This window comes from Pantoea sp. SJZ147 (genome assembly GCF_007828605.1).
In the GTDB taxonomy this organism is placed as follows: domain Bacteria; phylum Pseudomonadota; class Gammaproteobacteria; order Enterobacterales; family Enterobacteriaceae; genus Pantoea; species Pantoea allii.
This window is the reverse complement of sequence record NZ_VIVB01000019.1, coordinates 1-54,562: the sequence shown is the minus strand read 5'-3', so window position 1 is coordinate 54,562 and position 54,562 is coordinate 1. Positions and strand designations below refer to the sequence as shown.

General features: G+C 50.0%; 66 protein-coding genes and 5 tRNA genes (1 of these 71 cut by a window edge). 18 read left to right on the top strand and 53 right to left on the bottom strand.

The annotated features are described in order from the left end of the window. The 23 genes from FBY13_RS22515 to FBY13_RS22405 form a co-directional block, all read right to left on the bottom strand. Positions 1-1,755, bottom strand: the 5' portion of a protein-coding gene (locus tag FBY13_RS22515) for a host specificity protein J (protein ID WP_145395204.1). The gene continues 1,470 nt to the left of window position 1, outside the view; the window shows 1,755 of its 3,225 coding nt (coding positions 1-1,755); its start codon is at positions 1,753-1,755; its stop codon lies off the left edge, out of view. A gap of 52 nt (positions 1,756-1,807) precedes the next feature. Beyond that, positions 1,808-2,425, bottom strand: coding sequence for a tail assembly protein (locus FBY13_RS22510; RefSeq protein WP_145395203.1), 618 nt, complete (start codon positions 2,423-2,425; stop codon positions 1,808-1,810). Continuing rightward, complete coding sequence (locus FBY13_RS22505; RefSeq protein ID WP_145395209.1) at positions 2,418-3,137, bottom strand: C40 family peptidase; 720 nt, start codon at positions 3,135-3,137, stop codon at positions 2,418-2,420. Before FBY13_RS22505 ends, FBY13_RS22510 begins: the two co-directional genes overlap by 8 nt. Positions 3,138-3,139: 2 nt before the next feature. Then, entirely contained in the window at positions 3,140-3,877 is a 738-nt protein-coding gene (locus tag FBY13_RS22500) for a phage minor tail protein L (RefSeq protein WP_145395202.1), read from the bottom strand. Between the two features lie 54 nt (positions 3,878-3,931). Further along, positions 3,932-4,447: a hypothetical protein gene (locus tag FBY13_RS22495; protein ID WP_145395201.1), complete on the bottom strand. Its 516-nt coding sequence runs from the start codon at positions 4,445-4,447 to the stop codon at positions 3,932-3,934. A gap of 94 nt (positions 4,448-4,541) precedes the next feature. After that, positions 4,542-4,883 carry a phage tail protein gene (locus FBY13_RS22490; protein ID WP_145395200.1) on the bottom strand — a complete coding sequence of 114 codons (342 nt, stop codon included), beginning with the start codon at positions 4,881-4,883 and terminating at the stop codon, positions 4,542-4,544. A 5-nt stretch (positions 4,884-4,888) separates the two neighbouring features. Further along, positions 4,889-8,227, bottom strand: a complete 3,339-nt coding sequence (locus FBY13_RS22485) for a phage tail tape measure protein (RefSeq protein ID WP_145395199.1) — start codon at positions 8,225-8,227, stop codon at positions 4,889-4,891. A 250-nt stretch (positions 8,228-8,477) separates the two neighbouring features. Then, entirely contained in the window at positions 8,478-8,843 is a 366-nt protein-coding gene (locus tag FBY13_RS22480; protein ID WP_145395198.1) for a phage tail protein, read from the bottom strand. Between the two features lie 56 nt (positions 8,844-8,899). Next, entirely contained in the window at positions 8,900-9,355 is a 456-nt protein-coding gene (locus FBY13_RS22475) for a major tail shaft subunit (RefSeq protein ID WP_015700599.1), read from the bottom strand. Positions 9,356-9,386: 31 nt separating this feature from the next. Next, complete coding sequence (locus FBY13_RS22470) at positions 9,387-9,779, bottom strand: HK97-gp10 family putative phage morphogenesis protein (RefSeq protein ID WP_217267990.1); 393 nt, start codon at positions 9,777-9,779, stop codon at positions 9,387-9,389. Between the two features lie 11 nt (positions 9,780-9,790). Next, positions 9,791-10,174, bottom strand: coding sequence for a hypothetical protein (locus FBY13_RS22465; RefSeq protein ID WP_145395208.1), 384 nt, complete (start codon positions 10,172-10,174; stop codon positions 9,791-9,793). Further along, on the bottom strand, positions 10,167-10,502 hold the full coding sequence (locus FBY13_RS22460; RefSeq protein WP_145395197.1) for a head-tail adaptor protein: 336 nt from the start codon (positions 10,500-10,502) through the stop codon (positions 10,167-10,169). The genes FBY13_RS22465 and FBY13_RS22460 overlap by 8 nt, the downstream gene beginning before the upstream one ends. Further along, positions 10,499-10,825, bottom strand: a complete 327-nt coding sequence (locus FBY13_RS22455) for a head-tail connector protein (protein WP_145395196.1) — start codon at positions 10,823-10,825, stop codon at positions 10,499-10,501. The genes FBY13_RS22460 and FBY13_RS22455 overlap by 4 nt, the downstream gene beginning before the upstream one ends. Before the next feature lie 44 nt (positions 10,826-10,869). After that, on the bottom strand, positions 10,870-12,084 hold the full coding sequence (locus FBY13_RS22450) for a phage major capsid protein (protein ID WP_145395195.1): 1,215 nt from the start codon (positions 12,082-12,084) through the stop codon (positions 10,870-10,872). A gap of 9 nt (positions 12,085-12,093) precedes the next feature. After that, on the bottom strand, positions 12,094-12,942 hold the full coding sequence (locus FBY13_RS22445) for a head maturation protease, ClpP-related (RefSeq protein WP_145395194.1): 849 nt from the start codon (positions 12,940-12,942) through the stop codon (positions 12,094-12,096). A gap of 11 nt (positions 12,943-12,953) precedes the next feature. Next, positions 12,954-14,258: a phage portal protein gene (locus FBY13_RS22440; protein ID WP_145395193.1), complete on the bottom strand. Its 1,305-nt coding sequence runs from the start codon at positions 14,256-14,258 to the stop codon at positions 12,954-12,956. Then, positions 14,258-15,988, bottom strand: a complete 1,731-nt coding sequence (locus FBY13_RS22435; RefSeq protein WP_145395192.1) for a terminase large subunit — start codon at positions 15,986-15,988, stop codon at positions 14,258-14,260. Before FBY13_RS22435 ends, FBY13_RS22440 begins: the two co-directional genes overlap by 1 nt. Positions 15,989-15,991: 3 nt before the next feature. Further along, positions 15,992-16,465 (bottom strand): phage terminase small subunit P27 family, encoded by a 474-nt coding sequence (locus tag FBY13_RS22430; RefSeq protein WP_014593381.1) that lies wholly within the window; start codon positions 16,463-16,465, stop codon positions 15,992-15,994. A 200-nt stretch (positions 16,466-16,665) separates the two neighbouring features. Then, entirely contained in the window at positions 16,666-17,016 is a 351-nt protein-coding gene (locus FBY13_RS22425) for an HNH endonuclease (protein ID WP_145395191.1), read from the bottom strand. After that, the gene (locus FBY13_RS22420; protein WP_145395190.1) at positions 16,970-17,602 is read right to left on the bottom strand and encodes a hypothetical protein; all 633 of its coding nucleotides are present in this window, start codon (positions 17,600-17,602) and stop codon (positions 16,970-16,972) included. Before FBY13_RS22420 ends, FBY13_RS22425 begins: the two co-directional genes overlap by 47 nt. Then, positions 17,583-18,095 carry an HNH endonuclease signature motif containing protein gene (locus tag FBY13_RS22415; RefSeq protein WP_145395189.1) on the bottom strand — a complete coding sequence of 171 codons (513 nt, stop codon included), beginning with the start codon at positions 18,093-18,095 and terminating at the stop codon, positions 17,583-17,585. Before FBY13_RS22415 ends, FBY13_RS22420 begins: the two co-directional genes overlap by 20 nt. Positions 18,096-18,101: 6 nt before the next feature. Then, positions 18,102-19,559 (bottom strand): glycosyltransferase family 2 protein, encoded by a 1,458-nt coding sequence (locus tag FBY13_RS22410; RefSeq protein ID WP_145395188.1) that lies wholly within the window; start codon positions 19,557-19,559, stop codon positions 18,102-18,104. Between the two features lie 144 nt (positions 19,560-19,703). Next, positions 19,704-20,135, bottom strand: coding sequence for a hypothetical protein (locus FBY13_RS22405; protein WP_145395187.1), 432 nt, complete (start codon positions 20,133-20,135; stop codon positions 19,704-19,706). A 299-nt stretch (positions 20,136-20,434) separates the two neighbouring features. On the opposite strand from FBY13_RS22405, the gene FBY13_RS22400 reads away from it, so the two are divergent. Beyond that, positions 20,435-20,728: a hypothetical protein gene (locus FBY13_RS22400; RefSeq protein WP_145395186.1), complete on the top strand. Its 294-nt coding sequence runs from the start codon at positions 20,435-20,437 to the stop codon at positions 20,726-20,728. 189 nt (positions 20,729-20,917) lie between these two features. Here FBY13_RS22400 and FBY13_RS22395 read toward each other — a convergent pair whose 3' ends face one another. The 15 genes from FBY13_RS22395 to FBY13_RS22330 form a co-directional block, all read right to left on the bottom strand. Beyond that, positions 20,918-21,352, bottom strand: a complete 435-nt coding sequence (locus FBY13_RS22395; RefSeq protein WP_145395185.1) for an Rz lytic protein — start codon at positions 21,350-21,352, stop codon at positions 20,918-20,920. Continuing rightward, positions 21,349-21,774, bottom strand: a complete 426-nt coding sequence (locus tag FBY13_RS22390) for a lysozyme (RefSeq protein ID WP_145395184.1) — start codon at positions 21,772-21,774, stop codon at positions 21,349-21,351. The genes FBY13_RS22395 and FBY13_RS22390 overlap by 4 nt, the downstream gene beginning before the upstream one ends. Beyond that, entirely contained in the window at positions 21,758-22,111 is a 354-nt protein-coding gene (locus FBY13_RS22385) for a phage holin, lambda family (protein WP_024471897.1), read from the bottom strand. The genes FBY13_RS22390 and FBY13_RS22385 overlap by 17 nt, the downstream gene beginning before the upstream one ends. A gap of 757 nt (positions 22,112-22,868) precedes the next feature. Next, the gene (locus FBY13_RS22380) at positions 22,869-23,270 is read right to left on the bottom strand and encodes an antiterminator Q family protein (protein WP_145395183.1); all 402 of its coding nucleotides are present in this window, start codon (positions 23,268-23,270) and stop codon (positions 22,869-22,871) included. Positions 23,271-23,291: 21 nt separating this feature from the next. Continuing rightward, positions 23,292-24,305, bottom strand: coding sequence for a DUF968 domain-containing protein (locus FBY13_RS22375; RefSeq protein ID WP_145395182.1), 1,014 nt, complete (start codon positions 24,303-24,305; stop codon positions 23,292-23,294). Beyond that, on the bottom strand, positions 24,302-25,021 hold the full coding sequence (locus FBY13_RS22370; protein ID WP_145395181.1) for a phage antirepressor KilAC domain-containing protein: 720 nt from the start codon (positions 25,019-25,021) through the stop codon (positions 24,302-24,304). Before FBY13_RS22370 ends, FBY13_RS22375 begins: the two co-directional genes overlap by 4 nt. Before the next feature lie 134 nt (positions 25,022-25,155). Beyond that, on the bottom strand, positions 25,156-25,521 hold the full coding sequence (locus FBY13_RS22365; protein WP_145395180.1) for a RusA family crossover junction endodeoxyribonuclease: 366 nt from the start codon (positions 25,519-25,521) through the stop codon (positions 25,156-25,158). After that, positions 25,518-26,825, bottom strand: a complete 1,308-nt coding sequence (locus tag FBY13_RS22360; protein ID WP_145395179.1) for a chromosome partitioning protein ParB — start codon at positions 26,823-26,825, stop codon at positions 25,518-25,520. Before FBY13_RS22360 ends, FBY13_RS22365 begins: the two co-directional genes overlap by 4 nt. Next, a complete protein-coding gene (locus FBY13_RS23830; RefSeq protein WP_255474528.1) occupies positions 26,822-26,944 on the bottom strand; it encodes a hypothetical protein in 123 nt (40 codons plus the stop codon). The genes FBY13_RS22360 and FBY13_RS23830 overlap by 4 nt, the downstream gene beginning before the upstream one ends. Beyond that, entirely contained in the window at positions 26,941-27,372 is a 432-nt protein-coding gene (locus tag FBY13_RS22355; protein ID WP_145395178.1) for a PerC family transcriptional regulator, read from the bottom strand. Before FBY13_RS22355 ends, FBY13_RS23830 begins: the two co-directional genes overlap by 4 nt. 9 nt (positions 27,373-27,381) lie before the next feature. Continuing rightward, positions 27,382-28,260, bottom strand: a complete 879-nt coding sequence (locus FBY13_RS22350) for a conserved phage C-terminal domain-containing protein (RefSeq protein ID WP_145395177.1) — start codon at positions 28,258-28,260, stop codon at positions 27,382-27,384. Beyond that, positions 28,257-28,439: a DUF4222 domain-containing protein gene (locus FBY13_RS22345; RefSeq protein ID WP_145395176.1), complete on the bottom strand. Its 183-nt coding sequence runs from the start codon at positions 28,437-28,439 to the stop codon at positions 28,257-28,259. The genes FBY13_RS22350 and FBY13_RS22345 overlap by 4 nt, the downstream gene beginning before the upstream one ends. Continuing rightward, positions 28,429-28,626: a hypothetical protein gene (locus FBY13_RS22340; protein ID WP_145395175.1), complete on the bottom strand. Its 198-nt coding sequence runs from the start codon at positions 28,624-28,626 to the stop codon at positions 28,429-28,431. The genes FBY13_RS22345 and FBY13_RS22340 overlap by 11 nt, the downstream gene beginning before the upstream one ends. A 100-nt stretch (positions 28,627-28,726) precedes the next feature. Further along, positions 28,727-29,263, bottom strand: coding sequence for a YmfL family putative regulatory protein (locus FBY13_RS22335; RefSeq protein ID WP_145395174.1), 537 nt, complete (start codon positions 29,261-29,263; stop codon positions 28,727-28,729). 41 nt (positions 29,264-29,304) lie between these two features. Beyond that, positions 29,305-29,553 (bottom strand): YdaS family helix-turn-helix protein, encoded by a 249-nt coding sequence (locus tag FBY13_RS22330; RefSeq protein ID WP_145395173.1) that lies wholly within the window; start codon positions 29,551-29,553, stop codon positions 29,305-29,307. A gap of 53 nt (positions 29,554-29,606) precedes the next feature. On the opposite strand from FBY13_RS22330, the gene FBY13_RS22325 reads away from it, so the two are divergent. From FBY13_RS22325 to FBY13_RS22275, 11 genes are all read left to right on the top strand, one after another. Next, positions 29,607-30,341: a LexA family transcriptional regulator gene (locus tag FBY13_RS22325; RefSeq protein WP_145395172.1), complete on the top strand. Its 735-nt coding sequence runs from the start codon at positions 29,607-29,609 to the stop codon at positions 30,339-30,341. A 678-nt stretch (positions 30,342-31,019) separates the two neighbouring features. Then, positions 31,020-31,817 carry a hypothetical protein gene (locus FBY13_RS22320; RefSeq protein WP_145395171.1) on the top strand — a complete coding sequence of 266 codons (798 nt, stop codon included), beginning with the start codon at positions 31,020-31,022 and terminating at the stop codon, positions 31,815-31,817. After that, positions 31,817-31,975: a DUF1317 family protein gene (locus FBY13_RS22315; protein ID WP_145395170.1), complete on the top strand. Its 159-nt coding sequence runs from the start codon at positions 31,817-31,819 to the stop codon at positions 31,973-31,975. Before FBY13_RS22320 ends, FBY13_RS22315 begins: the two co-directional genes overlap by 1 nt. A gap of 11 nt (positions 31,976-31,986) precedes the next feature. Further along, positions 31,987-32,436: a hypothetical protein gene (locus FBY13_RS22310; RefSeq protein ID WP_145395169.1), complete on the top strand. Its 450-nt coding sequence runs from the start codon at positions 31,987-31,989 to the stop codon at positions 32,434-32,436. Between the two features lies 1 nt (position 32,437). Continuing rightward, a complete protein-coding gene (locus FBY13_RS22305) occupies positions 32,438-33,193 on the top strand; it encodes a hypothetical protein (protein WP_145395168.1) in 756 nt (251 codons plus the stop codon). Between the two features lie 2 nt (positions 33,194-33,195). Continuing rightward, entirely contained in the window at positions 33,196-33,723 is a 528-nt protein-coding gene (locus FBY13_RS22300) for a hypothetical protein (RefSeq protein WP_145395167.1), read from the top strand. Beyond that, complete coding sequence (locus tag FBY13_RS22295; RefSeq protein WP_145395166.1) at positions 33,723-34,205, top strand: class I SAM-dependent methyltransferase; 483 nt, start codon at positions 33,723-33,725, stop codon at positions 34,203-34,205. Before FBY13_RS22300 ends, FBY13_RS22295 begins: the two co-directional genes overlap by 1 nt. Then, positions 34,198-34,932, top strand: a complete 735-nt coding sequence (locus FBY13_RS22290; RefSeq protein WP_145395165.1) for a DUF2786 domain-containing protein — start codon at positions 34,198-34,200, stop codon at positions 34,930-34,932. Before FBY13_RS22295 ends, FBY13_RS22290 begins: the two co-directional genes overlap by 8 nt. 6 nt (positions 34,933-34,938) lie before the next feature. Then, positions 34,939-35,283, top strand: coding sequence for a hypothetical protein (locus FBY13_RS22285; RefSeq protein ID WP_145395164.1), 345 nt, complete (start codon positions 34,939-34,941; stop codon positions 35,281-35,283). Between the two features lie 45 nt (positions 35,284-35,328). Further along, entirely contained in the window at positions 35,329-35,556 is a 228-nt protein-coding gene (locus FBY13_RS22280; protein ID WP_145395163.1) for a DUF4224 domain-containing protein, read from the top strand. Next, the gene (locus FBY13_RS22275; RefSeq protein WP_145395162.1) at positions 35,556-36,611 is read left to right on the top strand and encodes a tyrosine-type recombinase/integrase; all 1,056 of its coding nucleotides are present in this window, start codon (positions 35,556-35,558) and stop codon (positions 36,609-36,611) included. Before FBY13_RS22280 ends, FBY13_RS22275 begins: the two co-directional genes overlap by 1 nt. Positions 36,612-36,681: 70 nt before the next feature. On the opposite strand, the gene FBY13_RS22270 is transcribed toward FBY13_RS22275, so the two are convergent. From FBY13_RS22270 to uvrY, 6 genes are all read right to left on the bottom strand, one after another. Beyond that, positions 36,682-36,768: transfer RNA gene (locus tag FBY13_RS22270), tRNA-Leu, on the bottom strand. Positions 36,769-36,778: 10 nt separating this feature from the next. Next, positions 36,779-36,852, bottom strand: a tRNA-Cys gene (locus tag FBY13_RS22265). 40 nt (positions 36,853-36,892) lie between these two features. Then, a tRNA-Gly gene (locus FBY13_RS22260) sits at positions 36,893-36,968 on the bottom strand. 191 nt (positions 36,969-37,159) lie between these two features. Further along, positions 37,160-37,708 carry a CDP-diacylglycerol--glycerol-3-phosphate 3-phosphatidyltransferase gene (gene pgsA / locus FBY13_RS22255; RefSeq protein WP_063879010.1) on the bottom strand — a complete coding sequence of 183 codons (549 nt, stop codon included), beginning with the start codon at positions 37,706-37,708 and terminating at the stop codon, positions 37,160-37,162. 68 nt (positions 37,709-37,776) lie between these two features. Continuing rightward, positions 37,777-39,609, bottom strand: a complete 1,833-nt coding sequence (gene uvrC / locus FBY13_RS22250; protein WP_109717265.1) for an excinuclease ABC subunit UvrC — start codon at positions 39,607-39,609, stop codon at positions 37,777-37,779. Further along, on the bottom strand, positions 39,602-40,261 hold the full coding sequence (gene uvrY / locus FBY13_RS22245) for a UvrY/SirA/GacA family response regulator transcription factor (RefSeq protein ID WP_063879008.1): 660 nt from the start codon (positions 40,259-40,261) through the stop codon (positions 39,602-39,604). Before uvrY ends, uvrC begins: the two co-directional genes overlap by 8 nt. Before the next feature lie 430 nt (positions 40,262-40,691). Between uvrY and FBY13_RS22240 the strand changes: the two genes are divergently transcribed. After that, positions 40,692-40,916 (top strand): DUF2594 family protein, encoded by a 225-nt coding sequence (locus tag FBY13_RS22240; RefSeq protein WP_013025302.1) that lies wholly within the window; start codon positions 40,692-40,694, stop codon positions 40,914-40,916. A gap of 33 nt (positions 40,917-40,949) precedes the next feature. Here the strand turns inward: FBY13_RS22240 and FBY13_RS22235 are convergent, their stop codons facing one another. From FBY13_RS22235 to FBY13_RS22225, 3 genes are all read right to left on the bottom strand, one after another. Then, entirely contained in the window at positions 40,950-41,561 is a 612-nt protein-coding gene (locus FBY13_RS22235) for an acyl-homoserine-lactone synthase (protein ID WP_063879007.1), read from the bottom strand. Positions 41,562-41,683: 122 nt separating this feature from the next. Then, positions 41,684-42,406, bottom strand: coding sequence for a transcriptional regulator SdiA (gene sdiA / locus FBY13_RS22230; protein ID WP_145395161.1), 723 nt, complete (start codon positions 42,404-42,406; stop codon positions 41,684-41,686). Between the two features lie 922 nt (positions 42,407-43,328). Next, positions 43,329-44,024: an extensin family protein gene (locus tag FBY13_RS22225; RefSeq protein WP_145395160.1), complete on the bottom strand. Its 696-nt coding sequence runs from the start codon at positions 44,022-44,024 to the stop codon at positions 43,329-43,331. A 281-nt stretch (positions 44,025-44,305) separates the two neighbouring features. On the opposite strand from FBY13_RS22225, the gene cycA reads away from it, so the two are divergent. Next, positions 44,306-45,697: a D-serine/D-alanine/glycine transporter gene (cycA, locus tag FBY13_RS22220; protein WP_145395159.1), complete on the top strand. Its 1,392-nt coding sequence runs from the start codon at positions 44,306-44,308 to the stop codon at positions 45,695-45,697. Between the two features lie 43 nt (positions 45,698-45,740). Here the strand turns inward: cycA and FBY13_RS22215 are convergent, their stop codons facing one another. The 3 genes from FBY13_RS22215 to FBY13_RS22205 all read right to left on the bottom strand — a co-directional run bounded on the left by FBY13_RS22215 (position 45,741) and on the right by FBY13_RS22205 (position 48,511). Continuing rightward, positions 45,741-46,715, bottom strand: a complete 975-nt coding sequence (locus FBY13_RS22215) for a metal-dependent hydrolase (RefSeq protein ID WP_145395158.1) — start codon at positions 46,713-46,715, stop codon at positions 45,741-45,743. A 47-nt stretch (positions 46,716-46,762) separates the two neighbouring features. Further along, on the bottom strand, positions 46,763-47,398 hold the full coding sequence (rutR, locus tag FBY13_RS22210; RefSeq protein ID WP_145395157.1) for an HTH-type transcriptional regulator RutR: 636 nt from the start codon (positions 47,396-47,398) through the stop codon (positions 46,763-46,765). Between the two features lie 198 nt (positions 47,399-47,596). After that, a complete protein-coding gene (locus tag FBY13_RS22205) occupies positions 47,597-48,511 on the bottom strand; it encodes a DMT family transporter (RefSeq protein WP_145395156.1) in 915 nt (304 codons plus the stop codon). 524 nt (positions 48,512-49,035) lie between these two features. Between FBY13_RS22205 and wrbA the strand changes: the two genes are divergently transcribed. The 3 genes from wrbA to FBY13_RS22190 are packed head-to-tail and all read left to right on the top strand — an operon-like array spanning position 49,036 to position 51,316. Further along, on the top strand, positions 49,036-49,644 hold the full coding sequence (gene wrbA / locus FBY13_RS22200) for an NAD(P)H:quinone oxidoreductase (RefSeq protein ID WP_063879000.1): 609 nt from the start codon (positions 49,036-49,038) through the stop codon (positions 49,642-49,644). Positions 49,645-49,655: 11 nt separating this feature from the next. Then, positions 49,656-49,886 carry a YccJ family protein gene (locus FBY13_RS22195; protein WP_063878999.1) on the top strand — a complete coding sequence of 77 codons (231 nt, stop codon included), beginning with the start codon at positions 49,656-49,658 and terminating at the stop codon, positions 49,884-49,886. A 56-nt stretch (positions 49,887-49,942) separates the two neighbouring features. Then, positions 49,943-51,316, top strand: coding sequence for an NAD-dependent succinate-semialdehyde dehydrogenase (locus FBY13_RS22190; protein ID WP_145395155.1), 1,374 nt, complete (start codon positions 49,943-49,945; stop codon positions 51,314-51,316). 65 nt (positions 51,317-51,381) lie between these two features. Here FBY13_RS22190 and agp read toward each other — a convergent pair whose 3' ends face one another. From agp to FBY13_RS22175, 3 genes are all read right to left on the bottom strand, one after another. Further along, complete coding sequence (agp, locus tag FBY13_RS22185) at positions 51,382-53,040, bottom strand: bifunctional glucose-1-phosphatase/inositol phosphatase (RefSeq protein ID WP_186440846.1); 1,659 nt, start codon at positions 53,038-53,040, stop codon at positions 51,382-51,384. A gap of 263 nt (positions 53,041-53,303) precedes the next feature. After that, positions 53,304-53,391: transfer RNA gene (locus FBY13_RS22180), tRNA-Ser, on the bottom strand. A gap of 74 nt (positions 53,392-53,465) precedes the next feature. After that, a tRNA-Ser gene (locus FBY13_RS22175) sits at positions 53,466-53,553 on the bottom strand. Positions 53,554-53,774: 221 nt separating this feature from the next. Between FBY13_RS22175 and yccA the strand changes: the two genes are divergently transcribed. After that, on the top strand, positions 53,775-54,431 hold the full coding sequence (yccA, locus tag FBY13_RS22170; RefSeq protein ID WP_109717257.1) for an FtsH protease modulator YccA: 657 nt from the start codon (positions 53,775-53,777) through the stop codon (positions 54,429-54,431). Positions 54,432-54,562 lie beyond the last annotated feature (131 nt).

Sequence of the window (54,562 nt, the reverse complement as noted above, 5' to 3'; positions counted from 1 at the left end):
AACGCGGAAGTACTGGATAGCCAGATTGTCACTGTCAATTGCCCAGACAGCACCTGCAACAGGGTCCATTTTGAATGAAGTTGCTACTGTTACCGTTTTTTTGTCCGCACTGACGGCGGATATGGTGCGTGTCTGTGCAGTTCCGTCTGGCAGATTCACCACAAGCCTGTCGCCAACAGTGTAATCAATGGTGCGGTCCAGCCCGAAGCTTCGCCCGTTAACCGAACTCAGCCGCCCGCCGTTTTGCCTGCCACTTCTGAACGGATCGGCAACACCGATAATTTCAGCCGGCACCGGAATATAACCATCCAGGCCAACGCCGAATGAAACGGTCCCGTCTTTCGCATTTGACAAAATAGCCCAGCGGCCACGGCGGTGTGCCTCGCTTTGCGAAGTACAACCAATCGCTGTCAGGCTCATTTCGCGCACACCATAACGCTGAACCAGATCGGAATCGTAGACGCCTTCAACCGTATCCGAGTAATGATTGATTGGATCTGACCAGCTCACCTGGCAGGATGAATAGCGGTTTTTGTAGCTTCCACCCGCATAGGTGAAAAGCCCGTCAATCACGTTTGAGACGTGATAAACAAAATCCACATCGACGTTACCGTTTGAATCAACCTGCGGCACGTCTGCATTGACGAAAATCTGGCTGTTACCCCAGAAAGTGATACCACGAAAAATCGCGGCAATGTCTTTCAGGACTGTGTAAGCATCCTGCTGACTCTGGATAAAAACGTTACAGGTAAATCGAGGTTCCGTACCACCAGCGCCGTTCGGCACAGGCTGATCGCAGTACTGAGCGATGCTATACAGCTCCCACTTATCAATCATGGAAGCATCGATGCGCGTTCCCATACCGTAAACTTTATCAAGCACCAGGTCATAAAATATCCATGCGGGATTATTGGTATAGGCGTATTTAAAATCACCCGCCCACGTGCCGTTATAGCTGCGGCTTACCGGATCATAGGTTGTAGGGACACGTACCAGCTTGCCTTTGGGCTTGCAGGTCACTTTGGGTGCCTGCCCGTTAAACTGGCTCGCATCGACTTCAATGTAGAGCAGCGCGGTATTAGGATAACGAAGCTTGCTGTCGATGACTTCAGCAAATGAAAACACACGGAAAGCATTCAAAAGCTTTGAAGATGTTGAATCTGCAGTAATACGACGAACGCGTACTGACCAGCCGCTTGTTGCTCTTGGCAAATCAATGCGATGATCGCGCTGATACTCAGATGTCGTTTTTCCGCTGAACCGGCCATCAACAACCTGAACCCATCCGCCGCCATCAGTAGAAAGATCAATCGCGTACTGAGTGACGGTTCCAACCATGTCACCGTTATCTTTATACTGGTACTGCACAGGAAGACTGAGCTTGATACGCACAGCATCCAGTGACAGATTGTTATACTGTCGGGTCCAGGGAACTGACTGAGTTACAGTGACACCAACTGAAAGCTCATTATCGACCTCTGGCATGCCCTGAATGTAGGTCTGGTCCTGAGTACCTTTTCTCCAGTCCCAGATAACGCCTGTAAAGTTGTAGCTACCGTCGTCATTCGCAAGCTGAGTGTCATTCAGGTAAATCTGCTGCGCGGTTAAATCCCCCTGAATCTCACCTTCAGAGATTGCCAGGAGCATTTTAAGTTTTGCGACAGAAAGCAGATCATCGGCCTGTTCTACCGGAGTGTGCGCACTGCCGCCGCCGCCCTTGTTACCATGGATAGTTACACCGTCGAGAAGCCGCATATTTCACCCATAAAAAAAGCCACCCGAAAGTGGCCTGTGGTAATAATAAATTTTATTGCTGATCGCTGGTAAAGCTGCCGGCACTGATAATTGCGCCGCCAATTTCTCGCAGCCCGTAAAGAACAGGAACCGGATAGCCCATCGCTACAGTATTGACCGGAGCACCGAATGCATAGTTAGGCTTGTTGTCAGTACTGGATGATGCGCCAACGTTGAATTTCGGCTGCGGCGTCAACATCTGAACAACGCCACCTAACAGCATACTAATGCCAAGACCTGTCAGAGCTGTCGTGGTTGCCGCTGCTGCGGCCGCACTTATCCCCGCAAAGGCTGCAAATGAAGCACCTGCTGTGAAAAATGCGGCTACCAATGCGACAGCACCGATGATGATCTGCAGGGTTCCTCCTCGCTTAGAGCCTTCAATGATGGGCTCCATTTCAAACTCTGGGGACGCAGAACACATATCAAACTCCTGAAGTGAGATATTGTCTTTGCCACTGAAGAACGCAAACCTGATGCCATTAAGATGCGCGTTAGATACGTACTTTTTGAACCCCGGCACCTGTGAACACATAGCGCGGATAAGCTCGCGCAGGTCTGCAACATGGAACTGGTGAATTTTCCCAAACTTTTTTGCCATTACACCCTTCAATCGCATTGTTTTAAGCATCTGCCAGCTCCTTTCGCCGCACAACACGAACGGTACGGTTACGCCAGTAATCGCCATAAGGGACACGTGTTGATAAATTGCCCAAGTTGTGATGAAGAATGAGGTTGTCGCCAAGATAAATCGCGGCATGGTTAGTTACCGGGGCCTGAATCCGCATCATGATCATATCGCCTTCACGCATTTCTGCATTTGGTACCTCAATGAAACCTTCAGCCTGCCAGTTCTCGTCGTAGCGATTCTCTTTGCCATCAACCCACCACTCGTAATCCACAGACCAGTTATTAAGTGTGATGCCATGCTCCTGACGGTAGTAATCCATGATGAGTGTCCAGCAGTCGGAAAAACCCAATACCCACTTACGGCCAACAAGTTCGCGATCGCCACGTGGGCTTATCGTGCAGAAATCACCATCAGGCCAGGACATTATCCCCCACTCCACGCCTGAATAATCACACTGAACCCGGTCACGTTCAGACGGAATGAGTTGAGGTACGTCAGGGTGAGAGTGAATGACCATCAGTATTGCCCCCTGCTTTTCTGCCGCACGCTTTTCTGTGGGCGAAATGGCAAAGTGCTCATTTGGATTTTCTGAGATATTTTTGCAGGGAATATATACCTGCGCCCTGCCAGCCTGAACCACCAGCCCACAGGCTTCTTTCGGATACTCTGCAGCCACATGCTCTGTGATTGCAGCCATGATTTTTTCGCGCATCATTATCTACCCTGAAGGTTAGCTGCAGGGAATCCACCAAAAGGAAGCGGCTCAGTGTCGCCAAATCTGGCCTTGCAGTCAGCCAGGCGACCGCCACACACATCTTTTGCCGGGTCGGAAGTCGGGGAGCCATCCTTTGCAAAATAACGGTTTCCGGCATAATCGCAGCCGGTTCCTGTGCGGTACCAGCCTCGCATGCACCATGTACAGACCGGCGTTATCTGGCGTGATGGCAACTGGAGGCTCTGAATATCAAATGGCGAGCACAGTTCAAAATCCACCTGGACGCGGGTTTCTGCCGTTTTTGCATTGACATAAAAAAGCTGAAGACGCTCTTCCTGTGGATTCGCGTTTGGGTTGCCTGCTGTCCAGTTGTCCGCATCCAGATACTTCAGCATCGTGGTATGTATTTTGACTTTGGCTTTAACGAGGTCATCAAACTGAAGGCAAAGAGCGGTAACATAATTACCCACGTTACCCACAGAAAGCTTTGGAGTAGGCTGCGTCCCTGAACTTGTCATTTCAACGCCAGTCAGCTCGTAAGGATGAGGATCATACTCATTCCCCTGCCAGATAATGGAAGGCAGATTTTCAGCCGCAAAGGATTTCCAGCCCTCAGCGGCTATGTTGTAGGCATGAAAGCGAAGAACGGTATCAAGCCCGAATTCAGTGCCGTCAATTTCAATCAACTGCACCAGACTGCCAGGCTCAAGCGCCTGTACATCCTGATTAAAACTCATTTTTCACCCATAAAAAAAACCCACCGAAGTGGGTTTCCTTAGATAATTGACAATTTATTTATCCTTTTCAGCTCCAACTAAATCAAATTTGAATTGCTTGGGGCCTGCTTGATAAAAATCAGCTTCAATAATTAGTTTTTTGTGTGATTTAATACCCTTTATAAAGGATTTTGAGTCTTCAAAGAAAATAACGTCAGATCTCCCACCGGATGCAGGAGACATGGCGAATTTTTGAATTTTACCGTCGTCGAATTTTACTGAAACATGACAATCGCCGTATGAACTGCACAAAAACTGGCCTTTGCTTATTACCAATATTGCTTCTGATAGCGGTAAATCTTCAGCTTTCTGCCCGTCCTTTATTTGAGACTTTTTAGAACGGAGCATAAGGCCCATCTTCGAACCACCATTATAGGGAAAGTCAAAGTCTACTGAGTTATTTGATTCAGTTTGAATGAATTTTTGCGCGGTACCGCGCATTTCGTCACTACTGAAAGATGTAGACCACTCCGCTGATAATGCTAAATGCGAAAAAGTAATAAGCATAAAAAAGACGAATATTTTTTTCATATCCCTATCCCAAAGTTAAAGATGGACATAATCCTAAAGCCTCTATAATTCAATGGGAAGTAAGAAATTCATCTCTTGACGCTTTATGATCAAGTTATGGACCAAATGCTTGTTCAAAAGTAAAAGTAATTTCTACAAAATCTCCGTTTATGAACTTAGGGTTTACTGAATCAGCTTTAACCCTGAACAGCTTTTTCTCACCCCAGGGATTAGTCCACCAGAATGAACTAGCAACGTGTGTTTTGAGAAATGCTCTAACCTCCACTATGACAGCCTTCCTGCCATTGCATGTCAGTGACCAACTTTCAGCAACATCATTAATGCCGCGCCCAGATACTTGCTTATAACCATCCCCGAACTGCGCTGAATTGGTCGCTACGCTAATCTGCTCGCTCGCTTGCAGCCTGACTTCCCAGGTAAAAGTGTCTGTTGCCATTATCGCTATCGTCCGTTATAGAGGAGGCCTCCGGGTGAAATTTCTTTCCGCAGGCGTTCCGTGATAGTGGTCTGCACTATCGATTTAAGCTGAGATGCAGCAGCAGAAGTACCTGCAGCGGAGGAATCACCTGAGCTGTTTTCCTGTACGATAGTTACTGGCGCATCAACCTGAATAACCGTATTACCTACCGCACCGGGACGTGCAGAATCAACCGATACAGGTCGCTCAGTTGGCGGAGCAACCAGCCCACCTTCTGCATAACCGCGCATCATGCTGTAAAGATTTGATACGCCTATGCGCTCTGTAGCCTCTTTGGTGAAAACAAACTCACCCTTATGAACAACACCTGCCGGATCATTCTTTGCACCAACGCCAGTAAAACCGCCGCTATCAAATCCCTGATAACTTGTGCTCAACCCCATAGCGCCTGAAGAAGCTGCAGATGCGGCGGAACCCGCCACTGAAGCACCACCGCCAAAGCTCATAAACGAGGAGAGAATGGTTTTAGTCAGAATTGCCTGTGTGGCCATATCGACCAGGCTCTGAATCACGCTTTGCGCCAGCGAGGCAAACAGGTTTGAAAGGCTCTCTTTGAAGCTCTGCGTTCCGGTCAGCAGCCCGGTAAGGGAATTTGTGGTTCTCTCACGTACGGCATCGATCAGGCTGATATAGCCTTTATGAAGCCTGCTTTGTCCCGAGTAAAGATTCAGCGCTGCCTGATACTGTGCATCCGCTGAATCCTGGCTGGATTTCTGCATAAGCGCTTCATAGGTTTCCTTATTAATTTTGCCGTTGGCATAGTAGGCATCGTAAAGGCTCTGCTGCTGCACTAACTGATTCTGAAGCTGAGCGACCGGGTCAACCTCACCCGCTATGTTCAGCTTCGGCGCTGCCGTGCGGTTGGCCTGTGCCTGAATAAGCTTTTGCGCGGAGTCGTTTGCAAGCGTGATACGTGCTGACTGATACTCCTGTTCAGTAATCAGGCGGGCTGCGTAAAGCTGCTTAAGGTCACGGCTGGCCTCTGACTCCTGACGCATTACCGCCCTTGCCGGGGAATACTGCTCAGCCAGTTCCTGACGCTGGCGCTGATAGTTTGTCGCGTTTAGCGTCAGCACCCTCTGCACCTCGATCTGACTTACGCCAGCAGCTTTGGCATCTTTGAGGATTTTTTCCTGCGAAACCTTTTCCTGAAGGTTGATTTTTTCCAGGCTGGATGCATGCGCCTGTTCAATTTCATTACGGAGTGACTGAAACTGTTTAAGCGCCTGCGCAGCCTTTTTGTCTACTTTTGCCGGGTCTTCACCGCTCCAGGGTGACTGTACTTTTCCGGCATCCGCCGCCGCTGCCGTTGCTGCCTGAATGTCACTTTTAAGATTTTTTGCAGAATCAGCTATGCCCGTTTTAACCAGAAAACGCGCTTTATCGACATTTTCCATGTTGTCTTTGAGCGTTTTCAGACCAGTATTAACCGACTCAAGGTCGGCTTCTGCGCGTGTTTTTCCTTTTTCAACGCCTGATAACTGCCCGAACGGGTCAAAACCTTTCAGACTGTCGATGCGACTGTCAGCATCCTGAATTTCTTTAATCAGCTGATTTCGCTGAGTGACCTGATTTTCATACTGGTCCTGCAAATCAAGCTGTTTAACCGATAGCTGCTTGTCAGATAACTGCATCAGCGCAGCCGTTGTTTCAATGACCGCACCTTTCAAATCAAGCGCTGACTGACGGGCCTGCTTCGCCTGCTCATGAAAATAAAGTAACGCAGAACCGGCCAGCATCGCCGCACCCACCGGGCCACCAATGAGTGAGAAAGCCCCCCTCGCCAGCCCTGAAGCGACTGATGCCGCCCGCGCACCAAGGGAAAGCTGTGAATTCGCCGCCACAAGCCGCTCAGTAGCCGCCGTTTCAGCAATTCTCGACTCTCTGATCGTGCGACTTAGCGCGACCTGTTCTTTCTGGTACCCGACATTGATGCCCGCTGCAGCGTTTGCCGCTGTGCGCGTGCCAAGGTAACGGGCCTCTTCCTGAGCCTGTAAACGCGTGGCCTGTGCCGCTGCAATGGTCTGCTTAGCAATTTCGGCCTGCTGTAATGCATTTCTTCTGACTGCCATTTCATTAGCAGCCCAGGAGGTCACGCTTTCCCTGAGCCCGGCAGTCAGTTTGGTAGACAGGACCGGAATCAGCGTATAGAGCGCGACTGAGGCAACAGTATTGAAGTTATCAGCCAGGGCGTTGACGGATTCCGTAATGCTCTGAACGCCGGAACGCAGTGGACCATTACCAGACTGACCGACCTTAATGATCAGGCCTTCGAAGGCACTTGTCAGCCCCATCAGATCGCCGTTCAGGTTATTGACCCTGACTGCTGCCTGTTCGTGGGCTGTCTGAGTGCCGGTAAGAGACTTTGTCAGTTCATCCAGCTTGCTGCGGTTACTGGTCAGTATTGAAGCAGAGTTGAGGTTTTCAACGCCAAAAAGTTTAACCGCCTGCGCCGTCGAAAGGTTTTTTCCTGCAAGATTTTCAAGCGCTTTGCTCAGCCCGACGACAGACGGTTTGAGCGTTTTATCCGTGCCTTTTTCGAGACTGAGGATAATGTTACGCAGTGCGGTACCCGCCTCACCGCCTTTAATTTCACGCGATGCCAGCACCTGAATCGCAGCATTAAGCGTTTCAAAACCGATTCCGGCCTGTGCTGCGGCCACACCGCCATTTTTAATCGCGGCGGCGGTGTCGTTGATTTCAGACGCGCCGAATTTGGCACCTGCAGCCAGAACGTTAATATAACGGTCCGCCTGCTCAGCGCCCGCGCCGAACTGGTTAAGTGACAGTGCCAGTGTGCGCGTTGCATCTGGCAGCGTGCTGCCGCCAGCCTGAGCCAGAAGAAGCGCGCTGTTTGTCGCCTTTTGCAGCCCGTCAGCCGTCTCAAGCAGTTCAGGCTTAGCCGAAGCCATCAGCTTTAGCGCTTCAACGGCCTGACTCGCGCTGTATTCAGTAGATCGGCCCATCTGCTGAGCAGCCTGATCGAGAGCGCGAAGTTTGTCCCCCGTTGCGCCGGTAATTGATGACAGGTCAGACAGTGCCTGTGAGTACTGGCGCGAGGTCTGGATAATCGCACCAAGCGACAATCCCACACCAGCCAGCCCGGCGATGCGACCTGCCAGACCGCTGACCGTGGATGTTACGCGCCTGTAGGCCTCTTCAGTCTTTTTGGCATCATCCTGCGCCTGTCGGTTGAACTGACGGGACTGTTTGTTAGCATCGCCATACGCCCCGATGAGCTGCGTTTTAAAGTTAGCCGCGTTGAGGTGAAGCCCTACGGCAAGGGAAGCGACATCAGCCATTACATTAACGCCCTCATGACAGCATCACACTGCTGACTGACGTCAGGCGCAGTTACGTTACCTGCCGGGTGATGCGGAGTTTTGACAGAAGAAGAGTTTTCAGGGCCGGGCTGTTTCAGAATCCCCTGTTGAAGGAAGTAAGCCCGCCAGTGGTTCAGCACGTCACAGGGCAGCGCCGCTATGACGGAGGGGTCAGGTTCGCCCCACCTGTCAGCCAGCCAGAAAATAAGCTGGAGCCACGGCGAGCCCGTTAGTTTTTTTCCGCTTCTTCCAGCTTGCCGATAGCGTGCGTTTTGACGCGCTCAATCGCTTCCATCAGGGCTGGATTGTCATGCGAATCAATCAGCTCAGCCGCCGTTGGCAGCATCTCAGCGGGAATGGCTGAGCCGTCAGCATTCACCAGGCTGTCGATGACAAGCTGAACACTCATTTCTGAGATAGAACGGACGTTGCCGCTTTCCTGCGCCTTATCAAGCGCCTCTTCATAGCTGATAAGCTCGCCAGCGGTGCGACGGCGGATATAAACAGGGGTACCAAACATTTCTGTTTTTACGGCGGTGTTTTTCGGCTGCAACAAAAGCGATTTGAGTTTTGAAATATCGAAATTATCTGACATCAGATTTCTACCTGCTTAGTGGTTAAAGCCGCCATGACAGCGGCGCTGTTTAAGAATTAAGAGCCGGAAGCAACGCCCCACTGGATATTGTTTTGCTTGCCCTGAACGGTGATCTGAATGACTTCACTGGCAGGTGCGGTGATTTCATTCATCTGCCAGCCAGACAGCGCCAGAACCATGTTGGCGGTGCGACCGTTCGGCAGCTCAACGTAGAACTGAACCGTCTGACGGTTTTGCGCAGCATTAAGGAAGGCCGCAAAATCGGTGTTAGACGGGTCGTCCACAAAGCCGAGTGACTTTTCAGGACCCTCGGGCAGGTCAGAGATAAACTGCTTGCTCGTATCAATAAGCGTGGTGCAGTCAACGAAACCGCCCGTCTGACCGGTTGCACCGAGCGCTTTACAGTTAATCAGCGGTTTCATTGCGGAAACAGCCGCGCCAGCCGCGCCCCACATAACCACGGTGCCAGCAGGCAGCATCGCGTATTCTGGCGAAGTTTTATTATCAGCCATGATTTTCTCTCTTTTGAAGTGGTAGCGGCTGCTACCCGTTGTTTTGAATGCGGTCCCGTATTTCAACCGCGAGGATTCTGAGGACGCGGGATTTGTTGTAGTCCAACGCCGGACGGATAAAGGGTGAAGGAACCTGTTTTACTGTGCCGAATTCCTGAGCCAGCGCTTTAATGAAGTGCTGCTTACTGGGTCCGACACGAAGCACGACGACTGCATTGCCTTTGGTGCGGGTTGTGGAACGGATTTTGATGGAGTCACGCATGTGCGGGCCCTTTGCGGACTCGTCGTAACCTGCGTGCTCTTTCATGTCCTGCTCAACGATTTCAAGGGCAGCGCGGCCAGCGTCACGCAATACTTTTGTACCGGCTTTTTCACCCAGGGCAATAAGCTGACGTTCAAGCTCATCAAGCCCTGTAACCTGCATACTCAGCACATTCACACCTCACTGAAATAGATAATAAAATCTCTGCTCAGGCGGTACTGCACTGCGTTGTTGGACAACGTGAACTTATCCTGTTGCAAAGAACCGCGCTCAACGTACTGAACCGGATAGCCGCCAATATCACCATGCCTGATGCTCTTCCACATCTGCCAGAGTTGATTATCCAGAGCCAGCAGACCCGAATAGTCAGAGACTTTGACAAAGGAAATCTGGAAGCGCCCCGCCACCAGCGACGTTCTGACAAGACCATTTTCAATCTCGGGGTCAGAAATGCGCTGATAAGTAATCCCTTCCTGCTCAGTATCAGGAATGACTAATGGGTAAACTTGCAGCCCGGACAGGGCCTGAAGGGCTTTATAAATACCTGACTCAATCATGACGAACATCCCTTTCAGCAGTGATGACGGCACGATCACGCCTGCTGCGATCAACGGCTCTGATTGTATAAACCTCAATTCCCCAGCTTATTTTCCAGTCCGTCTGAACATCGATACGCGGACGGATAGTGAATTGCCATGTCTCAACAATCTGTTGCTGATCCAGGCTGCGTATTTTGCGGTTTGAAATATTTTCAGCTTTAGCCCAGATAAAGGGAGAACTGATAACAACCTGACCCGGCAATACTTCACCAAGCGGCCCGCGTTCTGGTTCAGTGCGCTGTACCCTGATGCGTTTATCAAGCTCGCCAGCAGCCAGGGCTGTCATAGACCATAAACCCTGTAAGGCTGAAGAAGCGCATCAACGGCCAGAGGCATTTCACTGGTTTTTTGTTCACTGACCGCTTCGCGATTTGCATACCAGTGACCGACCAGAAGCAATATGACCAGACGGATATCATCATCAAGCAGCAGACGATCCTCGTCTGTTTCAAACCCACTATCAGCGTTGGTTTCATAGAGATTTCGGCGCGTCCATTTTTCAATGTGTCGCTTTGCTGCACCAATGTAGATGGTTAACAACGAATCTTCGCTGGTATCGTCAGCATCAATACGGCAATGCTCTCTCACCGTTTCAAGATTGATAATCATGATGAGAATCCCGAGAGAAAAAGCGGCCCGGAGGCCGCTGATGGTTACGAACCGCTTTCGGCACCGCTGAAGTTGCCAAAAACGAACGCTTCAGGACGCTTAACAGCAAGCGCAAGTCGCTCTTCGCAGCGAATTGAGATCATGTTCTCTTCGAAGTCAGTGCCGTTTTCGGTGGAGATAACAACGTTAGAATCTTCACGGTCAAAGAGCTGAGCGGCCACATTGAATGCACCTGTCAGGAACTTGCCAACGAATTTACCTTCTTCAGTCGCCACTACCGGCAGTCCCCAAAGGGTCGGTCCGGTCAAAGCAGAAGGGTTAGCCAGGATATAGCGGCCCAGGCTGTCTTTGGTCAGTTCGATCTTTGCCCAATCAATAAAGTGCAGAACGTGACCTGATGCTGGGAAACGAGCCAACTGAGCCTGCAGCATAGCCAGGCGTAAATCATCGATACCGCTCTGCTGAGCGACCTTAAAGGCAGGATCAAACTTGGATGCCTGCGGAACGATGCCTTTCAGGTGAGCACCGCTGCCGTCGCCAAAAAGAATCTCCTGCTCTTCAACGTACTTCAGACCGTAACGCATCTCTGCATCAATGGTTGACTGAAGTTGCGCAAAGTCATCGAGAATCTGTTTCGACGCTTTGAACATGTGCGCAATGGTTGTGACAGGCGTGATTTTGGTTTCAAACTTGATGTCGCTGTAAGGCTTTTTCTCACCTTCTGGCACCACTTTGGCAGCGTTAGTAAAGCCGGTTTGCTGAACCCAGAAAATTGCGGGCGAACCAGTACGACCCGGCGCAATAAGATCGCGAATAAAAAGTCGCTGCTTAGGCGCTGTATCGATACCGGGCAGTCGCTGTGGTTCCACAACACGATCCGGCAGGTCTGGTGAAGTCAGCGCTGAGTTGACGGGAATACTCAGTCGCTTTCCTGATTCAACGCTGGAAGCAAACATTTTGAGTGCTTCGCTTGAAATGACAACATGGCCTGCAGACTGCGCGACCTTCACTGCATTTTGCAGAGGCATGTTAGCGACATGCTGCTCCAGGTCACCCAGAGCAGCTTTCAGAGTTTTTTCAGCTTCACGGAGCGCATTAAATTCCGAAGCCATTTTATCAACTGCCGCTTTTGTCTCTTCAGAAAGGGTTCCTGATTTTTTTGCCTCTTTCAGCGCCTCTTCCGCTTTAGCACTGAATTTGCCATTGGCCTCCTCAATGCTTGCAGTAACTTTTTTCAGGATTTCATTTACTTCTGACATGGTAATTCCTTATTTGCCGAACGCCGCCAGGGCGTCTTGGAGTTGTTTGAGATTTTCGGGGTTTACTTCATCGGTAGCGCTCGGCGTACCCTCTGGACTGGCAGCAGCGCCCGGCGTGCTGCCTGATAAAGCTTTGAGAAGTTTTCGCCGCTCTGAACGTGGCGTTTCTGCCTTGGCTAACAGAGCGTCGAGCTTACGCAATGCAGCTGCCGGACTGTCATCGTCATCGGATATTTCGTCGGCAGACAGGAGACGGTCAGCGAAACCTTTATCAACAGCATCACTGCCGCCGATATAGGTCTCACCGTCCATCATTTCAGCAATATCTTCAGCGCTGAGGCCTGAGCGATAGGAGTAGATATCACCCATTGCTTTATCGAATGGCTCCATATCCGCTGCTATCTGAGAAAGGTCATGACGATTACCCATCGCATAGACCCAGCAGTTATGGATCATCAGGAATGCACCACGACCTATCTGGATATCATCGCCAGCCATCGCAATAATTGAGGCCGCTGAAGCCGCCAGACCAAGGACCTTTACGGTCACTTTCCCTTCGTACTCACGCAGAAGGTTGTAGATGGCGAGTCCTTCAAACATGTCACCGCCAGGTGAATTGATGTTCACGGTGACGTCAGACCCATTCATTGAACGCAGTGCGCCCGCTATACGGCTGGCAGTCACTCCATCGCCCCAGTAGTCAGCACCAATCACGTCAAACACGGAAATGCTGTTTTCATCTGGCTTAGCGGCTTTGATACCGCCGTTCCAGCGTTCCATAGCAGCAGACGGCAAATCGCGATTTGAGAGCGCAGAAGGCCGTCCTGCCGGCGCAGCCGGAAGGCTTTTCAGTGTCATTTGGGTAGCTCCTAAGCCGCTTTCTTGAGCGGGGATTGTTCGAAAGGAATATCCGGGAAAACGTAGTTGTGTATTTTCAGAAGGTTAGCGGCCTGAGCTGCCTGGCTGTTTTGCTTCAGGTCTTCCAGTGGCGTGAGATTCAGCTGTACGGTGTAAATCTCACCCCCTTCAATCGGCGGCATATTCTCCAGGCGACGAACATCATTACGTGACATCCATCCGTTCTGAAGCGCTGTTGTGTAGTAGGCAGAACGTCCGGCACTGTCTGCACGCAGTAACCCTTCAACAGAGAACTCCGCAAATAACTCTTCATCACCATCAAGCAAACATCGTGAAATTTCCTGCTCAATATTTACGAGAAGTGGCCTGAGCGTATTTGTCAGGAACTGAAGATTCATACCTTCAACACTTGAAGCCCAGCTGCTTTGCTTGTCTGCATGGCCCACCATGAAAGGGGGAACCCTGAACCAGCGACATATTTCTTCGATACTGAAAGCCCTGGACTCAAGCATTTGAGCCGCTTCGGGATTCATTGTCACATTCTGGTATTTAAGCCCGCCTTCAAGAACCATGATTTTCCCGGCGTTCCGGGAACCGGTGAATGCCTGCATATAGCCACGCAGCCTTTCACGCTGATCTTTATCAAGGGCGGTTTCAGCTGAGAGAAACCCTGAACTCTGAAGGCCATTTTCAAAAATTTTTGCAGCTGACTCTTCTACGGCCATTGCAGCGCCGATGACATCACGACCAGCCATCATCGGCATCATCCCGCAGACACCATCAAGCCCGAACCCACGAATATGCATGATGTTTTTCACGGGTATCACGCGTTGTGAGGATGACTCCGTGTAAGTGTACTGTAGAGAACCATCATCAAGCCGCTTAACAACCATGTTTTGTGGGAGGAGTGGAACCAGCGAAACGAGCTTATTGCCGATCATTTTTTTTTCGACAAAACCGTTACCACGAAGACAGATGCTGGCAACAAGCATCAACATAAACCGCGATGGCGTCATCTCAAGATTAGGGCGGCGACAAAGAACCTGATAAGCAGGATGTTGCGTTGCTGGCTTGCGTGAACCATCAGCCTGACGCTGATAGATTTTTAATGGCAGTGTCGAGACCGATTCACTTAACAACCGGACACATGCCCATACGGCAGAAAGCTGGATAGCTTTATCGGCTGAGACAACCTTGCCACTGCTGCTCATCCCCATCCATTCCTGCCAGAAAGTACCCGTTGTTAATTCAATCGGTACGCCTAACCAGTTCAGCAAGGCTGATTTAACCTTGCCAGGCTGCTTTTGTTTTTTCATCAGACGCCTATCATTATCGGGTTTTCGAAGAATCCACTCAGGTCCTGCGCATCCTCACCACCATTTACCAGCATTCGGCTTTTGGCAGTGAACAGCGCGACCGGCCCGTCAATCTTGTTTTCAGGCGTGGACTTGTTTGGGAAAATGTTGTCGTTTTTGTCAGGCTTAACCGTGACGTTTGACATCATCCAGGTCATGACAGGATTTTCGTCATGGTGGAATTTATTGCCGTAAATTTCTGCCTGAACAGATTTCATTGATTCTGATAAGTTTTTTACCGTCTGAGCTACCTCAACCAGCGGTAAACCCTCTTCAGCAAGGGACAGACTGAACTGAACGGCACTCCAGGGATCGAAAGCAATCTCCTTAATATTTTCCCCCTGGACCCACTTAACTATGTCCGCCTTGATCATGGCGTGGTCTATAACGTCACCATCGGTCAGCTCAAGATAACCGGCTGCAGACCACTTTCTGTAAAGCTCCGCAATGTGAGCAGGTGCGGTTTCAAGCCTTCCCTCCGGTATCCAGAAACGTGACTGCATGTGAGTTTCACCGGATGGGTCACGCCAGGTTTTAACCGCTGCGCAGATATCAATCTTATTGGCGAGGTCAACGCCCACCCACATCGGCCACGTTTTACGGTCTTCATCAGCGCCGAGCTTCGGCATTTTTGACCAGCGATCCATGTCCATCCAGGCGCTTTCAGCCGTAACCCAGATGTTAAGGTGTTTGGTGAAAAAGTTTGGACGGGCGGCAACCTGCTCTTTTGCCTTTTTGGCAAGGCGGCGCATGTCGTCCCAGCGCTTACATATACCCAGCCCGGGATTAGCTTTAGGCCAGTTCGCCTCATCAAACGGGTCGTCTTGCTCATCAAGGGTGTAAATGACGGCAAAATAGGTGTCATCATCAACCACACCGCGTAATACCTTTATTGCGTAATCACGCTGCTCAAAACAGATGCCCTCTTTGTTGGTCCCTGCTGTAGTAATGGCAAACAGCAGCGACTGAAGACGTGCGCCAGTCGCCGTTTCCAGTACGTCCCAGACATCGCGGGTCCGGTGAGCATGAAGCTCATCAACAATTCCGCAGTGAATATTGAGGCCGTCAAGGTTGTTGGCATCGCTCGAAAGGGGTTCAAACTTGGAAGCTGAGCGCTCCTGATGAATATTCAGCTTCACATGACCGAACAGCCGACCCAGCGTCCGGGGCGCTTTCTTAATCATGTTTTTGGCATCGTCAAAAACGATGCGAGCCTGATCGCGGGTAGTGGCCGCAGAATAAACCTCTGCGCCTCCTTCCCCGTCAGCCCCGGTCATATAAAGACCAACCCCTGAAGAAAGGGTTGATTTGGCGTTTTTACGGGCCACTTCGTTGTAAGCAGTGCGAAAACGGCGAACCATAATCACATCGCCATCTTCATCAAAAACGTGCCCGCCCGTCACCTCATCGATCAGAGGGATGACAAAGCCATACAAATTGATAAGGATGAAAATATGCCAGGGCATCAGCTCTATCGGCTTACCTGCAAGAGCGCCTTTGACATGAGGAACAAAATTATAAAAGTCGAGAATATGCTGAGCGCGGTCCTCGCTGAAGTAGATACCGCGTTCCGGCCCATGCTCTAAATCATTGAGAAAACGCTGACACGCCAGGCGCACCAGTTCGCCAGCAACGATCTCGCCAGACAGCACGCGCTCGGCGTACTGAATACCAGCCTGAACAGTTGCCATTCATCATTTGCGCTTTTTAAGAAACTCTTCAAGGGGATCGGCTTCAGCAGGGCCCTTAGCGCCAACCTTAGAACGGCTGGCCGGTGTCATGCCAAATTCAGTGAGCATCGCCCGAATGCGCTTCCACGCATCGGACTTCATTACTGCTGCCGGATGAGCTTTAACAATATCCTCGCCTGTTGCTGACACCGTCTTATAGGTGTAGCCCTCTTCAGCCAGAACATCGCAGTGTTGACGGTACTCGGTGTAGGCCTCAATCAGCAGCTCAAGGGCTTTACCGTCGAGCGTGGTCATGACACCAACGGCATCAAGCTCTTCGCCAATTCGCTTGAACCAGTACTTCCCCATCTTATCCAGATGCTTTGGAATTGGGGGCACCCCAGACTTAGGTTTTGGCTCGTTTTTGTTTATAGCGCGTTTTGATGGGTTCCCCTTCACCAAAGCCAGATGTGTCGGGGTTTTCGGCGGTCCTGGCATAATCGAAAACTCCTATTAATCACTGGTTGGGTCACCCCAAAAAAAGTTTTCTAACCTGCGGCGATGCGAAAAAAGGTTAGGCGGCGGTCCTTAAAGGCGAGAGGGGTGAACTTTCGACCCGCCCTCCCCCTGACAAATGATAATGGCTCTCATTTGAGGTGAGATAGTTACATTTGAAACCACTTTGATGATATTGATTCTCATTTCAGTCTTTCTTTTGCGGTTTTGCTGCGGTGGCAGGGCCAGCACAGGGCCTCAAGGTTGATGTCATCATCGGTGCCCCCATGTGCTTTGGGTACGATGTGGTCAACGGTCTTGGCTGCTGTTGGCCTTCCGCTTCTCAGGCAGTTCTGGCAGAGATGCCGATCACGCTGCAAGATGCGAGCTCTTATCACATCCCACTTGCTGCCATAGCCACGCTCATGCCTGCTCTGTCCCTGCTGATGTTGCTCCCAACCATGATTGCGGTGAGCCTCACAGTAACCTGAGCGGTCAGTTGTGGTCTTAGCACAGCCGCGCTTCCTGCATGCTCTTGGTATCAGTGCTGGCATCAAGCCTCCACGCCCTGCGGCGCTGTGTGCGTTGCTCATTGTCCGGGTGCTGCTCAACGGTGTCCGAGTCTGCATGGTCAACAAGTGAATAGCATGGATAGATAACGTAGCCGCCAAAGGCATCACCAACGGCGTAGTCTGCTGGCTTTGCGCTGTCCCACTTAGTCAGCACATCACTGATACGATGTTGCGGTATGCTGTAACAGACGCCGTGTATTAGCCTGCTCATGATGATGTAGTCTGTCTGGCGCTGGTCACTTTCGATAAGCTTCGTAGCAACCTCGTGCTGGTATTGCGGAGGCCTGCCGGTGCCTAAATAGAAAGACAGCAAATCATCAGGGAATCGATCAAGCCAGGCTGCTACCTTTTCGGTGAAGCCATCAACCAGCAGCGCATCGTCTTCCAGTATCACTACGCGGCAATTCTGCTGGCTGGCCCACTCAATAGCACGGTGGTGATTCCAGTTTGCGCCGTGATGGCCTTCATCAATCATTAGGTGGGCACGCAGCGACCACGCCAACTGTTCTGCCTGATGACGGCGCATGTGATGGCCGACAACGACAAACTTAATATCTGTCTGCGTCATTGTGTGTGAAAACCTTATTGCGAGCCTGCCGCGCTGCCTCAGCTGCTTCATGCCTACATTCGAAGTAGCCAATATGATGACTTTTCCCATGCTCTTTATAGTGAGCACACCATTTACGCATGTCCTTATTCCACGTTACGCCACGATAACCAGATGAGGCATTGGAATGCCTATTTCTGTTTTCAGCATTTTGCTTTGGGGTTACTACGCGGAGGTGTGCAGGGTTGACGCAAAGTGTGTTATGGCAGGTGTGGTCAATTAAATATCCCTCTGGGATCGGGCCGTTGTGCATTTCCCATGAGGCGCGGTGCGCAAGTATCATTTTACTGGTTTCCCCCGGCTTTGCGCCGGTTTTTAGATGACCATAAAACAAAAACTTTCCACCGCCAGCCCGACTTTTCCGCTTAGCCGCGGTCCATATCCAGCACTCATGAGGTTCAGCCATAACAACTTTCTCCCAGAATCTTTCAATGAAAGTTCTGGTTTTGGTCATATTTGACTACTTATGTTTAAACCAAGCAAACTCACTACCAATGCCGTCAGTTTTAAAAACGGTATTGATCCTTGGACCGGTAATCACCCTATCTTTAAATCGATTAACTACTATTCCAAAACAAATCATGTCACCGACAGATTCCGCTGACTGCTCTTTATCCCAGAAACGCAACGATTCAATGTGGTAGTACAGACGGACAATGCCATGCGCTATTGCCATCACATCATCGCGGGCACCACCCAGCAGGCCAGCGTTAAGCATCACATCGTTGCGATGCTCATCAATGAATGCCTGATAGATAGCTTCGGGATGAGACTTTTTAGCCCAGGGATCGGCGTAGGTCTTGGGTTCAGAGCCAACGTAAATCTTGCCCGATTCCATTTCCTGCCACGGCTGCTGAAGCATTTCTACATCTGTGCCATCGGTACACCAGACAAAATGATATTCAGGGTGATCGCGTAAGTGCTGCCAGATATGCAGCCATCGCCGGAAGTAGACGTTCATCTTCACATCAGGCACACGAAATAACTCAATGTCAGCCGGAGCAGTGTCAAGCTCATCAGCCAGGACAATGCGGCCACAACCACTGAGCGATGACGCCCACTTATCCAGCAGGTCAGGCGATGGTGTTATCTTAGCGCCGCGCTGAGGGTCTGGCTGGCTGGTAAGTAACGTGGTGATAACCACATTGCGTTTGTCTCGGTACTCAGCATATCCGGTGTAGCAACTGTTACGGCGCTCATTGTGGATAGTCACATTGCGCTTAACCTGTGCTTCACGGTCTGGCTTTGGTACAGAACGCTCAACGGCCTGATGCTCATCAAGCGAGTAAATAAGTTTTTCAGAACCGACAACATCAGCGAACGCCCAGGACGTTAACCCAGTATTGTGAATGCGTAATGCTAAATCTGAGTGCTCGTACATACCGCGCTGATAGATGGGGTCAAAGCCACCCACCTTTTCAATCACGCTACGATGGTAGTAAAGCATCACTCCGCGCTGGCCTGTGTAGGCAACGTGCTTATCGTCACGGTAAAGCACAGATATGTCGTTAAGCTTTTGGCCTGTCGCGAAGTCCTGAAACTGATATGCCAGATGCGGTTCTGGTGAATCGATGTAAGGCTGTTCCCATCCAACAGCTACAGGCCATGCGTCATCATCCCAAAGGAAAAGATGTTCACATCCCGCATCAATCAGCACCTGTAAACTGGCGTTCTTTGATGCCACTATGCCGCGTGACACGTCACGACGAATAACCCTGATACCAGCAGGAAAAGTTACCGGAGCGCTTGAGCCATCATCAATCACGACCACCAGCGCACCAGCAGGAAGAAACCTAAGCTGATGATCAAGGGCGCGGGATAAAACGTCATGGCGGTTGTGTGTGCTGATAGCAATACCTATATTTGATGCCCGCTCAGTCATTGGCGCATAGGCAATTCCATCAATCACGACGTCCATTCAGAGTTTCCTGCTGGTCAGATAGGTATAACCCTCAGCAATGGTGATACCACCAGCCGATGATTCATTGTGTTTATGCTGAAAATTGAACTCAGCGAATGCAGTTTTCAGTACAAAATAAAAAACCGCCCTAAGGCGGTGAGCTTAATCAGATGGCGTACCTAATATATAACCATCTACTTCCTCTAGCTTCATCCTTAAAAAAGCATTATTGATATTGCCAAATCCACCTGAATTACTATTGACTCTAACCTTCTTTAAGTTGATGAAATCAAACTCTCTTTCACCTTCGTATTCTTTATAGTCTTCAGGTTTGGGTGATTTTTCACTTTTTTTCCAGAAATACTCTGCTGTCGCAGGGGCTGATTCGCCTCTAGCGCCAAAAATACCGCCCACAGATTCGTAATACTCTCTTTCCGAGATAATCACACCTGCGATTAATGAGCCTTTGCTAAGAAGAGTGACTCCATAATTAGCGTTGGCGAAATTTGCCACCTTCACTAAAAAATGCAGATCATTATCCTGGATTTTACGCGCAAGCACCTCTTGATACGGGTTATTAACTTCCTCAGACATATCTACCTCCGAATTTAAAATGGAGAAACTACAATACATCTAAGAATTTTCTTAGTGAAGCAAAATTAACCATTCCAGCTTCGCAACGATTCACAGCGTGGCTAACCGTTATCCCTTGTCGGAGGATTCTTTAGCAGTAAGCATCTGGAAGGGGAACTGCACGACATTCCCGCGCTAACGCATCAGGATGACACACAATCATGTTGAATAACCTAATTATTGGGTCCGAGCACCAACATGAGATTTGCTGTGATGGTATAATCACTGAGGCGATTTTGACGCTATCTCTGGAGATAAAAATGAATATTGAAAAAGATAAAGTAGTCGTTGTACTGGACTATTTAATGAAGGATTTTCCGGGCACCGTGACCGATTGGGCCCCAATCCAAAACGCAATTGGTTCAGAAATAGATTTGGTTGGTTACTTAGTTTACTTAAAAGACCAAAATTACATTGAAGGAAATTTCACATTTTACCCGTTACGCTGGGAAAAACCCTGGGAAATAGCCTTATCATCAGTGAGAATCAATGCTGCTGGCATTGACCATCTTCACGATATGAGCCCCTCCCCATCTGGATGGATTCGCAGATAATCCCAAATAACAACTTATTTAAAAGAGCTTGCTTCTCATCGCAAGCTCATATCACTCTCAATTTTTCTTATCGCTGCTCTATCAATATTGCACTGAGCCACTAAACCGTATAGCTCAGCATTGAGGCTTACGCTGTCACCGAACATCATTGGATCGGGCGGCGCTGGCGCTTCAATCGGGCTGGTCAGGTCAGCGGGCAGTGGCACCTTTGGCTGGCTGACTGTCCGGTACTCCACTTGCGGCTTTTGCTGCACTCCGCAACCTGTCAGCAGCATCAGCGGGAACAGGAGCAACAGCGCACTTATCCGCTGCAAGATATTGCTTGATTTCATTCTGTAGTTTCCGGTTCTGCTGGGCTGTTAGGGCGCGTTGTTCTGTAACCTGACTCATTACGTCATTTTGCTTTTTAACGGCTGTCACCAGCTCGTTAATGCTGGTAGCCAGGCCGTCATTCTTGGAGCGCAGGTCGTTAATCTGCTCGTCTTTGCTGTTCGCCAGCTTCTCAAGGCGCTGATTGGTTGCCTCAAGCTGTGAGCTGCGGGCATTTAACATCCAGAGTGCCAGGCAAATCAGGCCAATGACGATGACGGGTGAAAAAGTTTTGACGAGATTTAATGGATTCATGAGATGAACACCTCTCGCTCTGCGGCACGGCGCTTAACAAGGCCTGCTAATTTCTTGCCACCTGCGTTAACCCATTTGCCAAACTCATCTGCTGCGCCAGCGAAGTCACCTGCGTTAAGCTTTTTAAGCAAAGTGGATTTAACGAAGTTGCCGGAACCCAGGTTGAAAACAAATGACGCCAGCGCATCGAACTGGTTTTGTGTCAGCTTCACCTTAACGTTAGTGTTAATGGTCAGCTCTGCCGCCAGCAAATCTTCACGCAGATATTTGTCAGCCTGCTCGCCGGTAATCACATCACCCATCTTTACACCATGGGTATGTCCGTATCCGATAGTGGGAATGCCTACGCTGTCGCGATATGCCTCAAGCTTCAGGCCTTCGAAGCGCTTAATCAGGTCCATGCCTTTATTGCTGGTTTGCATCAGTATCCCCTGTTTTTCTGGCTATCCACCCGCGCAACTTGTCGCTGATGTAGTCATTACCCACATACCCGATGTAAACCGCGAATACCTGTGCGGCGGCGTCAGGGATGTTCCAGTTGAAGAGAGCGCCCATTACCTGAAGCGTCGGGCCAGCGAAGAACGCCAGTGCGCTACAGGAAACAGCGTCGAGAACCCGCTTACTCCACGGGCTTTTTGCATAGGCACTGCGTAATAGTGAAAACATGCCTGCTACCCCGGCATATCCCCATTCTGTTTTATGGGCGTACAGCCACAGCAGCACTGTGGCCCAAAAGCCCGGGTCTTTTTCTGGAGGCATGCGCTTAGTTCCCGCCACCTGGATGATGGCGGCTTGCTGTTGAGGAAAAGATTGCGCATCGCCACGGCGTCAAAATATGAGTGGTTGCTGATTGGCGAGCGCAAAAACGAAAAAAGGCCGCTTTTTAGCGACCTCTTGGAAGTTTGATCTGAAACAAAAAAAGCCCACGAATGTGAGCCTAATGTTAACTGCACTGTTTATTATAACTAATCAATTCGATATATTGGTGTTGGATTTCCCTGGTGTTCGCTACTTAGCACCCCCGCTTCAGAAATCTTCGCAGGATGGTGAAGATGGGGGCTTTTTTTTCAGTATCAGTGTAGTTCCGTCACGAATACCCTGTGACAACCACCGCCTAATCGTTTAGCAAAACTAATACTTACCCTATGATACAGCAACTGTACTAAAGAATAATACCGACTAGCCTTTTGTATAGCTTATCCGGGCATAAGGCATGGAATCAGTAACATACGAATGGTCCAGCGCTTTAACTCTCAGTAATTAAACCCTGACGCATTCCGCGATAGTTTCCTTGCCCGTCGGCAACAGGGGTAAATCAGCATGTGAATATCACAATATGAAAGGCGCTACAGGTTTGCAGTCCTGGACAGAACGGATAAACCGGCTGCGCTCAGTGCCTTTGGTATTGTGTGGAAATGAAAAAACCCCGCCGTCTGGCGAGGTTTCTAATTTAAGAAGCTATGCGTTGTTACCACTCTTAACAGATTACATAGAGAAATTCGTAACGAAAAGCAGATTAAGCGGTTTTTTGAAAAATAGTTTTCTGAGCCGCTTCATCCATCTCAAGCCGGGCATCTGTCATCAGTATGCAGGCATCAATAAACGTTTCGGCGATCATAAGCTTCTGACGCACTTTCCCCTCAGAACATTTAAGCCAGCGGGCTATTGTTGATTTGGATACGTCATAACGGTAGTGCGCCATAATCAAATCAAGTTCATCCAGGCGTCCAACCTTTTTAAGCATGCCAACGGCGGTGTCAATAATCATGCCGTCATTGTCACAGCAGGAAGGACGGCTACTGGTGCTCTTTGGCAGCAGTGTAATAAACATGGGGCTTGTAGGATTCCAGCCTACCTGAGTGCCTTCACATGCAGCCCAGCCACCCCAGCGCTCTAATACCAGTTGAATGTCACGCATATTAAATCCCCTCCACACACTTTATTTTTTATCTGTCCCAATGACGCCAACTGCAATAGCGTGATCAAGAAACCGGAATAACAGTTCGATCTGACTGCCGTAATTCGACTCAAAAAGTTTTGGGTCGCGGTGTAATTCGTCGTGATGCGCCCTGCAAAGCGGAATCACGAATAAATCATGTGCCTTTGTTCCCATACCTCCCTGACCGTGTCCTATGATGTGATGCGGGTCATCTGCCTGATTAGAGCAGCATGCGCACTTCTGCGCTTTCACCCACTGAGTGTACTTCTGGCTCTCCCAGCGCCTGCGCTTTGGTCGCCTCATGAATGACTCTGGCGATTCTGGGTCAGCGACAAGAGTGATTATCTTTTTCACCTGCTCAGCGGCCTGCTGAATGACCTGTTGAGGCTGACGTTCTGGCGCGATGTGCGATTCTTTAAGCTCACCTGAGATAATCTTTACTGGCATACGCAGAACCCGCCGCGCCGGTGCGTCAGGTATCAGGTTGATAAGGTCATTAAGTGAGGACCACCAGCAAAGCTCAGGCAGGGTTAGCTGATGCTCCCCATGCAAACCAAGCTGGCTGCAAACCATCCTGATTATCCACAGAGCTGTGTTGCCCTTAGCGATGTTGTCCAGCTTGCCGGGTGTGCCATGCTCCCTGAACTGGTTATCGTTGCTGTAGCACAATGACACCAGGCCGGATTCAGTTTCGTGAAGCGTGTATTCATGGTGATGCCATGTTGCATCGTCATGCCACTGGCAGCAGCCAAATCCACGAACAAACCCAGCCAGGCCATTAGGTCCACCAGCGGCAGCTATAACGCGATCATGACTGAAGAACGGGATAAGGGATGGCTCATCAAGTAGCGGCTGTGTGCCGTCATTGATCATGCCTGATGGAAGGTCAGCCATATCCGGTGTAGGCGTGCTAACCAGAACGCGGCCACGAAACATCCCCATCAGGTCTGAGCCAGGCTTGAGCAGCACTATCCCTGTGCGCGGAGCAACCTCAGGCGTTAGCAGTGCTCTCACTCATCACCCCTTTCCGCTTTGTGAGCCGTCCACAGCCCGCCAATCCACTGAACGCCTTTGGCAGTGAAGCGGGACTGACTGAAGGCATAATTTGAATCGGTAGTGGTGCCGGTTCTGACTTCAAACCGACCGGCTTCGATATGCTGGCTATAGGGAGTCATGACACCATTGAGTCGGTACATGATCCTGCTATCAAGCAGGAACAGGCGGAGCTCTGGCTCTTTGGCCTCAAGAAGTTTTGCCACCTGGCGGAATGTCATTGAGCCTGTAGCCATGACATAACGATCCACGAAAGCGACCTTTGGAGCAGCTTCAGTAAGCTGTATCTGCAGGCGTTCCTTCTCCTCTTCCATTTCGGCAGCAAGACGGAGTGCCTCAGCAAAGGTCTGCGGGATTTTAACTGGCTGGCTTTCCTCTAACTCATGCAGCCGCTTAATCACTTTCATGCGGAGAATGGCACTGTAACCGGTGATGAGGCATTCGGTGTGCTCACGATCAAGACGGTATTGCTGATATTCTTGACCATTCTGGGGGTGTACGAACTTTTGCGCACACCCATGCACGTCCTCTTTTAGCTGCTCATACATGCGTTCGATATCTTTCATGACATCGAAATGACGCTTGCCAGTCAGCTCTGCAATTTCACGGCTGGTCATGGTTGGGAATTGAATGGCACTGACTACAGGCGCATTAGCGCCTGCTGATTGATTTAGCATTTGAACTCTCCACACACTTTACACGCATTATTTTTAAACGGCCCCGCCCCATCACCTGCAAGTGAACGGGACCAACCTCTACCAATGGCATCTGCAACATGCCCCGGTATTCGCACTATAACCGCTATTTAAATTCATTTCCCCCCAAACGTGAAAGGGCTGATAGTCACCTCTGCTTTTCCCTGTTTAACCTGCTCCCCCCACTCTACAGTGAATCGTTTTATCTGCCTGTCATCCACCCACACGCCAGCATACGTAAGGCTGTCGAACAGCGCTTTCTGGTAGTTATCAAGGTCGCGATGGCGCTTGTCAGGCGGGTACAGCAACACGGTAACTTCAACGTTCACTGTAATGGGTTGAGGGCGGCGCTTGAGCTGCGTAAGGATGGCTGCGATTGCGTTGGAACGAAAAGAGCGCCCGGAGGCGCTAATTTTCATACCTGTACTCGTTGCCCGCCAGTATCCGTTAACGCTTGGAGGAAACGGTAAAGTTAACTTCATGCAGCTTGTCCTGTGTCGCCTATAAGCTCTTTGACGGCACCACGTAACATGCGCACATTGTCCCAGCAGCTACGGTCTGTCTGCTCCACCAGCTCAAGGAATTCGCGAACCGTGCATGGCTTCACCAGACGAACTTCAATTAAAACAGATGCGAATCGCCGGAAGTTGAAACTCTCCTCATCTGGCCCTTCAAAATTTTCTGCCACCCAGAGCTTTAGCTCAAGGTCGTCCTGATGCTCCTGAATGATGCGCTTCGCCTTCTGAATAGTGTCAGGTGGGACTACCATCACCTCTGGCTTTTCGACAGAATCAGAAGCCCATACGTGGGCATATTTCGATTCACTGAAGGTGTATTCGTGTTTCATACCGAATGCGGCCACAGCACATGCCATTGTTTCAACGCCGCTTTGCTCAAGGATATCGACTCGCTTTAGCGGTAACTCTTCGCCGCCCTGCTGTTCCTGGACCATTTCCGGCTTCAAATCTTTTTCAGTGCCGGGAATGCCTTCACGGTATTCAGCCAGGATAGACATGATCTCATCGGTGTAGCTTGAATTGTGATAAAGCGCTGTAACGCCATCCTCTTCGTCACCTGACTGAGCATCGCAAAGCAGTTCCACCAGCCGACGAGCCTTGACAGCACTGAACTGGGGCATCGCGGCGGCTTTGGTCAGTTTCTTTTTGCCCGCGGCTTTTGCTTTTTGCATCTGCTGCTGAGCGACAGTTGATGCCTTTGCGCCATGCTCACGCTGCAGAGCAATCGCTGTGGTGGCTGCTACCTCGCCGGACTTGACCATATCAATCAGCCCGTCGCCTACGGTCAGAAGCTGCAGGTGCTGTTCAACGTCAGTAACTGAGCGCTTTACCTTCTTCGCTATCTCTGCCGGTTCCCAGCCCTGATTAACCAGGCGCTGATAAGCTGCGGCTCTTTCCAGCGGAAGTAACGCCCTGCCCTGGCTGCTTGTCACCATGAAGGCGATGCGGTCTGCTTCACTGCCAACGAAGTCTTTGCACTCAAGGCGCAACTCGTAGCCAGCTTCCTGAGCCAGCTTGGCACCAAAGTAACGGTGATGACCATCGATAACCTTGATGCCATGCTCAGTGACCTGAACCGCCAGCGGCGGAACGTGTTCACCAGCGATAAACGCATCACGGAATTCCTCAACGTGGGCCTGGTCTGTCTCACGAACGTTGTAGCCAGGCTCAACGTAGAGCTCATCAACGCCTAACAGGTAGGTTTTGCGCGTGGTGATGTCGGTTTCAGTATTTTTCTTGTCGTCGTAAACGCGGGCTAATGTGCTCATGCTGTTTGTAACTCCCAAACCAGATAGATAATCAGTAACAGGATGATCACCAGCACTTCCGGCAATGACCTGTAGAAATATTCGTGTTCTTCAAAGTGGCGCTTAAGGGCTGGTTTCATTGGTGAACCTCCCACTGCCAGTAATCGCTAATTTTCCCACTGTCGATGCCGCTGTAACGGCTGCAGCGTAAAGCGCCTCTGGCCGCGCACTTATCGCTGTTGGCTTTTGCAACCTGCCGGTTGTGCTCAAAGGTGGCCGTCATCATCGCGTTTAACCAGTTATGGCTGGCACGAAGCCACAGGCCCTTGCTTTCCAGTTGAGTCGCAGTCTGAACCGATTTGAGATAATCCTCGTTTTCTTCAGGTCGAGGCGCGGTGTTTACCGTAAACAGCCACTTCTGATTGCGAATCAGGATGAGCTGCTCGCACATCTGAAAAACGGCAGCGCGGGCTGTTGCATATTTGATGCCCGTCGTTTCGCTGATGCGCTTCATGCTCATGCCGCCGTGAGTGCGTAGGCATTCAAGAATAATTTCATCGTGTTCCATGAATCCCCCTTAAGCGCCACGGAAGCCTGGCGGCGTCTGGCTGTCTACTGGTGGTAAGGCGGTTACGTCGCGCATCCACTTGCCGTTGATGCATGGCGGACGTCCGGCGCGGTCCCACTTCTGGGCTGAACTGAGATAACCGGGAAACTTTCCAGGACGGAATATTGTTTCTGGCCGAACGTACTCGCGCATCTTCGCGTCGTCAGACCATTTGGCAATGGTGTAATCCACAGTGAGGATCAGCTCTTCTGCGGTGAAGTCTTCAGACAAGCGTCCACGGATTGGCCCGAGTGATGATCTGGATTTCTGGTAACGCAAACCCGCCGCACGATTCAGGTGCTCAAGAACACGGAAAGCATCGTCAGAAGATTCACTGTCGGGTTTCGCAGAAACCGGACAAGAGTCTTTACCTGTAATCTCTGTAGTATTCTCTGTTGTATTCTCTGTAAGATGAGGGCAATTTGCCCCGATGGATGAGGGCATGTTGCCCTGTTCGATTGGTGCAGGTTGCTCCATTCGATTAGTGCAATTTGCATTCTTCGATGAGTGCAAATTGCCCTCATCGGTCAATAAAGGGCTGGCGTGGTTAATTGCGTAATAATTAGTCCGATCATGCTGAGATTTCTTAAGCTGCTCTACAAAAATCAGGTCACGCTTTTTCAACGAAGTCAGTGCACGTTTTACGGTGTCTGAGGACCAGAAAGGAAACTGATTAGTCCACTCTTCAATGGTGTTATAAACCCAGCGTTTCCCCTCATATTCAACGCCAGATGTGGTGTCTTCCAGCCAGTAGCAAATTTGCTGCAGCACAATGGCTTCATTCAGGCCAATACGGCTGGCTAACTCAGGGCTCACCACAAGCGGCTTAACTTTAAGCAGTAAACTCATGGTGATACCTTCTTAAACTTCTGACTGAACAACACACGCGGAAGCATGCACTGATGCGGGTAGTTAGGCCGCATGAAGATCACACGGTGATTGACCGTATCAACCCCAACGGTAGTAACCTTAACGCCGCGATTATCCTTGTAGGTTTCAACCCACGGTTTAATGACTTCAGTTTCCATTGATGGCCCCCACTTCAACCGGGCGACGATAGAACTCAGCCCAGGCAGATTCGACTACCAAACGAGAAACAGACTGGTAGTTGTTGGCCTCATCGGCGACGGGTATGATTTGCTCATAGACAGGAACGCCAGCCTGATAACGGCAGCGGAATTGCCCTGACAACGGTTTCTGATTTACAATGCTCATGCGATGAGTCTCCACACACGTTGATTTACTCGCACCGAACGCCCTAGGCTGCAACCCGGGGCGTTCACCTTTTCTGACCCCTGCTAAATCTGTTATCACTTCAAATGTCCTGCGCTTCGAACTGCATTCCGGCAACATCGGCCTTCCTCCCGCCTGTTACAAACACGTCCACGGCGTGATCTGCTGTGCCTGCGCTGAAAAGTGCGATAAGCCCAAAGAATCCGTGTACCTGATGGCTGATTTTTTTACGGAACAGCGCTGACAAGGTTTTGCGTTCGTGATGATCGATGACGCCATCTGCCATAGCTGCAATCTGTGCTGTTGCTAACTCACCCTCAGCGGCTTTCGCTTTCAGTTGGGTATCAAACAAATCAACCTTGTCCATTTCGCGAGCGGCCTTGATGTCCACCAGCAGCATTCCATGACGAACTGCCATGAACTCAGCAACGCAACAGGTGCCGGTCAGGACTTCCATTTGCATCAGCTCATCCAGTGTGAAGAAGCGACTGCCGCATTTGCGGTACAGATGGTTATGAAACTGATCGATACTCATGCCTAAATCAGCAGCCATACCTAAGCGGCCGTGCTTATGTGCTTTGCACATCTGGCGTACTGCCTGGTTAATCGTGTCTACCATTTCGCTATTCCTTGGGTAGTTATGTTTGTGGTGGTTTAGTTCTAAGCTGACTTTCTAGCAGGCAGCCCGTCTTTCGCGTTTGGGTAGATATCTGGGCGCAGTTGATGCGGTGTTACTGTCCACCCACCCCATTCACACAATGGGATCACTCGCTCAGGAGGAACTCGGTTTTTAGAGACCCAATTAGCAACTGACTGGACAGAACTGAAACCAAAACGCCTGGAAACTTCCGACATTGACCCAACTGCCTTAACAGCTTCCTCGCTAATATTTTTGAAGCTTTGATGCATGACTCATTCCTCAATAGTGGGTTGAATTCGATACTACTTAAAGTAGCAATAATATGCAACTTAAAATAGAAATGACAACTATGCTTTGTGCGCTTAATCTTCCACTTATGGTGGAAGAAGCTAAATACAAAGACTTTGCCGTCAGGCTTAACAAGTCTCTTCAAGCGTTATCGCTTGGGGTCAAAGAACTATCAGAATTCAGTGGCGTCTCTTATGAGATGGCGCGACGTTACACTCTGGGCACAGCTAAGCCGAGGGATGAAAAAATGCTGAAGATTGCTGAGAAGTTGTCTGTCTCGCCTGCCTATCTTGATTACGGGGTGTCTGATGGGTTTGATAGGCCGGAGAAAGGCACAGTAAGGATCAAGCAGTTTGATGTTCATGCGTCTGCTGGACACGGCTATATAAATCACCCCTTCCCTACGGTAATAAGCTCAATAGAAATCCCTGACGAGCGTGTTTACGAGTTGTTTGGCAGAAAAACATTAGATGGAATTGAGCTTATTAACGTTGATGGCGATAGCATGATGCCTACTCTCAGCCCCAGAGACTTGTTGTTTATTGACAGGAGCATTGATCACTTCAACGGTGATGGGGTTTACGTATTTAATTTTGAAGATTCGACATTTGTTAAAAGACTTCAGAAAGTTAAGGGGCGTAGGCTGGCCGTTCTGTCAGATAATGAAAACTACCCCCCTTTTTTTATTGAAGAAAACGAAATGTCTGAGCTATTTATTTTTGGAAAGCTTATCAGGTGCTTACCTCTTAAAATGCTTGATTTCGGCTAGTAACTAACAGATTAAGACCGGCGAAAGCCGGTTTTTTTTCGTCCAAAATTCATGCACATATTTCAAAACTACCTACAACTCGAATCTTTTCTACTTTTTGTTGTTGCATTTATCTACTTAAAGTAGCTATATTCTACACATCGGTTCCGCGTTGTTAGCTGAAAAGATGACGTGATGTGGTTGCCGTGAATGGAAAGAGAGAGTGTTGTGCTTGGCGGTTACTCCGGGGCTTTCATCCCATAAGGAGAGCGAAGGTAATGTTCACCCGGTTTAACCGCGTTTTTTAATTATTTTTGAGGCTGTCATGAAGAAAATTAAACACAGTAAAGTTATCCGTCGCGTCATGCGCAATCAGTTCTACACAATGGCTCGTGAATCTTTAGCGCTATACGGAAATCATCGCCATGCAAGATGGCTGATGCGTCAGGCTCGCTCTTACTTTTGAAAATTGCCCGCCTGCGGGCACAACGATGAGAGCATTTGGCGGGCGCACCAGGCCGCGCCACAGAGGCGCTGAGTGTTCTCTTCGTTGTGACATGTCACAACAACCTTCAAGTGTGGAGGCACGGCTCTGGGTTGTTGCAGTAACCCAGCAGCCAATTTACTAAATCCCAAAAGTTTTTATTGCCATCTTCGGCAAGGGATTAGTGCAACTAAAAATCGTGTGTGGAGATGAAAATGAGTACTGAAAACAATATTGCTAACAGCCTTTCTGCTGCTATTGCGGCGCACTGCTCTCAATTCGAACAGTCACCTGAATTCGCTGAAATGGTACGCAAGCACGTTACCAGCCTGTACGAAGAAGCCATCAAAGACACGTTCCGCTGGGGAGACTTCCCGAAATCGGTAAAAAAGGCTTTAGAAGAAGCGTTGCCAGCCAACATCAGCGAGCTAGTCGATCTGCCTCGCTATAACCTACTGATGGCAAAAGAACTGGCTGCTACGTGGGAAGGAAATGCCGTATCTGAACGCCTGGTCACATCTATGCGCGAACATGTGCTGGAGTTTATTAAATCCCATGAGGTGCCGAAATTCATCAAGGCTTCTGATCTTTGGGCCGCTTTCATTGAAGATCACGTTGAAGAAGCTACGCAGGAGGGATGGGAAGCACCATCAGTGCTCATGACTTACAGCGACTATGGTTCTTTTATGGTCGGGCTGGAAAAGCAACCAGAGCAAAGCAGTAGCTACAACAGCCGTTCTCGCAGTAAGAACCATGCAATCGAGTTCGAAAACAACCTCTATTTTACTAAACAAAAAGCATACGAAGACCGCGAAACTGTTGATGTGTTGCACGATGGAAAGCCTGTATGGCGGCTTTTTTCCGGCGCGCTTGAGGGCGATGCGCTGGGCAAGAAGGTTCACCAATTTCGTGGGAATTTCGAAAAATTGGTAGCGGCGCTTTACTACGGAGACAGCCTGCTAGTTTTGGACGCTGATGAGGCTGACGAAATTTATTATCCGGGGGCTTATTAATGCACAAGCCTGACGACCCTATCACCGTTGGACGTATCACCCTGCCCTATAGCCATCTGCTCAATGGCTGGCTGATGCCTGACGGTACCGTTATCAAAAACCCTATCAGGGCGCAGAACGAAGCTGAGCGCCTTAACGGCAACATCGTTCTTCACTGAGGGCCACCAGCATGTTATCGAATAAATCAAACAAAGAGCTTGTTGAAGCCGGCCATCAGTTCGCTAAAGCGCTTGATGCTGATATGCCACTTACTGAAATCGCAAAGCTTGTCTCTGCCCTTTCTACTCGCCTGGAGTGTTCAATCATCCGTGGCAATGAATTGCAGCAGAAGCTGGATGCGTTGGCGGCGGAGAATGCGGCTAAAGATTCGGCAATCAATGAGGTTTTGAGGAAGCGCCCGGGTGGGGTGTATTTCAATAAATGTGAAGAAATGCTTTTGAATGCTATGAATGCCCCACTCACCGAAGCTTACCTTAACTCGGCGCGGGCGGAAGGGGCTATCGCGGTGAGAAATGCGTTAGTGCTGGCTGATGATGGATCTGACATTTACGCAATAGCCACTGATACTGCCGAGCAACTCAGCTCCGGCACCCATGACACTGCGGATAAGGCGGGTTGATATGATCCACTACCATGGTGGTCCAATCACGCCGGACGTGGCTGCGTTAAAGGCATGGCGAGGACGGCACGCTTTTATCTCTTTCGCTCATAGCGATCAGATAAGTCTGGCGTCTGAGGTGTGCCAATCATTTGCAGTTGATAATGGCGCGTTCACTGCGTGGAAAGCAGCTGGTAAAAACAAAATCGACTGGAAAGACTACTACGAGTTTGTTGCCGTCTGGAAGAATCACCCTGGCTTCGATTTCGCCATCATTCCTGACGTGATTGATGGCGGTGAGGATGAGAATGAGGCTCTGCTGAATGAGTGGCCCCATGGTGATTTTTACGGCGTTCCCGTTTGGCACATGAATGAAAGCGATGATCGCTTTATCCGACTCTGCAATGAGTATCCGCGCGTTGCTATAGGAAGTTGTGGTGAGTACGACGTCAAGCGACCTAACCTGGCCGTGTCGCGCATGAAGGACTTAATCAGGCATGTGACCGACGCAAAGGGCCAGCCAGTAGCAAAGCTTCATGGGTTGCGAATGCTGAATCCGCTCATCTTCACTAAGTTGCCTCTGTCGAGTGCTGACAGCACCAATGTTGCGCGAAACATCGGCATTGATAAAGCCTGGTCTGGCGCTTATTCGCCGGCTTCGAAAGAAACACGCGCATCCGTTCTGGTTGAGCGAATTGAGTCTCATAACTCACCGGGTTCACTTATTTACTGTGAAAAACGTGATCGCATGTCTTTCCAGTTACCTTTGGAGGTTTAACCATGACAACTAATTCCCCCAATCCAGTTGATGGTGATGTGCAGGCGCTGATTGAGCGATTAAACAGGATTGCTGCAAGACTTAAATGGAACAACGTTGGCTATGCGCAGGACGTACTTAAAGCTGTTGATTTACTCACCACCCCGCCCGCTCAGCTCTTGCGCCCGGTGGAGTTGCCAGATGAAGCGCCGAACGCTTTAGTCGCACTTTGTCAGCAGATGTACGACTACAAATTCACAGGTCAAACTGTCGCTCATGATGTATGGCAGGATTGCCTGGATGAATTGCACCTTAACGCCACCGCACAGCCTGTAAGCGATGGGTGCAAGCTTCCAGAAGGTTGGAAAATGGTTCCTATTGAGCCAACAGAAGAAATGATGATCGCTGGGTTTGAGTCTGAGCCTGATGAGAGTTTTAGCGAAGAGGCTGAGTGGGAGAAATATCAAGCGATGAGCGGCTGTCAACAGGCTAAGCATCGCGCTCGCTTGTGCTGGGATGCCATGCTGGCAGCAGCGCCGGGAGGTCAGTAATGGAACAGCCAATTCTGGACATGTGCTGCGGCTCGAAAATGTTCTGGTTAGACAAGAACGACAGTCGTGCAGTTTTCGCTGACATTCGCAAGGAATCTCATGTCCTTTGTGATAACCGGGCCTTACATATTAACCCGGACATAATCGCAGACTTTCGCGCTTTGCCGTTCCCTGATAACAGCTTTGCACAGGTAGTGTTCGACCCGCCTCACCTCGACCGCGCTGGCGAAAATGGCTGGATGCGAAAGAAGTATGGCGCACTTGATAAGCAGACATGGCGGGAGGATATCCGCTCAGGATTCAGCGAAGCTTTTAGAGTGTTGCGGCCACACGGCACGCTGATATTCAAATGGAACGAAACTCAGATACCTGTTAGCCAGGTAATAGCTCTAACCGACCAGAAACCTACAATCTGGCAGCGCACTGGCAAGGGTGACAAGACACACTGGGTTCTGTTTTTAAAGGAGGCCAGCAATGCGTGAGCACCCAACCATCAATGATGCTGCTAAGAAAAAATATTTAGCGAAAATTCAGAAGCTGATGCGCCTGGCAGAAAACACCAGTAGCCCTGCTGAAGCTGCTAACGCTCTTTCCAAAGCTCAAGCCTTTATGAAAGAGCACGGGCTAAGTGAGACAGAAGTAATCTTCTCTGAAATATCCACCAGCGAAAGTAGAAGTTCACCGAGCAATGCGGAGAAGTTGCCTGAGTACATGACAATTTTAGCAATGACTATAGAAAAAGCTTTCGCTGTAAAGTGCCTTGTTAGTTGGCGTTTGACACCAAACCACAATTATAAACGGGTAGTTAAGTTTTATGGCCTGGATGGACGCGATGTGGCTGCTGCATACATTTTTGATGTTTTGACGCGCCAGATAAAACAGGCGAGAAAACAGTTTCAAAATGACCACTGCGGCAGATATATACCAAAACATAAAGCCAAATTAGCTGATGAGTTTTGCAAAGGTTGGGCTTCCGGTGCTTATCACGCAGTTGAGGGGTTGGTGATTAGTGAAGAGCATCAATCAAAGATGTCTTCTTACGCTCAGAAAATTAAAGAGGATGGCGTAGGTGAAGTTAAAAGTCGTAATGCAGGCGGTGATGATAATTCATATGCCGCTTACATGGGCTTCAGGGAGGGTTCAAAGGCAAAGGTTTATCATGGGGTGGATGGTTCATCTGAGCAGACGAAAATGATTGGATTGGGGTGATTGACAATGCCTAAATCCCCCGCTGAACGCAAAGCAGTGCAGCGCGCCAGACAGGCCGCTGCAGGTGTCAGAAAGCTGGAGATTGTTCTCGATGAGCAGGAACTGGCGATGCTGGAGCAGAACTGCGCCGACCGCCGCCCAGGGCGTGAGCCCTACGAAATTGCAGAGTATATCGCTCTGCTTATCCGACAGGACGATGCGCGGGTCCGTAGCCGGTTCAAATCGATGGGTAAACGCAAGTGCGGTAAGTGTGGTGATTGCCTGCCTGTGCAGGATTGCCCACTGAAAGAAGAGTCAGCCTGTTGGGTTCGTTTGGGCTGGCATGAAACGAAGTTGGTTATAGCGCCGTGATTCGTCACGGATTTTTAAACCTGTTGCAGCGGGAGTGTGTGGGGTATGAACCAGAGCAATAACGAAATTATTTCTGACGCCGACATTGAACAACTGACAGGCTACAAAACCCCGTCAAAGCAATGTCAGTGTCTGAAGAATGCTGGAATATTTTTTATGGTACGCAGGGATGGAAGACCGCGAACCACTTGGCAGCATTTCAATGATCCACTGGCATCACGTAAGCAGCCCGCCAGTGGCATGAATGAGCCAAATTTTGGAGCATTAGACTGATGGCAGGAGTTAGAAAAAACAAGGAAGATAACTGGTTACCGCCCCGAGTGTATCGGGGCCGTGCTGCTTACGAATTTAAGCCTAAAAACGGCGGCACAGTGAGACTATGTGATATTGAAAGCACAAAGGCTCAGGTCTGGACCGCATACGAAGCTCTTATCAACGAGCGTAAGCGCGAAGACGCTTTCGAAGGGCTTACAGAATCGTTTTTTAACTCACCAGACTTTTTCGAATTAGCCAGAGAAACTCAAAAAGACTATCGAAAATACTCTGTTAAGGTTCTCGCCGTTTTTGGGAAAATGCCTCCTGATTCAATTAAGCCGGAGCATATCAGAAAATATATGGATAAGCGCGGTCTGAAAAGCCGTGTTCAGGCAAACCGTGAGAAGGCATTTATTTCACGTGTTTATCGTTGGGGTTACGAGCGTGGACTGGTAAAGGCAAATCCTACTAAGGGCGTTAAACAGTACAAAGAGAAGTCACGTGATCGTTATGTAACGCACGAGGAATATGCTGCCCTGTATAGCCTCGCTTCGCCCGTTGAGAAAATTGCCATGGAACTGGCCTATTTATGCTTGGCAAGGCAAGCTGACGTCCTCTCTATGAAGAAAACTCAACTCGTTGAGCAAGGCATATTGATCAAGCAAAGCAAAACTTCAGTCGCTCAGATTAAGGGCTGGAGTGAAAGACTACGTTCTGTAATTGCCCTTGCAGAGTCATTACCACTGAACAAAGGAATGAGCAGTATTTTTATAATCCACCAACCTTCCGGTGCCGGTTATACAAGAGATGGCTTTAATGCCAGATGGAGGAAGCTGAAGCAGGAAGCAAAGGTGAAATTCCCTAATATTGATTTTAATTTTACGTTTCACGATCTGAAGGCAAAAGGAGTTTCAGACTTAAACGTTGATATCTACGAGAAGCGGGCGATTTCGGGTCACAAGAATGTTGAACAGACAGCACGATATGACAGAAAAATCGCAGTAGTGCCTGTGGTCGGGGCTGAGCTGGAAGCACTTCATGTTCCGAAGCCATCTTCTGAAAAACGGAAATAAAAACAAAAAACCGCCCAAAGAGGCGGCTTAAACGACATTGCTACTACTTGATTTTATTGGTGTTTCAATATGGTGCCCGGGGCGGGACTTGAACCCGCACGACCTTGCGATCGAGGGATTTTAAATCCCTTGTGTCTACCGATTTCACCACCCGGGCGAGGTATAACTGGAGGCGCGTCCCGGAGTCGAACCGAGGTACACGGATTTGCAATCCGCTGCATAGCCACTCTGCCAACGCGCCTAAAACTGATATGCTGCCAGGTTGTCCTGACCTGCTAATTTGGAGCGGGAAACGAGACTCGAACTCGCGACCCCGACCTTGGCAAGGTCGTGCTCTACCAACTGAGCTATTCCCGCATCATCTCACCATTCAGTTTGCTGCCTGCTGAAGGGGTCGATTTTTACTACGTTTCATCGAACTTACTGATTTTTCTTAGCTTCTGCAGCAGTGCTGCCGTTCGATGCGATGCATTCTACTGAGATGACGCGATGAGTCAATAAAATTATCCCCACATTGCGTCCGTTTGCTGCTTTTTAAATCGTATCGATCACGGTTCGAGCAAATCCCCACGCGCGGCACTCAAATACTGGAACATTGACCAGAAAGTCAGCACTGCAGCAATGTATAACGCAACAACACCTACGCCGACGACCATGCTGTCCGGACGCCACAGCAAGGCAAAAAGTGAGAACATCTGGGCAGTCGTTTTCACTTTACCAATCCAGGATACGGCGACGCTGCTGCGTTTGCCAATTTCCGCCATCCACTCGCGCAGCGCAGAGATAATGATCTCTCGCGCAATCATCGTTGCAGCCGGCAGGGTGATCCACCAAGCGTGAAAGTACTCCGCAACCAGCACCAGAGCAATGGCTACCATAACTTTATCGGCAACAGGATCGAGAAACGCACCAAAGCGCGTGGTCTGCTTCCAGCGGCGCGCCAGAAAGCCGTCGAACCAGTCAGTTACGGCTGCGACAATAAAGATTAACGCGGTAACCAATGGCGCCCAGTGGAACGGCAGATAGAAAGCCAGCACAAAGAACGGAATAAGAACGACGCGAAACAGGGTAAGACAGGTCGGAATGTTAAATTGCATATGCTGGTAACTGTCTGGATTGGGTGGTGTTTGGCATATGTTCCTACATTGCCCCCCCTGTTTCAATGCTAGTGTTTCAACGAGTAGTAGATTTTTTCTGCCAGAGCATGCGATATGCCCGGTACATTCGCGATCTCCTCCACCGATGCATTCATCAGTGGTTGCAGGCCGCCCATGTACTTGAGCAGCTGCTGACGTCGTTTTGGCCCCACACCTTCAATGCTTTCCAGCGCACTGGTGTTTTTGACTTTAGCTCGTTTTTTGCGGTGGCCCGAAATTGCATGATTGTGAGCATCATCACGAATATGCTGGATCACGTGCAGGGCTGGTGCGTCGGGCGACAGCGAAACGCCCTCACCTTCTGCCTCAAAAAATAACGTTTCAAGTCCGGCTTTACGATCGCTGCCTTTTGCCACGCCCAGTAAAATCGGACGTGTTTTGTCCCAGGAAACGTCCAGTTCGGCAAACACCTGCTTTGCCTGCGCCAGTTGACCTTTTCCGCCGTCAATGAGAATCACATCGGGAATCTTGTCCTCCTCGATAGCTTTTCCATAACGACGACGCAGCACCTGATTCATCGCGGCATAGTCATCCCCGGGGGTAATGCCGGTAATGTTGTAGCGGCGATAGTCGGCGCGCAGGGGGCCGTTTTGATCAAACACGACACAGGACGCGATGGTCTGCTCTCCCATGGTATGACTAATATCAAAACACTCCATCCGGCTAATCTTATCCAGCTCCAGAAACTCGGCTAACGCCGTCAGACGCTGATGAATCGTCGAGTGCTGGGACAGCCGCGTTTTTAATGCCGAACCGGCATTGGTTCGTGCCAGCTTGAGATAGCGAGCACGGTCACCGCGAGGCTTACTTTGAATATTCACTCTACGCCCGGCTAATTCCGTCAGTGACTCGGACAGCAGTTCGCGCTCAGGTAAGGTGAAATCAAGCAAAATCTCGCTGGGCAACGAGCGCATCTCACTGCCCTGCAAATAAAACTGCCCGACAAAGGTTTGCACGACTTCCGCCAGATCGGTATCGGCAGGGACCTTGGGAAAATAGCTTCGGCTACCCAGCACTTTACCCTGACGGATAAATAACACGTGCAAACAGGCCATCCCGGCGTCATAAGCCACGCCAATCACATCCAGATCGTCGCCCTGGTTAGACACAAACTGCTTCTCGGTGACGCGCCTGACGGCCTGAATCTGGTCACGCAGACGGGCCGCTTCTTCAAACCGTAGGTCGTTGCTGGCATCTTCCATGCGGCTGACCAGTAAATTCAGCACCTGATCGTCTTTGCCTGCCAGAAACAGCCGCACGTAATCCGTCTGCTGTGCGTACTCTTCCTCGCTGACCAGCCCGGCTACACAAGGCCCAAGGCAGCGACCAATTTGGTATTGCAGACAGGGACGTGTACGGTTGCGGTAGACGCTGTTCTCGCATTGGCGAATCGGAAAGACTTTTTGCAGCAACGCCAGAGTTTCACGCACGGCATAGCCATTAGGAAAAGGACCGAAGTACTCCCCTTTTGCGTGTTTCGCGCCCCGGTGCATAGCCAGACGGGGATGGGCATCGCTGCTGAGAAAAATATAGGGATAGGATTTATCGTCACGCAATAGAACGTTATAGCGTGGTTGATAGAGCTTGATGTAATTGTGCTCAAGCAACAACGCTTCGGTTTCAGTATGGGTTACGGTGACATCAATGTGATGAATGTTACTCACCAGCGCTTCGGTTTTTCGGCTGCCTACGTTCGTACGAAAGTAGCTCGTAAGCCGCTTTTTCAGATCTTTGGCTTTGCCGACATAGATAACCGTTCCGGAGGCATCATACATCCGGTAGACACCTGGCTCGCTGGTGACCGTACTCAGAAAAATTTTAGGATTAAAGAGGTCACTCACTACTGATTAACGGCTCCGCATTATACAGGCCATGTCTGATGGCCAGATGCGTTAACTCTACATCGCCACTGATATTCAGTTTACTGAACATCCGGTAACGGTAACTGTTAACGGTTTTAGGACTGAGATTAAGCTGCTCGGAAATTTCCGTCACCTTTTGTCCCTTGGTGATCATCAGCATAATCTGCAATTCCCTTTCCGACAAACAGCTAAAGGGAGATTCGGCTTTTTGCGGCTCAATCTGGCTAAGTGCCATTTGTTGAGCAATGTCCGATGCAATATAGCGCTGGCCTGCTTTGACCGAGCGAATTGCGTTCACTACTTCCTGCGGAGCGGCGCCTTTACTCAGATAGCCCGCAGCACCCGCCTGCATCACTTTCGCAGGCAGCGGATTTTCAGTATGAATGGTGAGCATGATAATTTTGATATCGGGATTGTAGCGCACGATTTTACGCGTGGCTTCCAGCCCACCGATACCGGGCATATTCATATCCATTAAAATGACATCGACCTGGTTGGCACGACACCATTTAACGGCATCTTCGCCACAACAGGCTTCTCCAGCAATCACCAGACCTTTAATATCTTCCAAAATACGGCGGATACCGGCACGTACCAGTTCATGGTCATCGACAAGAAGGACAGTGATCAACGCGAAGCACTCCGCAGCTAATTAAGAGGTAGCATTTAACGATTGCAAGCGGCAATCATACCCGTTTTTGCATTAAAAGCCCATATACAAGGTGATGTAAGGAAAGTATTCAATGATTTATATCAACTCATATGGCGGGAGATCGGCTCACAGCGATGAAAAATCGGCTGACAAGATTAAAAATATAAAAGACATTAATTTTCAATGAGTTAAAACAGTCTTAATTGATTCAAATAGCACTTTTTTTCACAAAACTCAGCGCCATCACCCTCAACTATTCCCGTCCGTTATTTATTAATTTACCTGAACAAAACAGAGGCAGCATCCTTGGTTTTGTGATGCGCTCAGCAAGCTGTATCCCCTGTGATATACTCTCGGATTGCTATGCGTACAGATTGAAAAGACGACGTTAACCACCAAGGAGACATTCATGAGCGATGAAGATTTCGCTACCTCGCAGGAAACGCAAAAATTATCCGATGAAGTGGCTTGCCTGAAGATGATGATCACATTGATTCTAAAAGGAATGGGCCAGGCAGATGCCGGTAAAGTGATTATAAATATGGAACGCTACGTTAAAACCTTAGGTGACATGCCGCAGGCAGAAGTGTTTAGCAACACCATCAAACAGATCAAAGCCGCCTATCGCCAGTAACGCTAAGCTGCCCCCGTATCCGGGGGCACACATCTAACCATGCGGATGCCAGTTAACCGATACGCCGAGAGAAGGAAGCACCTCTTCCGGGCTGAATCGTCGTGTACCGCGATATTTTTCTGCCAGTGCCGGCTGAGTGACCGGAATACGAATGGCAAAAAGGTTGTCCTCAGACTGAATCAGACCCGGCGTTAATGGCTGATACACGACCTGATGCTGTTCGAACATTTTTTCCAGCATTGGCGTGGCCGAACTGATAATAAATTCAATACCGTTAAGCTCTGCAAGCTGAACGGCATGCCAGAGAATATTAAGCGGCAACTCAGGGTCCACTTCCAGCCGCGCCGAGAAACGCGACATCTCCCATACCTTTTCATGATTAAAGGGTAATACGATACCCTCGGTTTGCTCGGGTTCAGTCCAGGGCATCAACCGCGCACAGCCACTGATGCCACTGCGCACACTCCATGCAATCAACCAGGTTACATCAGAGCGATCAAAACGATCATACTCTTGACCAGGCGTGCTCAGACGCGGTGGAATCGACCAACCTTCACCCCGTGCAAACACGCTGTAACGGTAACTGCCAAGCTCGGCAAGCAAGGAGGATGGCATATCCTTTAATTGCGTTTGAACTATTTTCATCATGCGCCTCTGACATCCCCATGTTTGCAATGATTTCTTTGCGTCTGCCCAAGAACGCATCAGCGCAGGGTAGACAAGTGACCTCAACGAGGGAACTACTAAAGTTGGCAGTTGCTTTTCATTTAAATCAGTCCAATTGCTGCGGCGTAGCAGGCAATTTGAGTTTTATTAGAAACATTAAAACGTTTTTTCATATTTTTTTGGTAAAAATTTACGGTGTGCTCAGAGATCGACAAAATAAGTGAAATTTCTTGTGAGGTTTTTCCTTCAGCAGTCCATTTCAAAATTTCCAGCTCACGCTGACTAAAATCATTTCCCTGAACCATCAGCGCTTCATCATTCAGGCGTTCGAGCAAGTATAAGCTTTGTTCAGCCAAAAAATGCAGTCTGGCCTCGAGCTCAACTCGCCGACAGTCAGTAATAAAGGGACGCTTTGATCCTATAGATAATATACCAACGGCTCGATTTGATGCCATTGCAGAACACGAAAATCCGCTCAGGAGCCCAAAATCACATGCATCCTGCCACATTTCTTTTGCGCAACTAAACAGTTCCGCCGTCCATTCGACCCCTCTTCCTGAGCGCTGACAAAGCTGTAGCACGGGATCGATGGCATAATAATTCTGTTCTTTATAACGTTTAATCCATAATTTAGGATAAGTATCGTGCAAATAAACGCGTGGCCGGGTAAAGGGGACGCGGTGCTGGATGAAAAAAGCGAAAAAATCAAAACCCAGTGACTGGATATAATCCTGCAAAAGCCCCTTTAATTCTTGGGTCGTGGCTAATGCCTGAAATTTATTTTCAGTTTCAGCCCGCCAGGAAAAATAATCTTCACTTGTCATATTGCCTCAAATCCCACTGCATGCTTGATATTTTTTCATCAAAAATAATTTACCCTGTGTCATGGCATCATAAAAAGCTTTATTTTCATACACTCTTCAGGTCATTTTACAGGCAAAAAGGTGAAAACAGAGTGTAGAGGAATGCCTCAGGCGATTTGAGTGGCTCCAAACAGACCAAATAATAAGATTTTTCTTATATTTTTTCAATCTTTTAACACGGCCCCTGTTAAGAAATAATACTCAATAAGTTACGATCCGCAACTTATTATCCGTCCTGAGGGCGCTATGACATCGGCGCAAATGCATGTACACATTTTCCGCATCAGCCTGACCGAGGACAGTTTTCAGTCAAGCCCAAAACGTGATATTGCCCCTAATAACAGCCAAACCCAGAGCGCTGTTTTTTAATGTACTGAGACAAGAAGAGGCTGGCTAAAAACTATTCACCGGCGCGCAAAAAAACCTGCTGGCGATGCTACGGGTCAGGGTTTTAGTGGGAAGCCTCACATTAGGGGAAGGCAGAATGCCCGATAACATTAATAAGCCTGTCAGACTCTCATTGTGTTTATAACCTAACGTGCAGCTTTAACAGAAAGGATATTTTATTGAAATAATAGCCTGTTATTATTGTCATATGAAATCCACGCTGGCAGCGATTATTTTAAAGAAAAAAGAAGATATCAATCATCAGGAAAAGCTGTAATTGTTAATCACAACTAACAAGTCACCACTGTGACGCTTTTTCATCTTCATCAATATCACAGCACGACCGTAACACACAAAAAAGCTGCGACGGAAAGTATATTTTTAAATATAAGAAAAAGAAATCAATATAATCATTAACGATTTCATCCGAAAAAAGAGATAATGCATTTTATTAAAAATAAAAAATCAGCAATTAGCATCGGCATTCGTCAGCACACTATCTGCAGAAACCCGCTCCGCGCATGCCTAAATGAAAGTGTGTGGCATGAGCCGTATTATAATCTGGCCCAAGCGCATTACCAAAAAAGTCACAACCAGACCGCCATAATCCATGAAGCAATAAGGCTTTATCTGCGGGTTGCTGCCAGTTTTTACTCACCACCAGCCGTTGACCATTGGTCAGTCGATAGGCAGTGATATCCCAGGCATCAGCGCTGGCATGTTCACTTAATCTTCCCTGAGTACGATGATAGACATTGCGACACGCATAGCTGCCAACATGCTCAATACCCGCCAGCTTGCTGCCCGATTGCTGCAGAATCTGCTGACTGCTGTGAACGACATACATAGTCGCTGCAACGGCCATCGGACAACTGGCCAGAAAACTGCTGTTGAGAGAAACGGTGCCAAACTTTTGCACCCGGAGCGGATGCTCAAGCGGGCACCGGCCTGTAATGAGCGGAGGTTGACGAAAGTTAACGAATCCCGACTGCTCTGCGCGACGCATCACGTCCAGACAGGCTGCTGGATCATTTTGCAGCCGCTTTAATTTCAGGCGCGTCATCCAGCCAGGTGCGTCGGTCACCGAAAGGGGCGTAAACGGATTAAACTGTGCGGGTAAATGCTGTTTCAACCAGGGCAGACTCATCCACCCTAGCCCGATCAATACGAAAAGCAGGACAAGCGTGCGCATAGTGCCTCTGATGGCGAAACGAAGAATAATGAGCAAGTGTAGAAGCGCGCTGCCTTGTCTGCCCTGCCGATGACACAAGGTGATGAAAGATTACCTAATCTGACGTAAAAAACGCCTGCATAAGGCAAAAATGCCGCTTTGATGAGAATGTTGTCTGATATTGTTAAAAAATCATTACCGTTTTCATTCCTACTTCCTCTATCTTATGCCAAATTATTTCAGGCAGTCATCCTCAACAGCCATCAGAGCTGACACAACATCAAGACAGGAAAGACAATTTCATGGTTGATCAATCTAATCACACGCAGAGCCCACAAGGCTCAGACACCTTGCGGCGTAATCTGCATAACCGGCATGTCCAGCTCATTGCTATCGGTGGCGCTATCGGAACGGGTCTGTTTATGGGCTCGGGTAAAACCATTAGCCTGGCCGGACCTTCGATCATCTTCGTCTATATGATCATTGGCTTTATGCTGTTTTTTGTCATGCGCGCGATGGGCGAATTACTGCTGTCGAATCTGGAATACAAATCTTTCAGCGACTTTGCAGCTGACTTACTTGGGCCGTGGGCGGGATACTTTACTGGCTGGACATACTGGTTCTGCTGGGTAGTCACCGGAATAGCCGATGTGGTGGCGATCAGTGCTTATTTCCAGCTCTGGTTCCCCGGCTTTTCAATCTGGATGAGTGCGCTGCTGTGCGTGTTTGTCTTCCTGGCGTTGAACATTGCCACGGTGAAAATGTTTGGTGAGATGGAATTCTGGTTCGCCATTATCAAAATTGTGGCCATCGTCGCGTTGATTATTACCGGGATCGTATTGGTTTCCATGCACTACCCTTCGCCCGGTGGCGGCACTGCAGCCCTGAGTAATATCTGGGATCATGGTGGTATGTTCCCTAAAGGACTCAGCGGATTCTTTGCCGGTTTCCAGATTGCGGTTTTTGCCTTTGTCGGCATTGAACTGGTCGGTACGGCTGCGGCTGAAACACACGACCCGCACAAGGTTTTACCGCGTGCGATTAACGCCATCCCGCTACGCGTCATCATGTTCTATGTTCTGGCCCTGATGGTGATTATGTCGGTCACGCCATGGACAGAGGTGATGGCCGATCGCAGTCCCTTTGTGGAAATGTTTGTCCTGATTGGTCTGCCCGCTGCCGCCAGCATCGTTAACTTTGTGGTATTAACATCCGCCGCCTCATCCGCCAACAGCGGGATTTTCTCAACCAGCCGCATGCTGTACGGCCTGTCACAACAGGGCGTGGCCAGCCGTGCTTTTGGACGTTTATCTGCACGCGCCGTCCCCACGACGGGCCTGTTCTTTTCTTGCTTCTGTTTGCTGTGCGGCGTGGCGCTGATTTATCTGATCCCCAATGTGATGACGGTATTTACCCTGGTCACAACGGTTTCCGCCATTCTGTTTATGTTCGTCTGGACCATTATCCTGTGCAGCTATCTGGCCTATCGCAAAAAATTCCCGGAACGCCATGCGGCCTCGAACTTTAAAATGCCGTTAGGTAAATTCATGTGCTGGGTTTGCATGGCTTTCTTCGTGTTCATCCTGGTCTTGCTGACGCTACAGGACGATACTCGCCAGGCATTAATGGTGACGCCATTGTGGTTTATCTTGCTGGCCGTGGGCTGGCAACTGCGCCGACGCAAACACCGTTAAGCGCCGTTAAAAACGCAAAAGCCCGACACGTGTCGGGCTTTTTTTATAGCTGGTCAGCGATATGACTGAAACTGCGTTTTAACGCGCGTTCAGTGGTCGGCAGGCGTTGCGGATGAGCATCTGGTTGTTGTGCCGTGCCCAAACCGAACGTAAAGGTGTAGCGGTTATCTTCACCCATCCGCAAATCGGCGATAGTAACCTGCCCATCATGCTCGCCCATGGCATAAAAGCCGTGACTAAACCAGGCGATGCGTTCTGCAAACGCGTTCCCTTTAAATGATGAAAATAACGCAGGATGACGTGGCCGCCATGTGACCTTTACAGGGCGACCGGGCGACAGCAAAGACCAGTAAGCCTCGCCATAACGGTCCGGCGTGATAATCACGCTACGCCAGACAACCGTATTTAAGGCCGTTGGCGTTACCAGCACCTTATTCGTCGCAATGCCCTGCTGTTGAAGCGACTGTTTGATTTGGCCGTCTGCGACCTGCTGAATCACAACACTCCAGACCAGATAGGCCGAACTGAACGCCAGACCTGCGCAGTTCCAGCGTAATCCCCGATCGCTTCGCCGCCATAACGCCACACATAACCCCACGATCAGCGGTAAGGTATACAGCGGATCGACGATATAGACGCTGCCAATGGCGTAAGGATGATCGGTAAGCGGCAGTCCAAGCTGGGTGCCGTAAACCGTCATCAGGTCGAGAAGAGGATGGGTAATAAGCGCCAGCCAGACAGCAGGCCACCAGGTTATCCATGTCGCTCCTGCACGGCAAAGCCGCGCGACCAGCCAGGCCAGTAACGGGGAAATCAGCGTCAGATAAAGCAGCGCGTGACTTTCAGTGCGATGCAGCGTCATATTGCTGATGGCATCACCGTGATCGATAAAGACATCCAGATCGGGCAATGTTCCCGCTATCGCTCCAACAAGGGCTGCCTGCCAGGCCGGAACGCGGCGTCCCATCACCGCCATGGTGACTGATGCGCCCAGTACGCATTGTGAAACAGAATCCATCAGGCCACTCCGTTGTTTGTTCCTGTATTCAGTATGGCCGCGTTCTCTTAGCGCACCCGAATACCTTCAATAATAATGCGCTGAACGTTCTCCACCGTCTCTTCGAAAAACAGGGAATTGCTGAGCTTGCTTCCCGTGATGGCTTCGACCTGGCTGGCAAAATCAGCATAGTGCTGTGTGGTTGCCCACAGCATAAAAATCAGGTGTTGAGGCTGAATACCGGCCAGCCGGCCTTCGGCTATCCAGCGCTCTATAATCGCTGTTTTATCGTCCATCAGCTTTTTTAAACCCCCTGCCAGCTCACCTTTTAGCAAGGGTGCGCCCTGAAGCATTTCGAGGCAAAACAGCCTTGATGCCTGGGGATGATCGCGGGATACTTCCAGTTTCAGACGAATATAATGACGAATGGCTCTTAAAGGTTCCTGATCGTGACTGAGTGCGCGCAAAGGTGCCAGCCAGACATCCAGAATCTCTTTCAACACGGCGATATAGAGCGCTTCTTTGGAGGGATAGTAATACAGCAGATTCGTTTTGGAGACGCCGGCATGTTCAGCCACTTTTTCCAGCCGCGTACCGTGAATGCCAAACTGGGAAAAAAAGCTCAGTGCGGCATCCAAAATAGCCGCCCGTTTGGCTGCAACAGCCACTGCGCGGCGCGTGGGCACTGATGTTTCCTTTTTCATAGGCTTTTCTCTTCACGTTAACTGTACGCATCATAGCAACGCACTGATTTTACGCCACTTGTGGCGGTACACTTCCCTAAGCGTTAGCACAGGGCGGTAACGCTAAGAGAGCGAGCGCCGAGCGAATCCCGGCCACTGCGGCTATTGCAGCAGAAGGTGCATTGGTTCAGGCGGTTTGCGCACTGCCCTTCGTCGCCTTCAATCATCCCGCGCGGAGGAAGGGGGAAACGCTTTGCGGCGTTTTAAACGCAGTTCACTCATCATTACGCCGCATACGATAAAGGCCGCACCGAGTATCGCTGTGGCGGGTAAACGTTCTCCCGCGATGCGCCCAACGACGCCCGCCCATACCGGTTCTCCGGCATAGATCACCGTCGCCCGCGTGGGCGACACGCTACGTTGTGCCCAGTTCATCGTCACCTGTATCAGTGCACTGGCCGCGCCCAGGCCGATCGCACTGAGTAATAACGGTGTCGACAGTGCAGGCAACGTTTCTCCATTGGGAAGCATAAAGCAGAAGGCACACAGTGAAGCGACCGTGAGTTGAACAAAGGTCACACGACGAACATCAACATGCCCGGCAAAGCGGCTGATAAGGATAATTTCGCCCGCGATCGCCAGCGTACTGAGCAGCGTGGCAATCTCGCCCTGATTCAGCGCAACGCGTCCATCCTGCGGTCCCGCGACCAGTATTAAACCGCAAAATGCCAGTAAAATACCTAACCACGCCATTAACCGGGGTGGTCGACGCAGGAACAACCACTGCAGGAGCGGCACAACCGGAACGTACAACGCGGTAAGAAAGGCTGACTGGCTGCTGGAAATGGTCTGCATTCCCCAGGTCTGTAAACCGTAACCACCGACGATGGTCAGGCCGATAAGCGTCCCCGCCTTGATTTCGCTTCCACTCATGGCGGTGAGATGACGGCGAAAAAAGAGCGCCAGTAATACCGCTGCCGTGGCAAAACGCAACCCGACAAAGAAAAAAGGGCCGGAATGCTGCATCGCCCGATGCACCACTAAAAAAGTCCCGCCCCAGATAACCGTAATGAAAATAAGTACCCATTCCTGACGCGTTATGCGCAGAGTCAGTCTGCGCGTCGTATCCGACATAGTTCACCTGCCTGGTTGATTCAGGCGCTATTGTGGTAAGTGATGCCGGGTAATGCAATCTCATCCGCCATCGGGCTATGAATGAAGGCCAGCAAACGGCGAATCAACCTGTTGCATTAGGTTGTGACAGGCTTTGTTCCTGCGGGGCGAGCGCGTCAAGGATTTCAACATGCCACTGCGGGCCAGCATCTGACTACTTTGGCTCGCTCAGCATGCGCTGTTACGTAGCCGGGTTCGCCAGGGCTGTCAGATACCTGACTAATGAGTGTTACCCACAGATAGCGTCATAAACGTATACCACAAGCGTCACAATGGCTAAATAACAACCAAAATAGTGATTTTTTAGCCGGGAAGTTACATTTAGAAACAGAGTTATCACTAAGAATCGCCCTGGAAATAGAACAATAACCCCACCAAAAGCCCATTTTCAGCGTTTTTTAAACCGTTACGCTTGCGGCTCTCCAGCAGTTGCTCAAAGCTCTTCTATACTTTTGGGTGTGTTGAATAACCCCCCGGAGAGATCAATGGCTAAGATTCTGGTGCTTTACTATTCAATGTACGGACACGTTGAAACCATGGCTAACGCCGTGGCCGAAGGTGCCCGCAAGGTACCGGGTGCGCAGGTAGACCTTATGCGCATTCCCGAAACCATGGACGCCGAGCGCTTTGCAGAGGTCGGTGGCAAAACGCAGCAATCTGCGCCTGAGGCCACGCCAGAGATACTGCCGCAATACGACGCCATTATTGTCGGTACGCCTACCCGCTTCGGTAACATGTCTGGTCAGATGCGCACCTTCTGGGACCGCACCGGTGGCCTGTGGGCATCCGGGGCGCTCTACGGCAAAATCGCCAGCGTATTTGCCTCCACCGGTACAGGCGGCGGACAGGAACAAACCATTACCTCTGTCTGGACCACCCTCGCCCATCACGGCATGGTCATCGTTCCCATCGGTTATGGCACCAAAGAGATGTTCGATATTTCGCAAGTCCGTGGCGGAACACCTTATGGTGCCACCACGCTGGCGGGCGGAGATGGTTCGCGTCAGCCTTCGGAAGAAGAATTGATCATTGCTCGTTTTCAGGGCGAACACGTTGCCGGGCTGGCAACAAAACTTAAGGACTCATCTTCCTAAAGGAGATCGCTATGTCGAATAGTCAGGCAAAAGCACATCATGTTGGCGAATGGGCCAGCTTGCGCCACACCTCGCCAGAAATTGCCGAGGCCATTTTTGAAGTCGCAAACTATGACGAGCGCCTTGCTGAAGAAATCTGGCGTCAACAAGGCAGTGACGATGTTTTAATCCGCGCATTTGAAAAAACCGATGCGGATGTCCTTACCTGGGACGACAAACCCGTAGAACGCAAAAACGTCTGACAGTGTGCCGGGTTATCCCGCCATGCTTTTTTTACTCGCTGACCAAGGAGAGCTGCATGTCTTCCTATCAAAGCATCAACCCTGCTAACAACCAGTTAATGAAAAGCTGGCCTTCCCACGACAGCGCGGCAGTTAGTCATGCGCTGGAAACGGCCGATCACCTGTACCACTCAGACTGGAGCAAAGGCGATATTCAGCCACGTCTCCAGGTGCTGAAAAAACTGGCTGACCTGATTGATGACCGAGCGGAAGAACTGGCAAGCATCGCCAGTAAAGAAATGGGCAAACTGATTGGCCAGAGCCGCGGTGAAGTACAAATTTGTTCTCAGATTGCCCGTTACTATGCCGAGAATGCTGAACGCATTCTTAAGCCACAACCTTATAACAGTGAACTCGGGGAAGCCTGGGTTGAATATCACCCTATCGGTATTCTGGTGGCCGTTGAACCCTGGAACTTCCCGTATTATCAGTTAATGCGCGTACTGGCACCCAACCTGGCGCTGGGAAATCCTGTCCTGGCTAAGCATGCCAACATTGTTCCGCATTGTGCTGACGTGTTTGAAAAACTGGTCAGGGAAGCAGGTGCGCCCGAAGGGGCCTGGACTAATCTGTTTATCTCAACCGATCAGGTGGCAGAACTCATTGCCGATGACCGTGTTCAGGGCGTGGCGCTTACGGGTTCCGAACGTGCCGGGAGTGCTGTTGCAGAGCAGGCAGGCAAACATCTGAAAAAATCGACGCTTGAGCTGGGTGGCAATGATGTTTTCGTTGTGACCGAAGATGCCGATCTTGATGAGGCGGTGCGTCAGGGCGTACAGGCGCGACTGAGCAACTGCGGTCAGGTTTGTACTGCCGCTAAACGCTTTATCCTCAATGAGAAAATTGCGGACACCTTTATTGATAAGTTCAGCGCGGCGCTGAATGCAGCAACCCTGGGCGATCCACTGGATGAGAAAACGACCCTCGGCCCCCTTTCCTCCGCGGATGCACGCGATCTTCTGGTAAAACAGGTTGATGAAGCGGTGGCGAATGGCGCGCGACTGATTACCGGTGGCAAAGCCGTGGCGGGTGTAGGTTGTTTCTACCAGCCGACTGTATTGACCAACATTACGCGCGATAACCCGGCGTACTTCGAGGAATTTTTTGGCCCCGTCGCGCAAATGTACGTGGTGGCTAACGATGCTGAAGCGGTCGCGCTGGCCAACGATTCACATTACGGCTTAGGCGGTTCGGTGTGGACCCAGGATATTGCCCGCGGTCGTAAGCTGGCCTCTGCCATTGAAACAGGCATGGTGTTTATTAATTCGCAAAGCGACACGTCCGCTGAGCTTCCGTTCGGCGGAGTAAAACGTTCCGGTTATGGACGCGAACTTTCCGACCTTGGCATTAAAGAGTTTGCTAACCAAAAGCTGGTTGTGGTTGCAGGCTGAGCATAGCGTTGCCATAAAAAAACCCCGTCTTGACGGGGTTTTTTATTTTCAGGTGCTGAACAGGATTAGTTCGCTGCCGCAGGTTGCTTCGCATCACCATTTTCAGTTTTGGCTGGCGCAGTATTGGCGGTGGCATTATTGCTTCCCGCCTGTGGTGCAGCACTGTCAGCCTTAGCCTTATCATCAGCCGCTTTCTGCGCTGCCGCCTTATCTGCCCTGGCTTTTTCGTCAGCCGCCTTCTGAGCAGCGGCCTTCTCTGCCGCCGCCTTGTCAGCATTAGCCTTATCATCGGCTGCTTTTTGAGCAGTGGCTTTGTCAGCAGCGGCTTTATCCGCTTTGGCCTTTTCATCAGCCGCTTTATCGGCAGCGGCCTTGTCAGCCTCCGCCTTTTGCGCTGCGGCACTATCGGTTGCCGCTTTTGCATCGTCAGGTTTCGCCGCTGCAGCGGGCTGTTCCGGCGCCGCAGGCTGCAGTGCTGTGCCCTGAAGCGAGCTGTTTAATACCTGGGCAAACTGATCCCAACTGCAGTAACCGTTAGCGTCTGTCTGGCAACCTGCCAGTTGCAGCGTCACGCGCTTAGGTGGCTTCTTCAGGCTCAGTACTTCTGCATCGCGCAGTTGATCGGCTGTTTGATAAACGTATTCGATTTTCAGCAAATCTTTGTTGTTTTTCGCATCGTGCCAACGCTCAAACACTACCTGCCCGCCGATTGGCGTTTTTTCGTAGGTATCAGGTAATTCATAAGGCTTAACCTGTAACGCACTCAGCAGTGATGCAATGTTGGAATCATGCCCAACCATCAGCGTGACTTTTGGCGAGTCTGACTTTTCCTGATCGATAAGCTGGCTGCGAATGTAGTCCACCAGCGGCGCAGCGACATCGCGTGCCACATCAGGCGTGGTGAACAGCACGTCCTGATAGCCATTTTTAATGGCTGAAAGCGCCTGCCACTGTTCAGGCGTTTTGATTTGTCCCCAGGCAACCTGATCCAGTGGGAAGCCTTCGTAATATTGCAGCGTAAAGGCATCCATGAGTGAATTGCCCACTTTAAGTGGCCCGTTCACGCCAGGCTCTTTGCCGTTTTCCGCGATAAATGTGTTCTGACCCGTACTCAAATCGCACTGCTTTTTGTTGTTACAGGCGGGAGACGATTTGTAATCAACAATCTTCTCAAGACGCTGGAATGCGGGTTTCAGTGACAGTTTTTCATTGGCTGCGGTCATGCCCGCCAGCGCTTTTTTGATGAATTCTTCATTACCCTCAGTGATAACCGGATTAAATACCGGGTCCATGCTACCCATTTCATCCTGATGGGTAACAGCAATATCACAACCTGGGAAAGCACCATTCACAAAGAACTGCGCCGTCGCCACGGTGCGCTGCAGACTGTTTGCATAAACAAAGACGCTGTTGCTGTCCGGGCAGACGCCGTTCTTAACCAGTCCCTGCTGCGCAAGCCACTGACGCGTATAATTACCCATATATACTTCCAGCACACCGCCTTTCGTGGTCAGTTGTCCACCCGGAACATCCCATTCCGGCCAATTTTTTTTCGTGGACTGTGCCAGCACGCTGCCGTTATCCGCAAGCGGTGCACGCAGGTTATGGCGGCTGAACATCAGCACCTGTTGTAACTGCATATCGTTGTCAGCGGCGTGTGCCAGCGTCCCAATCGGTAATGCAGCAAGTACCGACAATGCGCAAAGACTCAGTTTCTTGATCATTGTGCCTATTCCATTCATTCAGTAAAAAAACACTCTGGCTATCAACCGATTAGCACGCATCAGAGCGACGTGGCGAATAGTGTAACTCAGCTTGCCCCCGAAAAGCGCCAGGCAACAGTAAAAACAATTAATGGACTATAGCAGAGATGCTGGACGCCGTTCAAAACCGTACAGTTTGCTGAAAACAAAGAGATAATTAATGACAGGTGGGGAGGAAGGAATAAAACGAAACAGGCCAGCACGCTGTGCTGGCCTGTAAAATGTGGCGGAGGAAGAGAGATTCGAACTCTCGGATGGTTTCCCATCGGCGGTTTTCAAGACCGCTGCCTTAAGCCGCTCGGCCATCCCTCCGGATTGTAACACTACTGCAAAGGCAAGATGCTATTACTCTGTCTTGCCGCTTCATGCCTGACTGGTCAATGAAGTGGCGGAGGAGGAGAGATTCGAACTCTCGGATGGTTTCCCATCGGCGGTTTTCAAGACCGCTGCCTTAAGCCGCTCGGCCACCCCTCCGCAATGACGCGCACTATAAACATCCCCTATGGAGATGTAAAGCCTGTGATAATCCGTTCGCCTGAAAAACAGCCAAATTCACGTTATTCGTTGGCTAAATCGCCATTCTGCTCAAAGAATTAACGCGTTAACGCGTAAAGAAGGGTAAAACGGCTTTTCCCTCTCTATAGTGCTGCGTATTCTCAGCACATATTTGGTGTTCTGCCTTACAGGAGCGCAACATGGACAGAATAGTTTCTTCATCATCGCGACAGTCATTACTCAGCACACATAAAGTGCTGCGTAACACCTATTTTCTGCTGGGCCTTACGCTTGCCTTCTCTGCGCTAACGGCTACCGCCAGTACGCTACTGGCATTACCGGCTCCCGGCTTGATTCTGATGCTGGTGGGCTTCTATGGCCTGATGTTCCTGACCTATCGCCTGGCTGACAGCCCTATGGGCATTTTAGCCGCGTTTGCCTTTACAGGCTTCCTGGGTTACTGCCTGGGGCCCATCTTAAGTTCCTACCTCGCCGCGGGAATGGGTGACGTGATCGCGCTGGCGTTAGGGGGAACGGCGCTGGTGTTCTTCTGCTGTTCAGCCTACGTGCTGACAACGGGTCGTGACATGTCCTTCCTGGGCGGCATGATGATGGCGGGCTTCGTGGTGTTACTGGTTGCCGTTGTGGCTAACCTGTTCCTGCAACTTCCGGCGCTGCACCTGGCGATCAGTGCGCTGTTTATCCTGTTCTCTGCCGGTGCGATTTTGTGGGAAACCAGCAACATTATTCATGGTGGCGAAACCAACTATATTCGTGCCACGGTAAGTCTGTATGTTTCCCTGTATAACATCTTTGTTAGTCTGTTAAGCATATTAGGTTTTTCCCGCAGCAATTAATCGCCGCAGTTGAAGCGATGAAAACCCCGCCCCGGCGTAATGCTGGTCACTTAAGGTGACCAGCCTTTTTTTTATCGGCATATTTCCGGGATCTTATTCGCAGCTCCCGCGGATAACTTCGTTCTCTTCGC

Excerpts from the sequence above, each read along its gene's own strand:
- FBY13_RS22400 (WP_145395186.1), top strand. The coding sequence starts at position 20,435 with ATGAATATTGAAAAAGATAAAGTAGTCGTTGTACTGGACTATTTAATG.
- FBY13_RS22190 (WP_145395155.1), top strand. The coding sequence starts at position 49,943 with ATGTCTTCCTATCAAAGCATCAACCCTGCTAACAACCAGTTAATGAAA.
- FBY13_RS22315 (WP_145395170.1), top strand. The coding sequence starts at position 31,817 with ATGCACAAGCCTGACGACCCTATCACCGTTGGACGTATCACCCTGCCC.
- FBY13_RS23830 (WP_255474528.1), bottom strand. The coding sequence starts at position 26,944 with ATGAAACCAGCCCTTAAGCGCCACTTTGAAGAACACGAATATTTCTAC.
- FBY13_RS22215 (WP_145395158.1), bottom strand. The coding sequence starts at position 46,715 with ATGGATTCTGTTTCACAATGCGTACTGGGCGCATCAGTCACCATGGCG.
- FBY13_RS22310 (WP_145395169.1), top strand. The coding sequence starts at position 31,987 with ATGTTATCGAATAAATCAAACAAAGAGCTTGTTGAAGCCGGCCATCAG.
- FBY13_RS22225 (WP_145395160.1), bottom strand. The coding sequence starts at position 44,024 with ATGCGCACGCTTGTCCTGCTTTTCGTATTGATCGGGCTAGGGTGGATG.
- FBY13_RS22325 (WP_145395172.1), top strand. The coding sequence starts at position 29,607 with ATGCAACTTAAAATAGAAATGACAACTATGCTTTGTGCGCTTAATCTT.
- FBY13_RS22285 (WP_145395164.1), top strand. The coding sequence starts at position 34,939 with ATGCCTAAATCCCCCGCTGAACGCAAAGCAGTGCAGCGCGCCAGACAG.
- FBY13_RS22460 (WP_145395197.1), bottom strand. The coding sequence starts at position 10,502 with ATGACAGCCCTGGCTGCTGGCGAGCTTGATAAACGCATCAGGGTACAG.
- yccA (WP_109717257.1), top strand. The coding sequence starts at position 53,775 with ATGGACAGAATAGTTTCTTCATCATCGCGACAGTCATTACTCAGCACA.
- FBY13_RS22360 (WP_145395179.1), bottom strand. The coding sequence starts at position 26,825 with ATGAGCACATTAGCCCGCGTTTACGACGACAAGAAAAATACTGAAACC.
- FBY13_RS22390 (WP_145395184.1), bottom strand. The coding sequence starts at position 21,774 with ATGCAAACCAGCAATAAAGGCATGGACCTGATTAAGCGCTTCGAAGGC.
- FBY13_RS22305 (WP_145395168.1), top strand. The coding sequence starts at position 32,438 with ATGATCCACTACCATGGTGGTCCAATCACGCCGGACGTGGCTGCGTTA.
- FBY13_RS22420 (WP_145395190.1), bottom strand. The coding sequence starts at position 17,602 with ATGACGCAGACAGATATTAAGTTTGTCGTTGTCGGCCATCACATGCGC.
- FBY13_RS22465 (WP_145395208.1), bottom strand. The coding sequence starts at position 10,174 with ATGATTGAGTCAGGTATTTATAAAGCCCTTCAGGCCCTGTCCGGGCTG.
- FBY13_RS22485 (WP_145395199.1), bottom strand. The coding sequence starts at position 8,227 with ATGGCTGATGTCGCTTCCCTTGCCGTAGGGCTTCACCTCAACGCGGCT.
- FBY13_RS22340 (WP_145395175.1), bottom strand. The coding sequence starts at position 28,626 with ATGAGCATTGTAAATCAGAAACCGTTGTCAGGGCAATTCCGCTGCCGT.
- FBY13_RS22505 (WP_145395209.1), bottom strand. The coding sequence starts at position 3,137 with ATGCGCGAAAAAATCATGGCTGCAATCACAGAGCATGTGGCTGCAGAG.
- FBY13_RS22280 (WP_145395163.1), top strand. The coding sequence starts at position 35,329 with ATGAACCAGAGCAATAACGAAATTATTTCTGACGCCGACATTGAACAA.
- FBY13_RS22440 (WP_145395193.1), bottom strand. The coding sequence starts at position 14,258 with ATGAAAAAACAAAAGCAGCCTGGCAAGGTTAAATCAGCCTTGCTGAAC.
- FBY13_RS22355 (WP_145395178.1), bottom strand. The coding sequence starts at position 27,372 with ATGGAACACGATGAAATTATTCTTGAATGCCTACGCACTCACGGCGGC.
- FBY13_RS22435 (WP_145395192.1), bottom strand. The coding sequence starts at position 15,988 with ATGGCAACTGTTCAGGCTGGTATTCAGTACGCCGAGCGCGTGCTGTCT.
- FBY13_RS22365 (WP_145395180.1), bottom strand. The coding sequence starts at position 25,521 with ATGAAGTTAACTTTACCGTTTCCTCCAAGCGTTAACGGATACTGGCGG.
- FBY13_RS22235 (WP_063879007.1), bottom strand. The coding sequence starts at position 41,561 with ATGAAAATAGTTCAAACGCAATTAAAGGATATGCCATCCTCCTTGCTT.
- FBY13_RS22395 (WP_145395185.1), bottom strand. The coding sequence starts at position 21,352 with ATGAATCCATTAAATCTCGTCAAAACTTTTTCACCCGTCATCGTCATT.
- FBY13_RS22475 (WP_015700599.1), bottom strand. The coding sequence starts at position 9,355 with ATGGCTGATAATAAAACTTCGCCAGAATACGCGATGCTGCCTGCTGGC.
- wrbA (WP_063879000.1), top strand. The coding sequence starts at position 49,036 with ATGGCTAAGATTCTGGTGCTTTACTATTCAATGTACGGACACGTTGAA.
- FBY13_RS22410 (WP_145395188.1), bottom strand. The coding sequence starts at position 19,559 with ATGGACGTCGTGATTGATGGAATTGCCTATGCGCCAATGACTGAGCGG.
- FBY13_RS22205 (WP_145395156.1), bottom strand. The coding sequence starts at position 48,511 with ATGTCGGATACGACGCGCAGACTGACTCTGCGCATAACGCGTCAGGAA.
- FBY13_RS22300 (WP_145395167.1), top strand. The coding sequence starts at position 33,196 with ATGACAACTAATTCCCCCAATCCAGTTGATGGTGATGTGCAGGCGCTG.
- FBY13_RS22495 (WP_145395201.1), bottom strand. The coding sequence starts at position 4,447 with ATGAAAAAAATATTCGTCTTTTTTATGCTTATTACTTTTTCGCATTTA.
- FBY13_RS22415 (WP_145395189.1), bottom strand. The coding sequence starts at position 18,095 with ATGACCAAAACCAGAACTTTCATTGAAAGATTCTGGGAGAAAGTTGTT.
- FBY13_RS22295 (WP_145395166.1), top strand. The coding sequence starts at position 33,723 with ATGGAACAGCCAATTCTGGACATGTGCTGCGGCTCGAAAATGTTCTGG.
- FBY13_RS22510 (WP_145395203.1), bottom strand. The coding sequence starts at position 2,425 with ATGCTTAAAACAATGCGATTGAAGGGTGTAATGGCAAAAAAGTTTGGG.
- FBY13_RS22350 (WP_145395177.1), bottom strand. The coding sequence starts at position 28,260 with ATGAGTTTACTGCTTAAAGTTAAGCCGCTTGTGGTGAGCCCTGAGTTA.
- FBY13_RS22290 (WP_145395165.1), top strand. The coding sequence starts at position 34,198 with ATGCGTGAGCACCCAACCATCAATGATGCTGCTAAGAAAAAATATTTA.
- FBY13_RS22470 (WP_217267990.1), bottom strand. The coding sequence starts at position 9,779 with ATGCAGGTTACAGGGCTTGATGAGCTTGAACGTCAGCTTATTGCCCTG.
- sdiA (WP_145395161.1), bottom strand. The coding sequence starts at position 42,406 with ATGACAAGTGAAGATTATTTTTCCTGGCGGGCTGAAACTGAAAATAAA.
- FBY13_RS22500 (WP_145395202.1), bottom strand. The coding sequence starts at position 3,877 with ATGAGTTTTAATCAGGATGTACAGGCGCTTGAGCCTGGCAGTCTGGTG.
- FBY13_RS22240 (WP_013025302.1), top strand. The coding sequence starts at position 40,692 with ATGAGCGATGAAGATTTCGCTACCTCGCAGGAAACGCAAAAATTATCC.
- FBY13_RS22275 (WP_145395162.1), top strand. The coding sequence starts at position 35,556 with ATGGCAGGAGTTAGAAAAAACAAGGAAGATAACTGGTTACCGCCCCGA.
- FBY13_RS22370 (WP_145395181.1), bottom strand. The coding sequence starts at position 25,021 with ATGCTAAATCAATCAGCAGGCGCTAATGCGCCTGTAGTCAGTGCCATT.
- cycA (WP_145395159.1), top strand. The coding sequence starts at position 44,306 with ATGGTTGATCAATCTAATCACACGCAGAGCCCACAAGGCTCAGACACC.
- FBY13_RS22380 (WP_145395183.1), bottom strand. The coding sequence starts at position 23,270 with ATGCGTGACATTCAACTGGTATTAGAGCGCTGGGGTGGCTGGGCTGCA.
- FBY13_RS22405 (WP_145395187.1), bottom strand. The coding sequence starts at position 20,135 with ATGTCTGAGGAAGTTAATAACCCGTATCAAGAGGTGCTTGCGCGTAAA.
- FBY13_RS22430 (WP_014593381.1), bottom strand. The coding sequence starts at position 16,465 with ATGCCAGGACCGCCGAAAACCCCGACACATCTGGCTTTGGTGAAGGGG.
- FBY13_RS22490 (WP_145395200.1), bottom strand. The coding sequence starts at position 4,883 with ATGGCAACAGACACTTTTACCTGGGAAGTCAGGCTGCAAGCGAGCGAG.
- FBY13_RS22450 (WP_145395195.1), bottom strand. The coding sequence starts at position 12,084 with ATGTCAGAAGTAAATGAAATCCTGAAAAAAGTTACTGCAAGCATTGAG.
- FBY13_RS22425 (WP_145395191.1), bottom strand. The coding sequence starts at position 17,016 with ATGCCAGCACTGATACCAAGAGCATGCAGGAAGCGCGGCTGTGCTAAG.
- rutR (WP_145395157.1), bottom strand. The coding sequence starts at position 47,398 with ATGAAAAAGGAAACATCAGTGCCCACGCGCCGCGCAGTGGCTGTTGCA.
- pgsA (WP_063879010.1), bottom strand. The coding sequence starts at position 37,708 with ATGCAATTTAACATTCCGACCTGTCTTACCCTGTTTCGCGTCGTTCTT.
- FBY13_RS22335 (WP_145395174.1), bottom strand. The coding sequence starts at position 29,263 with ATGGTAGACACGATTAACCAGGCAGTACGCCAGATGTGCAAAGCACAT.
- FBY13_RS22195 (WP_063878999.1), top strand. The coding sequence starts at position 49,656 with ATGTCGAATAGTCAGGCAAAAGCACATCATGTTGGCGAATGGGCCAGC.
- FBY13_RS22320 (WP_145395171.1), top strand. The coding sequence starts at position 31,020 with ATGAGTACTGAAAACAATATTGCTAACAGCCTTTCTGCTGCTATTGCG.
- FBY13_RS22480 (WP_145395198.1), bottom strand. The coding sequence starts at position 8,843 with ATGTCAGATAATTTCGATATTTCAAAACTCAAATCGCTTTTGTTGCAG.
- FBY13_RS22330 (WP_145395173.1), bottom strand. The coding sequence starts at position 29,553 with ATGCATCAAAGCTTCAAAAATATTAGCGAGGAAGCTGTTAAGGCAGTT.
- FBY13_RS22345 (WP_145395176.1), bottom strand. The coding sequence starts at position 28,439 with ATGGAAACTGAAGTCATTAAACCGTGGGTTGAAACCTACAAGGATAAT.
- FBY13_RS22455 (WP_145395196.1), bottom strand. The coding sequence starts at position 10,825 with ATGATTATCAATCTTGAAACGGTGAGAGAGCATTGCCGTATTGATGCT.
- FBY13_RS22385 (WP_024471897.1), bottom strand. The coding sequence starts at position 22,111 with ATGCCTCCAGAAAAAGACCCGGGCTTTTGGGCCACAGTGCTGCTGTGG.
- FBY13_RS22445 (WP_145395194.1), bottom strand. The coding sequence starts at position 12,942 with ATGACACTGAAAAGCCTTCCGGCTGCGCCGGCAGGACGGCCTTCTGCG.
- agp (WP_186440846.1), bottom strand. The coding sequence starts at position 53,040 with ATGATCAAGAAACTGAGTCTTTGCGCATTGTCGGTACTTGCTGCATTA.